Annotated in this window: 48 protein-coding genes, 1 tRNA gene and 1 riboswitch (2 of these 50 running past the window's edge); of the genes, 11 read left to right on the forward strand and 38 right to left on the reverse strand. The window is 63.8% G+C overall.

Annotated elements, in window-relative coordinates; translation table 11 throughout:
• Nucleotides 1-63, reverse strand: a riboswitch (glycine riboswitch) (it extends 37 nt beyond the left edge of the window).
• Nucleotides 64-120: 57 nt separating this feature from the next.
• The 22 genes from U0S50_RS12580 to U0S50_RS12685 all read right to left on the reverse strand — a co-directional run bounded on the left by U0S50_RS12580 (nt 121) and on the right by U0S50_RS12685 (nt 25,255).
• The gene (locus tag U0S50_RS12580; RefSeq protein ID WP_322309108.1) at nt 121-768 is read right to left on the reverse strand and encodes an NAD(P)H-binding protein; all 648 of its coding nucleotides are present in this window, start codon (nt 766-768) and stop codon (nt 121-123) included.
• Nucleotides 761-1,933, reverse strand: a complete 1,173-nt coding sequence (locus tag U0S50_RS12585; protein WP_322309109.1) for a deoxyguanosinetriphosphate triphosphohydrolase — start codon at nt 1,931-1,933, stop codon at nt 761-763. Before U0S50_RS12585 ends, U0S50_RS12580 begins: the two co-directional genes overlap by 8 nt.
• Nucleotides 1,930-3,741, reverse strand: a complete 1,812-nt coding sequence (locus U0S50_RS12590) for an SPOR domain-containing protein (protein WP_322309110.1) — start codon at nt 3,739-3,741, stop codon at nt 1,930-1,932. The genes U0S50_RS12585 and U0S50_RS12590 overlap by 4 nt, the downstream gene beginning before the upstream one ends.
• Before the next feature lie 61 nt (nt 3,742-3,802).
• Entirely contained in the window at nt 3,803-5,260 is a 1,458-nt protein-coding gene (gene ftsZ / locus U0S50_RS12595) for a cell division protein FtsZ (RefSeq protein WP_322309111.1), read from the reverse strand.
• A 154-nt stretch (nt 5,261-5,414) separates the two neighbouring features.
• On the reverse strand, nt 5,415-6,671 hold the full coding sequence (gene ftsA, locus U0S50_RS12600; RefSeq protein WP_322309112.1) for a cell division protein FtsA: 1,257 nt from the start codon (nt 6,669-6,671) through the stop codon (nt 5,415-5,417).
• Between the two features lie 4 nt (nt 6,672-6,675).
• A complete protein-coding gene (locus U0S50_RS12605; RefSeq protein WP_322309113.1) occupies nt 6,676-7,620 on the reverse strand; it encodes a cell division protein FtsQ/DivIB in 945 nt (314 codons plus the stop codon).
• The gene (locus U0S50_RS12610; RefSeq protein ID WP_322309114.1) at nt 7,617-8,540 is read right to left on the reverse strand and encodes a D-alanine--D-alanine ligase; all 924 of its coding nucleotides are present in this window, start codon (nt 8,538-8,540) and stop codon (nt 7,617-7,619) included. Before U0S50_RS12610 ends, U0S50_RS12605 begins: the two co-directional genes overlap by 4 nt.
• Nucleotides 8,537-9,469: a UDP-N-acetylmuramate dehydrogenase gene (gene murB / locus U0S50_RS12615; RefSeq protein WP_322309115.1), complete on the reverse strand. Its 933-nt coding sequence runs from the start codon at nt 9,467-9,469 to the stop codon at nt 8,537-8,539. Before murB ends, U0S50_RS12610 begins: the two co-directional genes overlap by 4 nt.
• Before the next feature lie 126 nt (nt 9,470-9,595).
• On the reverse strand, nt 9,596-11,032 hold the full coding sequence (gene murC / locus U0S50_RS12620; protein ID WP_322309116.1) for a UDP-N-acetylmuramate--L-alanine ligase: 1,437 nt from the start codon (nt 11,030-11,032) through the stop codon (nt 9,596-9,598).
• Nucleotides 11,032-12,213: an undecaprenyldiphospho-muramoylpentapeptide beta-N-acetylglucosaminyltransferase gene (murG, locus tag U0S50_RS12625; RefSeq protein WP_322309117.1), complete on the reverse strand. Its 1,182-nt coding sequence runs from the start codon at nt 12,211-12,213 to the stop codon at nt 11,032-11,034. The genes murC and murG overlap by 1 nt, the downstream gene beginning before the upstream one ends.
• A 10-nt stretch (nt 12,214-12,223) precedes the next feature.
• The gene (locus tag U0S50_RS12630) at nt 12,224-13,462 is read right to left on the reverse strand and encodes a putative peptidoglycan glycosyltransferase FtsW (RefSeq protein ID WP_322309118.1); all 1,239 of its coding nucleotides are present in this window, start codon (nt 13,460-13,462) and stop codon (nt 12,224-12,226) included.
• On the reverse strand, nt 13,459-14,775 hold the full coding sequence (murD, locus tag U0S50_RS12635) for a UDP-N-acetylmuramoyl-L-alanine--D-glutamate ligase (RefSeq protein WP_322309119.1): 1,317 nt from the start codon (nt 14,773-14,775) through the stop codon (nt 13,459-13,461). Before murD ends, U0S50_RS12630 begins: the two co-directional genes overlap by 4 nt.
• A complete protein-coding gene (gene mraY, locus U0S50_RS12640; protein WP_322309120.1) occupies nt 14,772-15,842 on the reverse strand; it encodes a phospho-N-acetylmuramoyl-pentapeptide-transferase in 1,071 nt (356 codons plus the stop codon). The genes murD and mraY overlap by 4 nt, the downstream gene beginning before the upstream one ends.
• Complete coding sequence (locus U0S50_RS12645) at nt 15,842-17,218, reverse strand: UDP-N-acetylmuramoyl-tripeptide--D-alanyl-D-alanine ligase (protein ID WP_322309121.1); 1,377 nt, start codon at nt 17,216-17,218, stop codon at nt 15,842-15,844. The genes mraY and U0S50_RS12645 overlap by 1 nt, the downstream gene beginning before the upstream one ends.
• Nucleotides 17,215-18,654, reverse strand: coding sequence for a UDP-N-acetylmuramoyl-L-alanyl-D-glutamate--2,6-diaminopimelate ligase (locus tag U0S50_RS12650; RefSeq protein WP_322309122.1), 1,440 nt, complete (start codon nt 18,652-18,654; stop codon nt 17,215-17,217). The genes U0S50_RS12645 and U0S50_RS12650 overlap by 4 nt, the downstream gene beginning before the upstream one ends.
• Nucleotides 18,654-20,348, reverse strand: a complete 1,695-nt coding sequence (locus U0S50_RS12655) for a penicillin-binding protein 2 (RefSeq protein WP_322309123.1) — start codon at nt 20,346-20,348, stop codon at nt 18,654-18,656. The genes U0S50_RS12650 and U0S50_RS12655 overlap by 1 nt, the downstream gene beginning before the upstream one ends.
• The gene (locus U0S50_RS12660; RefSeq protein ID WP_322309124.1) at nt 20,345-20,974 is read right to left on the reverse strand and encodes a hypothetical protein; all 630 of its coding nucleotides are present in this window, start codon (nt 20,972-20,974) and stop codon (nt 20,345-20,347) included. The genes U0S50_RS12655 and U0S50_RS12660 overlap by 4 nt, the downstream gene beginning before the upstream one ends.
• A complete protein-coding gene (gene rsmH / locus U0S50_RS12665) occupies nt 20,968-21,948 on the reverse strand; it encodes a 16S rRNA (cytosine(1402)-N(4))-methyltransferase RsmH (RefSeq protein WP_322309125.1) in 981 nt (326 codons plus the stop codon). Before rsmH ends, U0S50_RS12660 begins: the two co-directional genes overlap by 7 nt.
• Nucleotides 21,945-22,445 carry a division/cell wall cluster transcriptional repressor MraZ gene (locus tag U0S50_RS12670; RefSeq protein WP_322309126.1) on the reverse strand — a complete coding sequence of 167 codons (501 nt, stop codon included), beginning with the start codon at nt 22,443-22,445 and terminating at the stop codon, nt 21,945-21,947. Before U0S50_RS12670 ends, rsmH begins: the two co-directional genes overlap by 4 nt.
• Nucleotides 22,446-22,743: 298 nt before the next feature.
• Nucleotides 22,744-23,904, reverse strand: a complete 1,161-nt coding sequence (locus U0S50_RS12675) for a hypothetical protein (protein ID WP_416194990.1) — start codon at nt 23,902-23,904, stop codon at nt 22,744-22,746.
• On the reverse strand, nt 23,904-24,278 hold the full coding sequence (locus U0S50_RS12680; RefSeq protein WP_322309128.1) for a hypothetical protein: 375 nt from the start codon (nt 24,276-24,278) through the stop codon (nt 23,904-23,906). The genes U0S50_RS12675 and U0S50_RS12680 overlap by 1 nt, the downstream gene beginning before the upstream one ends.
• Nucleotides 24,275-25,255, reverse strand: coding sequence for a cysteine synthase A (locus U0S50_RS12685; RefSeq protein WP_322309129.1), 981 nt, complete (start codon nt 25,253-25,255; stop codon nt 24,275-24,277). The genes U0S50_RS12680 and U0S50_RS12685 overlap by 4 nt, the downstream gene beginning before the upstream one ends.
• Nucleotides 25,256-25,446: 191 nt before the next feature.
• Between U0S50_RS12685 and U0S50_RS12690 the strand changes: the two genes are divergently transcribed.
• The gene (locus tag U0S50_RS12690) at nt 25,447-27,567 is read left to right on the forward strand and encodes a TonB-dependent receptor (protein ID WP_322309130.1); all 2,121 of its coding nucleotides are present in this window, start codon (nt 25,447-25,449) and stop codon (nt 27,565-27,567) included.
• Between the two features lie 138 nt (nt 27,568-27,705).
• Here the strand turns inward: U0S50_RS12690 and U0S50_RS12695 are convergent, their stop codons facing one another.
• The 4 genes from U0S50_RS12695 to U0S50_RS12710 form a co-directional block, all read right to left on the reverse strand.
• On the reverse strand, nt 27,706-28,245 hold the full coding sequence (locus U0S50_RS12695) for a hypothetical protein (protein ID WP_322309131.1): 540 nt from the start codon (nt 28,243-28,245) through the stop codon (nt 27,706-27,708).
• Between the two features lie 24 nt (nt 28,246-28,269).
• On the reverse strand, nt 28,270-29,010 hold the full coding sequence (gene fabG, locus U0S50_RS12700) for a 3-oxoacyl-[acyl-carrier-protein] reductase (protein ID WP_322309132.1): 741 nt from the start codon (nt 29,008-29,010) through the stop codon (nt 28,270-28,272).
• Nucleotides 29,011-29,037: 27 nt separating this feature from the next.
• A complete protein-coding gene (gene fabD, locus U0S50_RS12705) occupies nt 29,038-29,976 on the reverse strand; it encodes an ACP S-malonyltransferase (protein ID WP_322309133.1) in 939 nt (312 codons plus the stop codon).
• Between the two features lie 102 nt (nt 29,977-30,078).
• Nucleotides 30,079-30,906 (reverse strand): LD-carboxypeptidase, encoded by an 828-nt coding sequence (locus tag U0S50_RS12710; protein ID WP_322309134.1) that lies wholly within the window; start codon nt 30,904-30,906, stop codon nt 30,079-30,081.
• Nucleotides 30,907-31,054: 148 nt separating this feature from the next.
• Here U0S50_RS12710 and U0S50_RS12715 point away from each other — a divergent pair, with 148 nt between their 5' ends.
• The 4 genes from U0S50_RS12715 (at nt 31,055) to rplI (ending at nt 33,849) form a co-directional block, all read left to right on the forward strand.
• Nucleotides 31,055-32,443 (forward strand): Mur ligase family protein, encoded by a 1,389-nt coding sequence (locus tag U0S50_RS12715; protein ID WP_322309135.1) that lies wholly within the window; start codon nt 31,055-31,057, stop codon nt 32,441-32,443.
• 159 nt (nt 32,444-32,602) lie between these two features.
• A complete protein-coding gene (gene rpsF / locus U0S50_RS12720) occupies nt 32,603-32,968 on the forward strand; it encodes a 30S ribosomal protein S6 (protein WP_322309136.1) in 366 nt (121 codons plus the stop codon).
• Nucleotides 32,969-32,980: 12 nt separating this feature from the next.
• A complete protein-coding gene (gene rpsR / locus U0S50_RS12725) occupies nt 32,981-33,205 on the forward strand; it encodes a 30S ribosomal protein S18 (protein ID WP_054588470.1) in 225 nt (74 codons plus the stop codon).
• 14 nt (nt 33,206-33,219) lie between these two features.
• Nucleotides 33,220-33,849, forward strand: coding sequence for a 50S ribosomal protein L9 (rplI, locus tag U0S50_RS12730; RefSeq protein WP_322309137.1), 630 nt, complete (start codon nt 33,220-33,222; stop codon nt 33,847-33,849).
• Nucleotides 33,850-33,982: 133 nt separating this feature from the next.
• On the opposite strand, the gene folE is transcribed toward rplI, so the two are convergent.
• Nucleotides 33,983-34,582: a GTP cyclohydrolase I FolE gene (gene folE / locus U0S50_RS12735; RefSeq protein ID WP_416194991.1), complete on the reverse strand. Its 600-nt coding sequence runs from the start codon at nt 34,580-34,582 to the stop codon at nt 33,983-33,985.
• Nucleotides 34,583-35,028: 446 nt separating this feature from the next.
• Between folE and U0S50_RS12740 the strand changes: the two genes are divergently transcribed.
• Complete coding sequence (locus U0S50_RS12740; protein WP_322309138.1) at nt 35,029-38,055, forward strand: TonB-dependent receptor; 3,027 nt, start codon at nt 35,029-35,031, stop codon at nt 38,053-38,055.
• A gap of 109 nt (nt 38,056-38,164) precedes the next feature.
• Here U0S50_RS12740 and U0S50_RS12745 read toward each other — a convergent pair whose 3' ends face one another.
• From U0S50_RS12745 to U0S50_RS12755, 3 genes are all read right to left on the reverse strand, one after another.
• A complete protein-coding gene (locus U0S50_RS12745) occupies nt 38,165-40,798 on the reverse strand; it encodes a TonB-dependent receptor (RefSeq protein WP_322309139.1) in 2,634 nt (877 codons plus the stop codon).
• Nucleotides 40,799-41,003: 205 nt separating this feature from the next.
• Nucleotides 41,004-41,864, reverse strand: a complete 861-nt coding sequence (locus U0S50_RS12750; RefSeq protein WP_322309140.1) for an alpha/beta fold hydrolase — start codon at nt 41,862-41,864, stop codon at nt 41,004-41,006.
• A gap of 14 nt (nt 41,865-41,878) precedes the next feature.
• The gene (locus tag U0S50_RS12755) at nt 41,879-44,176 is read right to left on the reverse strand and encodes a TonB-dependent receptor (RefSeq protein WP_322309141.1); all 2,298 of its coding nucleotides are present in this window, start codon (nt 44,174-44,176) and stop codon (nt 41,879-41,881) included.
• 162 nt (nt 44,177-44,338) lie between these two features.
• Between U0S50_RS12755 and U0S50_RS12760 the strand changes: the two genes are divergently transcribed.
• A complete protein-coding gene (locus tag U0S50_RS12760) occupies nt 44,339-44,947 on the forward strand; it encodes a TetR/AcrR family transcriptional regulator (RefSeq protein ID WP_322309142.1) in 609 nt (202 codons plus the stop codon).
• A gap of 3 nt (nt 44,948-44,950) precedes the next feature.
• On the opposite strand, the gene U0S50_RS12765 is transcribed toward U0S50_RS12760, so the two are convergent.
• From U0S50_RS12765 to U0S50_RS12780, 4 genes are all read right to left on the reverse strand, one after another.
• Nucleotides 44,951-45,649 carry an energy transducer TonB gene (locus tag U0S50_RS12765; protein WP_322309143.1) on the reverse strand — a complete coding sequence of 233 codons (699 nt, stop codon included), beginning with the start codon at nt 45,647-45,649 and terminating at the stop codon, nt 44,951-44,953.
• The gene (locus U0S50_RS12770) at nt 45,646-46,743 is read right to left on the reverse strand and encodes an alpha-hydroxy acid oxidase (RefSeq protein WP_322309144.1); all 1,098 of its coding nucleotides are present in this window, start codon (nt 46,741-46,743) and stop codon (nt 45,646-45,648) included. The genes U0S50_RS12765 and U0S50_RS12770 overlap by 4 nt, the downstream gene beginning before the upstream one ends.
• On the reverse strand, nt 46,740-47,420 hold the full coding sequence (locus U0S50_RS12775; protein ID WP_322309145.1) for a Fe2+-dependent dioxygenase: 681 nt from the start codon (nt 47,418-47,420) through the stop codon (nt 46,740-46,742). The genes U0S50_RS12770 and U0S50_RS12775 overlap by 4 nt, the downstream gene beginning before the upstream one ends.
• A gap of 62 nt (nt 47,421-47,482) precedes the next feature.
• Entirely contained in the window at nt 47,483-49,786 is a 2,304-nt protein-coding gene (locus U0S50_RS12780) for a TonB-dependent receptor (RefSeq protein WP_322309259.1), read from the reverse strand.
• 238 nt (nt 49,787-50,024) lie between these two features.
• Here U0S50_RS12780 and U0S50_RS12785 point away from each other — a divergent pair, with 238 nt between their 5' ends.
• Genes U0S50_RS12785 through U0S50_RS12795 form a run of 3 tightly spaced genes read left to right on the forward strand, consistent with a single transcriptional unit; the run spans nt 50,025 to nt 53,668 of the window.
• On the forward strand, nt 50,025-51,050 hold the full coding sequence (locus U0S50_RS12785; RefSeq protein ID WP_322309260.1) for an extracellular solute-binding protein: 1,026 nt from the start codon (nt 50,025-50,027) through the stop codon (nt 51,048-51,050).
• On the forward strand, nt 51,041-52,627 hold the full coding sequence (locus U0S50_RS12790) for an iron ABC transporter permease (RefSeq protein ID WP_322309146.1): 1,587 nt from the start codon (nt 51,041-51,043) through the stop codon (nt 52,625-52,627). The genes U0S50_RS12785 and U0S50_RS12790 overlap by 10 nt, the downstream gene beginning before the upstream one ends.
• Before the next feature lie 9 nt (nt 52,628-52,636).
• A complete protein-coding gene (locus tag U0S50_RS12795) occupies nt 52,637-53,668 on the forward strand; it encodes an ABC transporter ATP-binding protein (protein WP_322309147.1) in 1,032 nt (343 codons plus the stop codon).
• Nucleotides 53,669-53,762: 94 nt separating this feature from the next.
• Here the strand turns inward: U0S50_RS12795 and U0S50_RS12800 are convergent.
• A tRNA-Gly gene (locus tag U0S50_RS12800) sits at nt 53,763-53,836 on the reverse strand.
• Nucleotides 53,837-53,938: 102 nt separating this feature from the next.
• On the opposite strand from U0S50_RS12800, the gene dinB reads away from it, so the two are divergent.
• Complete coding sequence (dinB, locus tag U0S50_RS12805; protein WP_322309148.1) at nt 53,939-55,075, forward strand: DNA polymerase IV; 1,137 nt, start codon at nt 53,939-53,941, stop codon at nt 55,073-55,075.
• On the opposite strand, the gene U0S50_RS12810 is transcribed toward dinB, so the two are convergent.
• From U0S50_RS12810 to U0S50_RS12820, 3 genes are all read right to left on the reverse strand, one after another.
• Complete coding sequence (locus U0S50_RS12810; protein WP_322309149.1) at nt 55,068-55,529, reverse strand: hypothetical protein; 462 nt, start codon at nt 55,527-55,529, stop codon at nt 55,068-55,070. The two genes, dinB and U0S50_RS12810, sit on opposite strands and share 8 nt — an antisense overlap.
• An 80-nt stretch (nt 55,530-55,609) precedes the next feature.
• Entirely contained in the window at nt 55,610-57,205 is a 1,596-nt protein-coding gene (locus U0S50_RS12815; RefSeq protein WP_322309150.1) for a peptide chain release factor 3, read from the reverse strand.
• Nucleotides 57,206-57,251: 46 nt separating this feature from the next.
• A protein-coding gene (locus tag U0S50_RS12820; RefSeq protein ID WP_322309151.1) for a PepSY-associated TM helix domain-containing protein crosses the window boundary here: on the reverse strand, nt 57,252-57,671 show its 3' portion. 933 nt of this gene lie beyond the right edge of the window; 420 of the gene's 1,353 nt are visible here — the last part of the coding sequence; the start codon falls outside the window, past its right edge — the gene reads right to left on this strand; it ends in the stop codon at nt 57,252-57,254.

Here is a 57,671-nt window from a genome sequence, read left to right on the forward strand (position 1 = left end):
GGCGGTTGCTCCTTCGGTGGCGAGTCGCCCTTGCGGACACCCGCGCTCTCCCGCGCCGCCGGTCGAATCTCTTGCGAGGCTCGACGGACGTTCGTGCCTTGGCGCTGCCCCTTTGCGGAGTCAATCGGCCAGCGCGCGAATATCGTCGTTTTCGTGGATATACACGCCCGGTCCCCGCTCCGACGACAGGGCGACAATCGCGGCCGCGACCGTCTGTGCCGGTATCGACCGGTATCGGCGCAGCCCGCCATGCAGGGCTGCATCGGTGAAGGGCGCAGCGATCGCCGCGAGTCGCTCTCCGATTCGCAGCGGGCCCTGGCGGTCGCCGGTCAGTAGGCCGGGACGCAGCAGGTCGAGACAGTCGAAATCGAGCGCCCTCAGCGCGTCCTCCACCTCCCCCTTTGTCCGAAGGTAGAAATTGCGACTGGCCGATGAGGCTCCGACCGAACTGACGGCGATCATCCGCCGCGCGCCCGCGCGCCGCGCCGCCCCGGCGACCGCCAGAACAAGATCATGATCGACAGCGCGAAATGCGGCTTGCGATCCCGCAGCACGGATGGTCGTACCAAGGCAGGAAATCAGCACCTGGGGCCGTTCCTGCGCCACAACGGCGCACCATTGGTCGACCGGCGCGACACGCCAACCGGGGCCAGCCACGCCGACCACCGGGCTTCTTCGTGCCAGGATCGCCAACTTTTCGGCCGGATATTGCGCAGCAACCATGCTGCCGACGAGGCCGGTTGCCCCGACAAGTAGCGCGTCAGACATGAGCCAGCGCGGTCGGCACCGCGTCGCGACCGAAAATGTCGGCATAGCGATCAATAGCAAAGCGATCGGTCATCCCTGCGATATAATCGCCGATATGACGAACGGTCGCGGCGTCTTCGTCTGGGAGCCGCGATGACCAGTCTTCGCCCATCAGACGCGGATCGTCCTGATAGGCGGCGAATAACCGCCCGATGACCTGACTAGCCGCTTCTGCGGCCGCAAGCTGCGATGGGTGATGATAGAGGTTGGCGTACATGAAGCGCTTGAGGTCGCGTTCCTTGGCCTCAAGCTCTGCCGAGAATCCACCCAGCGTGCGCCCGGCGGCGCGAACATCCTCCACGCTCTGCGCCCCCGCTTGCTCGACATTGGCGCGGGTCGCGGCAATCACATCATTCACCATCACGCCAATCTGGTCGCGCACCAGTTCGCGCAGCAACCGGTCGTGCGGCGCCCCGCCGAAACGTGCCTCCACCGCACGAAAATTGGCCGCGACGAAAGGCTGTTCCATCAACTGGTCGAGGTCGAGCAGCCCGGCACGCAGGCCATCATCGATATCATGATTGTCATAGGCGATGTCATCGGCAACTGCCGCGATCTGCGCCTCCAGGCTCGCATGACTGCGAAGGTCGAGCGGAAAATCAGCGTCGATATCGGCGAGCGCCCAGCCCGGTCGGCGAACTGGACCATTATGCTTGGCAAGCCCCTCCAGCGTTTCCCAAGTCAGGTTGAGACCGTCGAAACGCGGATAGGGGCATTCGATCCGCGCCAGCGTGCGCAGGGTGTGACCGTTGTGATCGAAACCACCATGTGCCTGCATCGCCGATTTGAGCGCGGCTTCCCCTGCATGGCCGAAGGGCGGGTGGCCGATGTCGTGCGCGAGGCACAGGGCTTCAGTCAAATCCTCGTTGAGGCCCAGTGCCCGCGCAATGCCGCGACCGATCTGGGCCACCTCGATGCTGTGGGTCAGGCGAACCCGATAATGATCGCCGTCGGGAGCGACGAACACCTGCGTCTTGTGGCGCAGACGCCGAAAGGCGATCGAATGGATGATCCGGTCGCGGTCACGCTGGAACACATCACGCGGCCCGCGTACGACGCGCCCCACCTCTTCATACCGCCTTCCCCGCGTCTGGAAGGGATCGCTGGCGCAAGCGGCGATACTCACTTGATCGGCTCGACCACTTCGCCGGGGCCACTGTTGAAGAGGAAACCATCCCCTTCCGCCTTCTTGAAATCGTCGAGCCACGCCTGCGCGGACTTTCGATCCTTGAAAGGACCGACAAGCAGTCGGCGCGTACGCCCCCATTCGGCGGTCGAACCCGACTTGCCCTTGAAGAGAGCGGCATGTTTCTTGGTGAAGCGATTATAGTCGAACGCCAACGCCCGCGGGTTCGATCCGGTGGCAATCTGGACCCATTGGCGGGCGGGATTGGCTTTCTTGCGGTCAGCCTCTTCCTTCGCCTTGGCGTCGGCCTCTGCCTTTGCCTTGGCGGCCGCCGCTTCCTTCTCGCGCTTGGCGGCTTCGGCAGCCTCCGCGCGACGCTTTTCGAGTTGCAAGCGCGCCAGCACGTCCGCGCCCACGGCATTCTCTTGACGCTCCATTTCCTCGGCTGGAATCTCGATCGAGCCGATGATGTCGCCCAGCGAGGCCATCGAAGCCAGCGGTGCCGAAGGTGGAGTTGCGCTCGCTGGCGCTGGTCGGCCCGGCGGCAGAGGCGGAGCCGCGGCAGGCGGATTTTCGTTGATCGAGAAGCCGGGGCCGACCGGCCCGGAGCCGCTATTGATCACCGCGCCGACGGGCGACGTCGGCGCAGACGACGGCCGAGCAGCGGCAGCCGCCGATGTCGATGAAGCAGACGGCAGCGTAGAAACCGACGCCGGCTTCGGCGGCGCAGTCAAGGCAGGTGCCGACCTTATCGGGGCGGGTGTGGACGGGGTGGGCGCCGCCGCCGCAACCGGTGCGGGTGCGGGTGCGGGTTTCGCAGGAACCGGGCGCGGCGCGGGCGTCGCCGCCGCAGTCCGGACAGGCGCGGGCACCACTGCGCCGCTAGGCCGCTTTTCAGCAGCTCCGTCGCGGCGGCGCGGTTTCTGGGCCGGCGCAACAACCGCTGCGGGTGCCGGCGTTGCCGCCGCCATCTGGACAGGCTTTCGCTTGGGCCCGAGCTGCCCCTCAGGAAAGCGTCCGAAATGCGCCGCTGCTGCCTGCTGGGCAGGATTGAGCCGGTCCATCTGGACCAGATATGGCAGGATATTCTTGGCAAGCGGCGCGGGCATCGTCGCGTTGACGATCTCGGTCGCTTCGACCTCGCGTCCGTTCATTGCCAGGACCATCGCGCGGGTGCGCCACGCACCACGATCCTGGGTACGAAGCTGCGGCGTCAACAGCTGGACCGCTCGATCGGGATCGCCACTAATGCCAAGCGAAATCGCATAGCGCCGCGTCACTTCGACACTCGGCGCCGCCGTCAGTGCAAGCTGATAGTCGCGTTGAGCCGCATCCTGCTGGCCCAACAGGTCGCGCGCCAAACCGCGATCAGCAAGCAGCAACCGTTCCGGCGCGCCAAGCAGCTGCGCCTCGCCAAAATAATCGAGCGCCCGGGTCGGATTTTCCATATGGACCATCGCCGAACCCAGCGCGGCCTTTACCGCGGCATCGCGCGGGGCGATCTGTTCGGCACGCAGCAGAAAGCTGAGCGCCGCCCGATGGTCGTCGAGGTCGATCGAAGCACGCCCCGCATCGAGCAGCGCCGAGGCATCATTGCTGTTCGCAGCGATCCGCGCGAGCGCCGACGACAACAAGGTCCGCGCCGCCGCGCGCTTGTCCATCGCCGCCTTCGTCGCGGCGTCGGGACCGCCCGCTGCCTGCATCGCCTGCACCGGCGTCAGGGCCGCAGTTGAAAGGAACAGCGCACCGAGGGCGGCGACATGGTGTCGCACGCCTCCCGGCCTGGCCGTCAGTCTGAATAGCCGCATGGGCACAATCATCCCGTTTCCGGTCCGCCTTGCCCTGGGGAGCGGCCGATCGAAAGCCCTGTTACTGGTTATTCTGGCGGTTCAGGAAGCGCGGGATATCCACCCCGTCGTCCTTGGCCGCTTCGCCACCTTCCGCCGGCGCACCGCCACGCGACAGGCGCGACATGCGTTCGAACAGGGTGCCGCCGCCAACCGAGCGCGCGGGCGCTTCGCTGGCAGGGGGAGCACCGAAGCCACCGGTGGGCGCCTGCGGCTCACCAAGCAGCAGTTCGTCGGCGGTATCGTCGTAGGTTGCCGCGACATGCGACAATTCCATCGGCTCTTCTTCCGGCGCCGGGGCTGTTTCCGGTGCGCTCTGTTCCGGAGCCGCGCCGAGCGAAAAGCCTGGAGCCGGATCGGGCGCGACCGCGGCTGGTTCAGCCGCAATCTCGACCGGCGTTTCTTCGGCAACCGGCGCAATCACCTCTTCCACCACCGGGGCGGGCGCTGCGGCGCGGGCCGGCTGGAAAGAGAAGCTACGCGCAGCAGGAGCCGGCGCTGCCGCCGCATCGCCATTGCTGTCGATTCCGGTCGCGACGACCGAGACGCGGATCTTGCCTTCCAGCCCTTCGTTAAAGGCGCTGCCCCAGATGATGTTGGCGTCGGGATCCACCAGTTCGCGAATATGATTCGCCGCTTCGTCGACCTCCATCAGGCGCATGTCCTCGCCGCCGGTGATCGAGATGATGACGCCCTTTGCCCCTGCCATCGACACGCCGTCGAGCAGCGGGTTGGCGATGGCTTTCTGAGCCGCTTCGAGCGCACGACCGTCGCCCTCTGCCTCGCCCGTTCCCATCATCGCCTTGCCCATTTCGCGCATGACGCTGCGCACGTCGGCAAAGTCGAGGTTGATAAGGCCGGGCATGACCATCAGGTCGGTGATGCCGCGCACGCCCTGCTGAAGCACTTCGTCCGCCATGGTGAAGGCTTCTTTGAAGGTCGTGTTCGGATTGGCGACCAGGAAGAGATTCTGGTTGGGAATGACGATCAGCGTATCGACATGGTCCTGCAACTCGGCGATGCCGGATTCGGCCGAACGCATGCGGCGATTGCCCTCGAAAGTGAAGGGCTTGGTCACGACGCCGACCGTCAGAATGCCGCGATCGCGGGCCGCCTTGGCAATCACCGGAGCCGCGCCGGTCCCCGTGCCGCCGCCCATACCTGCCGCCACGAAGCACATATGCGCCCCGTTCAGTGCCTCTTCGACCTGCGCGATGCTTTCTTCGGCCGCAGCGCGGCCGACCTCGGGCCGCGACCCCGCACCCAGTCCCTGGGTGATCTGCGTCCCCAACTGGATGCGCCTCTCGGCCGGCGAGGCGTTCAGCGCCTGCGCGTCGGTATTGGCCACGATGAAATCGACGCCCTCGACGCGGGCGGCAATCATGTTGGCGATGGCATTGCCGCCCGCGCCGCCGACACCGATAACCGCGATGCGCGGCTTCAGCTCATCGACCTGCGGCGGGCCAATATTGATGCTCATCAAACAATCTCCCTGCAGCGGCGAACCGGTGCCGCTTCCCTGTCCATGCGACCCAGACGGACGGTGGTCCTGCCGCCCGGATTCCTGTCACCCGCATTGCACTATTGTGACGTCGGAATCACCCAAAAAATTAACCTTTTCGTCGGCCAGAGGCCTAGAAACTGCTTTTTAGCGCAACCATCAGCCGATGGATGATGCCCCCGCCCTTCGGGCGATAGACATCCTGTGCCATGACCGACAGGTCACGTAGGTCCACCGGATCGGATGCAGCATACAGAACCAGACCCGCCAGCGTTGCGAAAGCGGGGCCACTATGCGCATCCGGCAGCCCGTGCAAGCCGCGCGGTCGCCCGACACGCGCAGCGCGACCAAGGGCGCTTTGCGTGTAATCGGCGATCCCTTTCAGGTCTGCGCCGCCGCCGACCAGCACCACCTGGCGCCCAATCGGCCCTACGAAATGCAGATCCTTCAGCGTCCGGCCGATTTCTCCCATCATCGCATCAAGACGCTGGCGGATTACGGAAACGAGCTGCGCCCGCGTGATGCGCGGCGATTCGCTGCCCGCCGGGGCGCCGGGATCCAGCTCGATGATCTCATTATTGTCGCGCGGCGAGGCCGAAGCCGAACCATAAAAGCTCTGAAGCCGCTGCGCCTGGCTGCGGCGGATACCGAAGGCCGAGGCAATGTCGTCGGTAATGTCGCTCGCACCAAAGGGCAGCGATGCCATTTCGACGAGCATCCCACCCGCATAGAGCGATACCGTCGTGACGGCTGCACCGAGCTCGACCAGCGCCACACCAAGGTCGCGCTCTTCATCCGACAGGCAGGAGAGCCCAGCGGCGATCGGCGAAGCCACGACCGCGTTGACGTCAAGATGCGCCTGGCGCACCGCCGACTCCAGATTCCGCACCGGCGCACCGTCGGCCATGATGATGTGAATATCCACCCCTAGCCGGTCGGCGTGGAGCCCGATCGGGTTTTTCACTCCGGTCAGCCCGTCGAGCGTATAAAGTGCAGGCTGCGCGTGGAGGATCATTCGGCCTTCGGGGTCGATCCCGGCGCGCCCCGCCGCGAGCAGGTCGTCGACATCCTCCTGTTCGATGCGGTGCCCGCCAAGCTCGCTTTCGATCGGTGCGACGTCGCTGAGCAGGCTGCCGGCAGAAAAGGACACCCAGACATCGTCGATGTTCAGACCCGCAATGCGCTCGGCCTGCTCAATCGCCTCGCGCACCACATGCTCGGTCTGTTCCATGTCGGCAACATATCCGCGCTGAACCCCGCGGCTCTCGCGCTGTCCGGTGCCAAGGACGTGAAGCTGTCCGTCGGCGGTCTGGCCCGCAATCAGCGCACAGACCTTCCACGACCCGACATCGAGCGCGGTGATGATCTTTTCGATGCGCGGCGGCGCCATTCCCCTATCCCTTCTCGGCCGACGCGGTCGTGGCCGCCACGGCGTCGACGGCAGCGCGGGCTTCGTCCAGCTTTGCCGGCGCCACCTGACCTTCGTGCGGCAGGCGTAGTACGAAGCGCCCGGGATCGCGCATATCGAAGCGCAATATGCCCCGCCCAAGCAGCCGATTGGCGCCGTCGAGATGCGCAAATTTGGCAAGCGCGGCCTTGGCCTCCGGCTCGCCTTCCGGAAGCGAAAGCGTTTCGCCGCTGCGGAAACGCAGATCCCATCGGCGGTTGCCTACCCAGGTCGCCCCGGCGAGCAATTCCTTAAGCGAGCTTGCTTCGGCAAGCAGCGTATCGAGCTGCTGCGACTGTTCGTTGGCGCGCGGCCCGATCACCAGGGGAAGGTCGGGCATCGTCGCGACCGTCACCGGTTCGAGGACCACGCCCTTGTCATCGATCAGCGACAGACGCCCCGAATGCTGCCAGATCGCCGCCGGGGTACGCTCGACGATATCGACGACGAGCGTATCAGGCAGCCGGCGCGACACGCGGGCATCCTTGATCCACCCATATTGCATCAGATCGCCGCGCAGGTCGTCGAGGTCGACCGCCGCCATCGAACGATCTTTCTGGGCCAGGGCAATGTCATAGACTTTCAGACGATCGATGCGATCGGCACCGACCACCTCGACCTTCTTTACCTGGAAACCGGCACGGCCGACGACCTGTGCCCATTCTTCCTGCACCTTGGCCGTCACCCCTGTCGCGTGCGCGACAAGTCCGAAGGCCGCAAACAGGCCAAGGCCGATGGTCCAGTTCGCCACCTTCTGCAGGCGCTGGGGGCTGATCGGCAGCGCATTGATAAAGCTGTCGAGCCGCGAGGTCTGGACCTTCTTGCGCCGCCGCGGCGCACGCGCCGGGCGGCGCGGCGGTGCCTTGGCACGCTTGATCCGCGTGCTGCTCATAGCGCTTCCTCCACAATGCGCTCGACAAGTTCGGCATAGTCGATCCCGACCGCCCGCGCCTGTTCCGGAACCAGGCTGAGCGGGGTCATGCCGGGCTGCGTGTTGACCTCGAGCAGGAAGATGCCTGCCAAGCCATGTTCGTCATCCCAGCGAAAGTCGGAGCGCGATGCCCCCTTGCAACCAAGCAGCCGGTGCGCCTGAAGCGCCAGATCCTTCATCCGCTGCGCGACATCGTCGGGCACCTCGGCGGGGCAGACATGCTCTGTCAGGCCGTCGGTGTATTTGGCGTCATAGTCGTAGAATCCCGACTTGACCCTTAATTCGGTAACGGCGAGCGGCGTTTCGCCGAGCACCGCAACGGTAAGCTCACGCCCCTTGATGAAAGGCTCGGCGAGCAGGCGGTCGAATTCCTGCCACGGACCGACCGCGTCGCGCGCGATGGGATTGCCGTAATTGCTGTCGTCCTTGACGATCGCAACCCCAACCGACGACCCTTCGTTGACGGGTTTCAGGACATAGGGGCGCGGCAACGGGTCGGTAGAAAAAAGGCTCTCGCTGTCGACCATGGTCCCCGTCGGCATGGGCACACCATGCGGCACGAGCGCCTGCTTCGTCAATTCCTTGTCGATCGCGATTACCGAAGTAACGAGCCCGCTGTGGGTATATTTGAGGCCCATCAGGTCCAGCATCCCCTGCACCGTTCCGTCCTCGCCGGGAACACCGTGGAGCGCGTTGAACACGACGTCGGGCTTCGCCTCGGCAAGCCGCAACGCGACGTCACGGCCCATATCGATGCGTGTGACCTTGTGGCCGCGAGACTCCAGTGCGTCGGCAATGCCCTTGCCGCTCATCAACGACACTTCGCGCTCGGCCGACCAACCGCCCATCAGGACGACGACATGCCACGGACCCCGGCTCATTTCGCCACTCCCACATTCTCCCTTGGCGCTTCGGCAACAATACCAACACGCTGAATCTCCCATTGCAGGTCGATACCGCTGTTCGCCTTCACCCGGCGGCGCACTTCCTCACCAAGCGCCTCGATGTCAGCACTCGTCGCAGCGCCGGTGTTGATCAGAAAATTGGTGTGCTTTTCGCTGACCTGCGCGCCGCCGACCGAAAAACCACGACAGCCGGCCTCATCAACGAGCTGCCAGGCCTTGTGCCCGTCCGGGTTCTTGAAGGTCGAACCGCCGGTCTTCGAACGCAAGGGTTGCGAGGCCTCGCGGCTGGTTGAAATGCGGTCCATTTCGGCCTGGATCGCGGCAGAATCGCCGGGCCGCCCACGAAAGGTAGCTCCGACAACCACCGCGCCCTCGGGCAATTCGCTGTGGCGATAAGTGTACCCGAGATCAGCGAGCGGCAATGTCCGACGCTCCCCCGATCGCAACACAATATCAGCTTCGACCAATATGTCCTTGACCTCGCTGCCATAGGCGCCGCCGTTCATGCGTACGAAGCCCCCGACCGTACCTGGGATCGAGCGCAGAAATTCCATCCCGGCGATCCCCGCGTCGCGCGCGGTCGAGGAAACGAGGATCCCCGACGCCCCGCCTCCGCAGCGAAGCGTTGTTGCGTCCAGCCCCTCGACTGTCGCGAACGCCTTGCCAAGCCGGACGACAACGCCCGGAAAGCCGCCATCGCGGACGATCAGGTTCGATCCGAGGCCGAGGGCCATCACCGGGATCGCGGGATCGAGATCGCGGAGGAAATCGGCGAGGTCGTCGGCGTCCTTCGGCTCGAACAGCCAGTCGGCGGGGCCACCCGACTTGAACCAAACGAGCGGCGCCAGCGGGGCCTTGGCCGTCAGCTTGCCGCGAACGGCCGGGAGGGGGGCGGTGTCACTCAAGACCGCGCCCCTTCCCGCTTCCCGTTCGCATCGAGCGAAGTCGAGATGTCCATCGGGCTGGGCGCCAGGGTGCACGGTGTCTCGACTTCGCTCGATACGAACGGATTGAGAGGGTGGCGCAGAAGGTTAAGCACCATGGCCCTCCACCGCGCCCGCCAGACCCGCCGCCATCTTCGTGATGTCGCCCGCGCCAAGGCAGATGATCATGTCGCCCGCGCCGAGATCACCCGCCTTCGTACTCTCGGCGATGCTTGCGGCGAGCGCAGCCGCGTCAGCGACGACATGCGCGTGGCGATGACCACGATCGCGCAGCCCCTGCGTCAGTGCGTCCGACGACACGCCATCGATCGCGCTCTCTCCGGCCGCATAGACGGGCAACGCCAGCACAATGTCGGCATCGTTAAACGCCTGTTGGAAATCATCCATATGATCGCGCAGACGCGTAAAACGGTGCGGCTGGACGACGCCAACGACGCGCCCTGCCCCGGCGCCTTCGCGCGCCGCCGACAGCACAGCGCGGATTTCAACGGGATGGTGCGCATAATCGTCGATTACCGTCACGACGCCGCCCTCGACAGCAATCTCGCCGACTTTGGTGAAGCGGCGCTTGACCCCGGCAAAGCCCTTGAAGCCCGACGCAATCTTTTCGTCCGATACGCCCATGTGGAGCGCCACCGCGACCGCCGCCAGCGCGTTCTGGACATTGTGGCGGCCCGACATCGGCAGATGAATGCCCTCGATCGTGCGGCTGTTCCCATCACGGTCGCGCACGACGACATCGAAGCGGTTGCCGTAGGCCCCCGGCACCACATTGGTCCCGCGCACGTCGGCCTGCGCCGAAAAGCCATAAGTCACGATGCGGCGGTCGCGGATGCGCGGGATGATCGCCTGCACCTCGGGATGGTCGAGGCAAAGCATCGCCGCCCCGTAAAAGGGCACATTCTCGATAAACTCGACAAAGGCGTCCTTGATCGCGTCGAAGCTGCCGTAGTGATCCAGATGTTCGGGATCGATGTTGGTGACGACCGCGATCGTTCCGTCGAGGCGCAGGAAGCTGCCGTCACTCTCGTCGGCCTCGACCACCATCCAGTCCGACGCGCCGAGCCGCGCATTCGATCCGTAATTGTTGATGATACCGCCGTTGATCACCGTCGGGTCGATCCCGCCCGCATCGAGAAGCGCGGCGACAAGACTGGTCGTCGTCGTCTTGCCATGGGTCCCCGCGATGGCGACGGTCGATTTCAGCCGCATCAGTTCGGCGAGCATTTCCGCGCGGCGGACAATGGGGATACGCTGCGCGAGGGCTGCCTCCACCTCCGGATTGCCTCGCTGTACTGCCGTCGAAGTGACGACCACCGCGACGCCATCGACATTTTCGGGCGCGTGGCCGATCGCGACCTTGATCCCGCGCTTGCGCAGCCCTTCGACGACATAGGAATCGGCGATATCGCTGCCTTGCACCTGATAACCCAGATTGTGCATTACCTCAGCGATCCCCGACATGCCGATGCCGCCAATGCCGATGAAGTGAATCGTGCCGATGTCGGTTGCAACGCCGCGCATTATTTCGCCTCCCGCCGCGCGGCAGCAACGCCGGACGCGGATTTGCGCTGCGCGCTGGCTCCGACGCGGATCACATCCATCAAGGGTGGCGGCGCAAAGGATTCCACCAGATCGGCCAGAGTGCGCGTCGCCTCGGGCAAGCCGCAGCTTGCAGCCTGTTCCGCCGCCAGCTCGATCGCCCCGGGCTCCAGTGCCAGACGCTGAATCTGCTTGGCGACATTGGCAGGGGTGAACTGTGGTTGGGGGAAGGACTGCGCCCCGCCCGCATCCACCAGATCGACGACATTATAGGTCTGATGGTCGTCCATCGCCTGCGGATAGGGTACAAACAGTGCTGGGCGCCCAGCGCAGGCAAGCTCCGCGACGGTCGACGCACCCGCGCGACCGATGAACAGATGTGCCCAGCGCAGCCGCTCGGGCAGATCGGGCAGATAGGCCGCGCATTCGGCCGCAACGCCGAGTTCGGCATATTTGGCGCGAACCGCCGCCAGATCGTCCTCGCGGCACTGCTGCACGACCTGCAACCGGTCGAGCAATGCCTTCGGCAACATCCCGATCGCCGCGGGGACGACGGCGCTCAAGATCGTCGCCCCCAGACTGCCACCGACCACCAGCAGACGGAAGATTCCATCCTCAGGCAATGGAGGAAAGCCGTCGTCGCGGATCGCGATCACCTCTTCGCGCACCGGATTGCCGGTCAGATGGCGCTTCATTTCGCACTTGGGCGGGAAGCGATGGATATTGTGATAAGCGACCGCAATCGCATCGACGCGCGAAGCCAGCAGCCGGTTGGTACGGCCGAGCACGGCATTTTGTTCGTGAATCACACTGGGCCGCTTGGTCGCGCGCGCGGCAAGCAGGCTGGGAAGCGAAGGATAGCCGCCGAAGCCAACGACAACTGCGGGATCGAATTCGCGGATCAGGTCGATCGCCATACGCCGTCCCTTGCGGATCGCCAGCGCCGCCTTGACCCAGCCGACCGGGCCGCCATGAACCCGCCCCGCCGGAAGGACATGGGTTTCAAGCTCTGCGGGAGCACCGGGAATGCGCAGACCGCGGTCATCGCTGACCAGCGCGACGCGGTGACCGCGCGCAATGAGTTCGCCAGCCAAAGCATAAGCGGGAAGCATATGGCCGCCGGTACCGCCAGCGGCGAGGAGGAAGTGGCGCGTTGCGGTCATCGTTGGACGATCATTTCTTGTTCCAGTTGCGGGTCATCGACACCCGCGCCGCATAGGGGTTTCGCCGGGTCAGCGACAAGAGCAAACCCATGCCGATCGACAGGGCGATGAAAGAGGATCCGCCATAGCTGATGAACGGCAGCGTCATTCCCTTTGACGGAAACAGCTGCGTATTCACCGCCATATTGATCGTTGCCTGACCGCCGAACTGCGCGATCAGGCCCGCAACGGCAAGGATCAGGAAACTGTCTTCTTCATCGAGCAAGCGAACGAGCACCCGGACGATGATCGCGAGATAGAGGATCACGATCGCGACGCAAGCGATGATCCCGAACTCTTCGCCTATCACCGAGAAAATATAGTCGGTGTGCGCTTCCGGAAGCTGGAATTTGGCGAGCCCTGCCCCCGGCCCGGTGCCGATCAGTCCCCCGGCGGTCAGCGTTGCATGTGCCTTGTCGACCTGAAAGCTGTCGCCCTTGTCAAACAGCCAGATGTTGATCCGCTGATGCGCCACCGGATAAAAGAAATAGGCAAGGACAAGCCCCGCAAAACCGGCGCCGAGCAACCCACCCAAAATACGCATCGACAGCCCGGCGACCAGCACCAGGACGAACCAGGTCGCGGCAAAGATGATCGTCTGGCCAAGGTCCGGCTGCCCCATCAACAGTACCGCGATGATGCCGGTCAGCGCAAAGCTCAACGGGACGACAGGCAGGCTCTGGTCGTGCAGGCGCAGCGACAGCACCCAGGCGAGCGATACCGCGAAAAAGGGTTTCAGAAACTCCGACGGTTGCAGCCGGAAAACACCACTGCCAAGCCAGCGCTGCGCGCCGTTCACGGTCGTGCCGACCAGCGGCACCAGAAACAGCAGGAACAGAAAGAGTGCCGTGCCGTAGATCGCGAACCGCCGGGCCTGCGCCTTTGGCAGCATCGACACGGCGAGCATCACGGGCACGCCGACGATCACCCACATCAGCTGTCGGTAAAAATAATAGAGCGGATCGAGATTGGCGGTGCTGGTCGACAGTTTCTGGGCGGCCACAGGCGATGCCGCCGCCACCGCGACCAGGCCAACCGCGACCAGGATCGACACCAGAAGCAGCAGCACCCGGTCGATTTCCCAGAACCACAGCCCAAGCGGGGTTCGATCAGCGCGGCTGAGACGCGGGCCGCGGCGCTTGGTCGAGCGAGGCGCCGCGATCACCGGCCGTTCCGATGTCGCGTCGAGGTTGTCGGTGCCGCGGCTCATTCACCCAGCGCCTTCACCAGTTCGCGGAACATGTCGCCGCGCGCTTCATAATCGCGGAACTGATCGAAGGAGGCACAAGCTGGCGACAGCAGTATGATGTCGCCGGGCGCGGCATTGGCAGCCGCGCGCGCCACGGCGGTAGCAAGATCGCCCGACCGGTCGACCGGCAGCGCATGGCCGATCTCGGCCGCGAAAGCCTCCGTCGCCTCTCCGATCAGATAGGCTTGCTTGACGTGGCCAAACCAGGGACGACAGGCCGCCAGCCCGTCGCCCTTGGCCTGCCCCCCGGCGATCCAGTGCAAGCGCTGGTCCGGCGCCGGCGGAAAAGCCGCCAGCGCCGGTGCAGCGGAAGCCGCATTGGTCGCCTTGCTGTCGTTATACCAGCGGGCGCCATGGGCTTCGCCGACCCATTCCATGCGATGCGGCAAGGCGCGATAGGTCGCGAGGCCGCGTTCGATTTCCTCGTCGTTCAGCCCCAACACCCGGCACACGGCCATGGCGCAAACGGCATTCTGCGCATTGTGGGGGCCCTGTAGCGCGGGCCAGCGCGCCTGGTCGGCAGGATCGATATCGCGCGCGGACACCCGGTAGAGCCGGTGGTTGATGTGACTGGCGACCGCCTTCGATGGACCGTCATCGGTCGCGACGATCGCGACCTGGTCGCGGTGCTGGAGACTGAACAGGCGCGCCTTCGAGGCGACATAGCCTTCGAACCCATCGTAGCGGTCGAGATGGTCGGGCGAGATATTGGTTAGGACGGCGACGTCGCACGCCAGGCTGTGCGACAGGTCGATCTGATAGCTCGACAGTTCGAGCACATAGATGCCATCCCCCCTGTCGTTCGGCATCAGTGGGTCACGCGCCAGGATCGGCAAGCCGATGTTTCCGCCCATCAGCGAGGATCGGCCCGCTGCCTCCAGCATATGGTGGATCAGGGCGGTGACGGTCGATTTGCCGTTGGTCCCCGTGATGCCGACAAGCCGATGCGGCGGAAGTTCGTCGCGCGCCTCCGCAAACAGTTCGACATCGCCGATGACCGGAACATGTGCGGTTCGCGCATGGGCGGCGATCGGGTGCCGGTTCAGCGGCACGCCGGGCGACACTACAACCGCCGCAAAGCCGATCAGATCGATATGCAAAGGGTCGCCAATGTCGGCCCCGAGTGCCATTGCCGCATCGCGCGCTTCCTCGCGCTCGTCCCACGCGGTAACGCCCGCGCCGCTGGCGATCAACGCCTCCACGGTCGCCAGACCCGAGCGCGCCAGTCCCAGCACCGCATAGCGGCGACCAGCAAAGGCGCGACAGGTGATCACCGCAGTTTCAACGTCGCAAGACCCGCGAGCGCGAGAACGATCGAAACGATCCAGAAGCGGATAACCACCGTGGATTCGGGCCAACCCAATTGTTCGAAATGATGATGAATCGGTGCCATGCGAAATACGCGCTTGCCGGTACGTTTGTACCAGAACACCTGAATGATCACCGACAAAGCCTCAACAACGAAAAGGCCGCCGATAATGACCAGCACCAGTTCATGCTGCGCGGTCACGGCGATCGTCGCGAGAGCGCCGCCGAGCGCGAGGCTGCCCGTATCGCCCATGAATACGGCGGCAGGCGGTGCATTGAACCACAGAAAGGCCAGGCAGGCACCGATGATCGCGGCGGCGAAGATGGCGAGTTCGCCGGCTCCCGGGACATGCGGAATGCCGAGATAGCCCGCAAATTTCGCATTGCCCGACAAATAGACGATGACCAGAAAGGCCAGGCTGGCGATGATCACAGGAAATGTCGCGAGACCGTCTAGGCCGTCGGTCAGGTTCACCGCATTGCCGAAGCCGACGATCAGCACCATCGCGAATACATAGTAAAGCGGCCCAAGCGGAATGACGATGTCGTTAAAGAAGGGCAGATAGAGATCGGTTCCGGTCCGCGAAACGATCAGCAGCACCGCGACACCCGCGATCGCGAATTCGATTAACAGACGAACCCGCCCCGGAATCCCGCGATGGCTGGCCTTTGTTACCTTGTCGAGATCGTCGAGGAATCCGACGACTGCAAACCCGGCCGTCACGAACAGGCACGCCCAGACAAAGCGGTTCGACAGGTCCATCCACAAAAGCGCCGATATCATCAGTGCGATCAGGATCATCAGCCCGCCCATGGTCGGCGTGCCCCTTTTGGCGAGATGGCTCTGCGGACCATCGTCGCGGATCGGCTGACCCTTTCCTTGCCGCATGCGGAGCATCAGGATGAAACGCGGCCCAATCCACAACCCGATGATCAACGCAGTCGCGACCGCCGCCCCCGAACGGAAGCTCAGGTAACGGATCAGGTTCAGAGCCCCCGGAAAGCCAAGCCATTCCGCCAGCCAGTACAGCATCAAAATTCCCCATTGGTCAGCGCGGTCACAAGATATGACAGGCCAACGCTGTTCGACCCTTTGACCAGCACGGCGTCGCCCGGTCGGATCACGGTTCCCAGCCGCGCCTGTGCGTCCGGGTGGGCGGCCACATGCGCGAAATCGATCTGCCCCTCAAGCGCTTTGGCGAGCGGCGTCATTTCCGGACCGACGAGCAAGGCGAACTGTACGCCCGCCGCGACGAGCGGAGCCGCAAGCGCCGCGTGATAGGCGTCGCTGTCGCTGCCCAGTTCCCTCATACTGCCCAGAATCGCGATCTTGCGGTTCGCGGATTCGTTTCCCAACTGGCCAATCGTCGCCGCCATGGATGCCGGGTTGGCATTGTAGCTTTCGTCGATCAACAATATCTCGCCGCCCGCGACCGGCACGCGGTGCCGCGCGCCGCGTCCGGCCAACCCGCCCATTTCGGCAAAGGCCAGGCCCGCCGCAGGCAGGTCGCCACCGACCGCCTTGACCGCCGCCAGCACCGCCAGCGCGTTGGACACCCAATGCGCGCCCCCCTGTGCCAGGGTAAAGCAAAGCAGTGCGTCCTGTACCTGAGCCGTGACGAGCGAGCCGCCCTGACCGTCGGGCAGCCAGTCGACAGCGCGCACATCGGCGCCTTCGCCGAGGCCGAAGCTGACCAAATGGGCCGCATGGCGCTCCGCCTTGTCCCGCAGCCGGGCATAATGAGGGCTGTCGAAAGGGAGTATGGCGGTGCCGCCGGGCTCCAGCCCTTCGAAAATCTCGCCCTTGGCGTCGGCAATGGCCTCTTCGCTGCCGAAGAATTCCATGTGCGCGGGCGCGATGGTGGTGACGATGGCGACATGCGGCCGCACCATGCGAGTCAGGGCGGCGAGTTCGCCCGCATGGTTCATCCCCATTTCGAAGATGCCATAGTCCGCGGTCGAGGTCATGCGCGCGAGGCTGAGCGGCACACCGACATGGTTGTTGTAGCTTTTAACCGATCGATGCGCTCTACCCGGACGATAGCGATCGAGTGCCGCGAACAAGGCTTCCTTGGTTCCTGTCTTGCCCGCCGACCCGGTAACGCCGATGATCCGTCCGTGACTGCGTGCTCTTGAAGCAACGCCGAGCGCGTCGAGCGCGGCAACACTGTCGGCAACATGGATATGCGGATAATCGATTGCGGTTTCGCAGACGATCCCGGCCGCCCCCGCCGCGATGGCTCGATCGATGAACTTGTGCCCATCGGTCGCCTCTCCTTTCATCGCGATGAAGAGGTCGCCCTTCGTCACCTCCCGGGAATCGAAGGCAACGCCTTGAACGGTAAAATCGGCGCTCGCGGTGCCGCCCGTTGCCGCTGCGATAGCGCGTGCCGTCCATAAGGGGGTCATGCCGCCACCTCGCGCGCCACGGCCACATCATCGAAGGGAATGACGCGCATCGCGGCGCCCGCTCCGACAATCTGCCCCTGTTCGTGCCCCTTGCCCGCGACGCAGATGATATCGTCCGCCGTGGCTTCGCTTACCGCCGCCGCGATGGCCGCGCGGCGGTCGCCGACAACGGCAGCGCCGGGTGCGGCTGCGGCGATTGCCGCGCGGATCGACGCCGGATCCTCGCTGCGCGGATTGTCATCGGTGATGATCAGCACATCGGCCTTGGCCGCTGCGGCACGCCCCATTTCCGGGCGCTTCGCCTGATCGCGATCGCCGCCGGCCCCGAATACGAGGATCAGCCGCCCCGCCGCGTGTGGACGCAAAGCGTCGAGCGCCGCCTCGATCGCATCGGGGGTGTGCGCATAATCGACATAGATGGGAGCACCTGCGCGCGTGATCGCCGCCCGTTCGAGCCGCCCCCGGACAGGCTGTAGCCGCGCGAGGTTGGCCAGCGTCTGTTCCAGCTGGCCGCCGGTGGCGATAACCAGTCCCGCCGATACGAGGGCATTGGCAGCCTGATAAGCGCCGATCAGCGGCAATTCGACCCGATGGCTTGCACCGCCCGCTTCGATCACCAGCGACTGGCCAAGCTGGGTCGGCTCCCGCGACACGAGGCGCAAATCATCGCCGTGTGTGCCGACGGTCAACAACCGCACACCCCGGGCACGGGCCGTGTCGGCAACGGCTGGCGAGGACGGGTCATCGTTCCACAGGACGATCGCGCCGTCGGGGACCACCACCTCGCTGAACAGCCGAAGCTTGGCAGCAAGATAAGTCTCCATCGTGCCATGATAATCGAGATGATCGTGGCTGAGATTGGTGAACGCAGCTGCTTTTACCGACAGTCCCTCGGTTCGATACTGATCGAGCCCATGGCTCGAGGCTTCGAACGCCGCATGCGTAACCCCCTCGGCCGCCAATCCAGACATGTTCGAAAGAAAGGTCACGATATCGGGGGTCGTCAATCCGGTCGACGTACTGTCGTTCGACGTGGTGATGCCGAGCGTGCCGACCGAGGCGGCATGAAAGCCTGCCATCCGCCAAAGCTGGCGTGTCATTTCAACGGTTGAAGTCTTGCCATTCGTTCCTGTCACCGCAACGCACGTAGCGGGAAAGCGGTGAAAGAAGCGCGCCGCAATATGGGCAAAGGCGCGGCGCGGATTGGCGTCGGCAATATGCACCGCGCCTTCGACCCTGGCCCCCGGCCGCGCGACGACAGCAATCGCTCCCGCCGCAACGGCATCGGCGATGAAATCCTCTCCGTTGAAACGCTCGCCGACAAAAGCGCCAAAGATCGTCCCAGGCGCGACCTTGCGGTGATCGATGGCCAGCCCCGTCACGACCGGATCGGAACCTGCCGGCACTGGATGGTCAAGCAGCGCGGCGAGACGCATTATTCGCCATCTCCCTTTTTCCACAGCAGCGGCGTCAGTTCGGAAACATCGACATCGCGGCTCTCATCAGGGAAAACCCCGAGCATCGGACCGGCGCGCATCACCACCTTTTGCACCACCGGTGCAGCAGTCCAGCCCGCCGTACGCTGACCCGAGCTATAGGCGTTGCCTTTCGGTTCATCGACCATGGCGATCACGACATAGCGCGGATTGTCCATCGGAAAAGCGGCCGCGAAGGTCGATACTAGCGAGCTGCGGCGATACCCGCCCACTCCGGGCTTTTCAGCGCTGCCCGTCTTGCCGCCAACGCGGAATCCGGGGGCATCGGCCTTGCGTCCCGTACCATCGGAGACGATCAGGCGGAGCAGTTGGCGCATCCGCGCGCTGGTCGCCGCCTTGAACACCCGGCGCCCTTTGGGCGGCGCACCGTCGGCCACCTTCGTCAGCGTCGCGGGGCGATAGATGCCACCGTTTACAAGTGCGGCATATGCACTTGCCAGATGCAGCGGCGTGACGGCGATGCCGTGACCATAGGCTGTCGTCATGGTGGTAAGCCGCCCCCAATGCTTGGGCCAAAGCGGGAAGGCCCGTTCCTTGAGGTCAATTTCAGGCCGGGCGTCGAATTCAAGATCGCGAAACAGCTTTTCCATCCGTTCGCGGCCCAGTTCATCGGCAATTCGGGCGGTGGTGATGTTCGAGCTGTGGATCAGCGTTTCCGGAACGTTGAGCCAACGGCGCGACGGATGACTGTCGCGAATGCGAAATCCCGCAATCGCCAGCGGCTCGGTCGCATCATAGCGACGCGCCATGCTCGTGACCGTCCCGGCGTCAATAGCGGCTGCGACCGACAGCGGTTTGAAAGTCGAGCCAAGCTCATAAAGATTATATGTGACCGCATTGCGCCGCGTCGCGGAATCGCTGCCCGAAAGATTGTTGGGATTGAAGGTCGGCAGCGACGTCATCGCCAGAACCTCACCCGTGTGGACGTCGAGGATGATACCAGCGCCGCCGATCGCTTCGAGATTCGTGACAGCGTGCGCGAGTTCGCTTTCGAGTACGCCCTGGACGCGCGCATCGATCGACAGCGCCAGTGGATCACCGCGCGTCGCCTTGTCGATCAACCGTTCGTCATAGGCGCCTTCGATCCCCGTGACGCCATGGCCTGCTGCGTTGGTAAATCCGAGGACGTGCGCCGCGAGCGACAATTGAGGGTAGAGCCGCTCCTTCTCGCGCGGAAAATCGAAACCGATCTCGCCGATCGCGTTCACGGCCGCAACCTGGTCGGGAAGCGCACGCCGACGAATATAGGTCGGCCGAGTCCCGTTCAGCTTGGCCAGAAACTCCTCGCGCGGCGTATCAGGAAAGATCTTGACGAGTTCATCGGCCAGATAGGCGCGATTATTGAGCAGCTTCGTCGGAACGACCCGGATCGAATAGCCGTCGATGGTGCGCGCCAGCGGCACTCCATTGCGATCGACGATGTCGGCACGCGCAGGAGCGAACGCCGCCGCACCGCCGCCGCGATTGGGTGAGGTGTCGAACAGAGCGAAATAGACCAGCCGAACCGAAACCAGAAAAAAGGCCGCCATGAACAACAGCATCAGGACCATCAACCGCTGTTGCGCGGTCAGCAATATCTGCTGCCGCACCCCAGCGGTTCGGACCCGAGCCGGACGGACGACCAGCGTGTTCATTGCGCGCCATTGCCCTCCCTGGCTTCGCGAGCCGCGCCGCGCCGAAGATCGGCCAGCGTCGATTCAGCGAGGAGTTGATCCTCGATCATCTTCAACTGTTCGCGGCGACGGGTCTGAACCATGCGCGGCGCACTGTCGCTGCGCACCTCAGAGGAGGCCTGAGCGAGCACGATCGGCTTTTGCGCGAGCGCCTTCCTCTCAACCGGGGACGCCTCAGGCGCGGCGTTGGCGGAAGCAACCGGGCTGGCGGTCGGTGCCGCGGAAACCGCGACGGGCGACACCATAGCCATCAACACGGGCGCGACCTCGTTGGCACCGCGTGCGCGCGGCAGGCGATCGAGCGAGGCCAATTGGCGCTCGTTCGCCAGATACTGATCCGCCGATGGCGCCGAATAGCCAAATGTATCGGCATTCCACTGTTCCAGCTGCCGCATCGAGGCGCGGACGGCCAGTTCGGATTCGAGGTAGCGAATATTGTCGCGCGCGCGATCGATCTGATTCTCGATACGCGACAGTTCGCTGCGCGTGGCCGCGACCTTGAGCGATACCGGATAGAGCATCATCGCGAAAATCAGCACGAGCAGGACCAGGCCGATACCCTGGAGCTTGCGAGCCGCCATCAGCATGACATTGCCTCCTTCTTCGTCGAATCCGCCGGCCAGGCGGGCGCCGCGGTACGAACCGCGCTTCGCAGGGTTGCCGATCGGGCACGCGGATTGCGCGCCTCTTCGGCCTTGCCCGGCCGCACCTTGCGCGCCGGGGTTTCGAATGTTGCGGCCCGCGCCGCTCCGATCGGCGCGGGCCGGTGGCGCGAACCACCGGCGTCGCCGCCGCTGCGTTCACGCAGAAAATTCTTCACGATACGATCCTCGGTGCTGTGAAAACTGACGACGGCGAGCCGTCCACCCGGACGCAGCAAGCGCTCCGCCGCACTCAGCCCCTCCACCAGTTCGTCGAGTTCGCCGTTCACATGGATGCGGATCGCCTGGAAGCTTTTGGTCGCGGGATCCTTCGGCGCCCCCGGCGGATGGCGCAGCGCTTTGCGGATCACCGCCGCCAGTTCGCCAGTACGCGACAGCGGGCGCGCCGCAACGATCGCCCGCGCGACACGCCGCGACTGGCGCTCATCGCCATAATGATAGAGCACGTCGGCAATCTCACCTTCATCGGCGCGGTTGAGCCAATCGGCAGCGCTCTCTCCGTCCTGCGCCATGCGCATGTCGAGCGGGCCATCGGCCTGAAAGGAAAAGCCGCGCTCGCCCCGATCGAGTTGCATCGACGACACACCGATGTCGAACACGATACCGTCCACGGCCTCGACACCGCGCTCGCGAAGCAGCCGGTCGATTTCTCCAAACCGGCCGTGCACCAGCGTCAGACGCCCTGCCGCTTCGTCGACCAGCGCCTGCCCTTCGGCAATCGCGTCCGGATCGCGGTCGCACGCGATCACCTGCGCACCAGCGGCAAGCATCGCGCGCGTGTAACCACCAGCGCCGAAAGTCGCATCGACATGACACTCGCCGGGGACGATGGAGAGCGCAGCAATGATTTCTTCGCGAAGGACCGGATCGTGGCGGGGATCTCGGGGAAGGTCGGTCATTTCCGCCCCTTCCCCTTCGTGCTTTCCCAGGCGGCCGCCAGACGCTGGAGCACGGGGTCCGCCTCCACACATTCAGCAAGCGTCGGCAACCACCATATTTCAAAGCGACGCCCCGACCCCACGAAAGCGGTCGCACCGGCATCGCCGACACGGTCGCGATGAACGAAGCTGGGTAAAAAACGGCCACTGTCGTCGAGAGCGTAGGCCTCGGTATAGCTGAACCGCTTTTTGAATTCGGCATCCTCGTCAAAGTCGCGATCACGCATTCGCGCCGTTTCACGGTCGCGTTCGATTTCGCCGGTCAACCGATCATATTGGTCCTGACCATAAGCGACGAGGCAGGGCAGTTTTTCATGAAAACCGACCCAAAGTACGCGCTGACCGTCCGCAGTGAGGGGCACATTGTTGCGGAACTGAGAGGGGACGGCGATGCGCCCCTTGCCATCGATCGCGGCAAAGTTGGTGCCAGCATATTGACCGGGCGTAACAATCGCCATCGCATCGCCCCCGTCTTACGCGCCACCGGGCAATACTTTCCTGATCCCAAAATCGCACGATTTCAGTCCAAATGACTCAGGTGGAGATTGCCCCTCTCCAACACCTGCCTACCAACTATAGATCGGGGTGAAAAGGGGAAAATTGGGGCAAAAAGGGGCAAGAGAACCCAATTCGCCGCAAAAACGATATGAATCAGGGCAGAAGCCAGGCCACGAGCACAGAGTGCACGCAACCAGCTTTGCAATTTTCGGGGTGAATCGAGGAAAATGCGGCGGGCACCGCAAGCCCAGCCCAAAGTCAGGTTACGGCTGCGCGAATCCAGACGGGGGCAAAAAGCGACTCTCTGGCCTTCACCCCCCACAAGCGGCCCGCAAGCCATTCCATCGTGTCCGACGACCGCAGATGGTCGGCGCCCGGAACCGGCGGTTGCCACAACGGCGCAAAAATCAGATCGGCATCACCAACGAGCCAGACCTGACCCTGTCCAATGCGGCAGAAAGCAACACGGCGCGCGCCGAAACGGCGGCACCCGTCCGGCAGCGCCTCAAAGGCACCAGCGCTGAACAAGCGAAGACGCGCCCCGTCGACATCGACCGATACCGGCGCCTCATCACCCGGCGGCGCCGCGCCGAGCGTCACTCCCCAATGGTCGAGCAGCGGCGTCAACAGGCTCGTCACAGGCGGATTGCGCGGATCGCCAAGCGGATAGATCGTCGGCCATCCGGAAAGCGCGTCAGCCAGAATGACGGCCCGGCCGCCACCACGAACAAAACTGTCGATCGCCACCAGTTCGACCGGAGCCAACGCACGCGGGTGAGCGATCAACAGCGCGCCGCCGGGTGGCGGCACTTGCTCGACCAGACTGTCGACCAGCCGCACCGGACCCGCCGCCTGTAACCGGAGCAGCGCCGGATCCTCCTCCGCACCCGCGCGAACCATGGCGGACAAGTCGCCGCCACCTGCCCAGCGCAAAGGCAATCCGGTCAACATCGTCACCGGCGGCGCACCCACCGCAGCCGGCGGAGCACGATAAAGTGCGGCGAGCCCGACATGGGAAAAAAGGAACCAGCCGACAGCCAGACAAAAGGCCGCGACTATCCTTACCGCCCTGCCCCGCGCGCGATACTGGACGATCGCGTCCGCCAGCCACCCAACCACAACGACCGAACATGCCACCAAGGCAAGTTGCCCAACCGCGCCGCTCGATGCCAACGTCGCGACCGATACCGCCTGCCCCGCAGCGACCGCCAATGCGACGAACAAGATGCCGCGCCAGCGATGCTGCCGCCCCTGCCCCCGCTGCAACCAACCGAACAGGAGCATCGGCGGAAACAGCCAGGGCACAACAAGTGCAGGGTCGACGCGTCCAAGCAAGGATTGCCCGCCCGCGAACCATCCCAACAGACCGATCGTCACGGCCGCCGCAACGACGTGCAGTGCAGAACGCAATTTCGCCATCATTCCTTTTTGGACTGGCGCGCGCGTTCGAGTTCGGGATCGGGCTCGAGGTCGGGAACGGTGGCCGGAGCCGGCACCGGCGCCGTCTGCGGCACCTTTACCGTGGTCGCGGCATTTTCATCCTTCGACACCGGCTGTACGCCCAGTTCCTCCAGCGGCGCGCTCGCGCTCTTGCCTTCCTCGCCGGGCATTTTCACCTGGCTTGCCGCAGCGGCATCTTCGGTCGCGCGCTCGCGGGCTCGGTCGCCGATCACGCCCGCCATGCCAACGAGCAGCAGCACCGTCAGTACGCCGGCTATGCCGATTTGCAGCCGTCGCATACCATCATGGACCGGCATGATCGGCGGCTGAGGATTCGGCCGCGCATCCTTCATGCTGCGTTCTCCGCCAACCCCTTGCTGGCCAACCATTCAGGATTGTAAAGTGTCGACAAATAGCGAAAGCCACTGTCGCAAAGAATGGTCGCGATCCGCTTTCCCGGCCCCAGCTCTCGCGCCAGCGCCATCGCACCGGCGACATTGATGCCCGACGACAGTCCCAGGCACAGCCCCTCTTCAGCCAGCAACCGGCGAACGACCGCCAATCCCTCGGCATCCGAAATCCGGAACTGCGTATCGATCGGTGCGCCATCGAGGTTGGCGGTGATGCGGTTCTGGCCAATGCCCTCCGCAACGCTCGACCCTTCGGCCTTGAGCTCGCCGCACTTGTAATAATTATAGAGGCCCGCGCCATGCGGATCGGTCAGCGCGACGACGATATCGGGGTTTTTCGCCTTCAACCCCAAACCCGTGCCGGCAATCGTCCCCCCGGTCCCCGCGGCGCAGGTGAAACCGTCGATCCGGCCGTCCATTTGATCCCAGATTTCCTCTGCGGTCCCGCACACATGCGCTTTCCGGTTGGCGATATTATCGAATTGGTTCGCCCAGATCGCATTGTCGGTTTCCTCGGCAATGCGGCGCGAGGTGTGGACGAAGTGCCCGGGGTTAGCAAAAGGCGCCGGAGGGACCAGCACCAGTTCCGCTCCCAACGCCCGGATCGTCGCCATTTTTTCCGCGCTCTGATTGTCGGGCATCACGATGATGGTCCGATATCCAAGCGCGTTGCCGACCAGCGCCAGCCCGATCCCGGTATTCCCGGCCGTCCCCTCGACGATCGTACCGCCGGGGCGCAACAGGCCATTCGCTTCGGCGTCGCGAACGATGTAAAGGGCGGCGCGATCCTTCACTGACCCGCCGGGGTTGGCATATTCGCACTTGCCCCATATTTCGCAGCCGGTTTCCTCGCTCGGACCTTTCAACAGTACGAGCGGCGTGTTGCCGATAAGTTCCAGGCTGTTTGCAGCAATCATCATGCCCATGATCTAGGGCGCCGTCCGCAACGCCGCAAGACAGCTTCGCTTGTCGCGCGCCATGCCACGCTTTTCGACCAACGGCGCCCCAGCCCCGACCAAAACAGCGTCGAAATCCGCGGCAAAGCTTGAAATCGTGACAGTATAACATTACTGCCCCGCCGCGACCCGTGCTCGAATCCAGGATTTTACCGATGCGCCTCCTTTGCTCTGCCGGCTTCACTCTCGCTCTCATGCTGTCCGCCCCCGCCTATGCGCAGGACCGCCCCGCCGCCGGCAGCGATGATGACATCCACACCGGCGAGCCGATCATCGTGACGGCCCCCTATGTCCGCAGCCTCGACATTCTGGGCAATGTGTCGGTGCTGGAAGGCGATGAACTGGCCCGCGACATGCGCGGACAGATCGGGGACAGCCTGACCCGTCAGCCCGGCGTGTCCGCGACCAGCTTTGCCCCCGGCGCCTCGCGCCCCGTCCTTCGCGGCTTTTCGGGCGAGCGCGTACGGGTGCTGACCGACGGCATCGGGTCGATCGATGTATCGAACACATCGGCCGACCACGCCGTGACCATCGATCCCCTGACCGTCGAGCGCGTCGAAATCCTGCGCGGTCCAGCCGTGTTGCTGTTTGGCAGCCAGGCAATTGGCGGCGCGGTCAATTTGTTCGACCGCCGCATTCCCCGCAAGGTTCCGACCGATCATGTCCATATCGACGCCATCGGCGGTTATGCGACCGCTGCCGACGACCGCAATGTCGGCGCATCGATCGACGTGGCCCTGAGCCCGCAGGTCGTCGCTCACCTCGACGGAAGCTGGCGCAAGAGCGGCGACGTCCGCGTCGGGGGCTTCACCCTTGCGCCGGGGCTGCGCGGCGAATTGCTGGACCTGGCGGCCGAGGAACGCGAAGAAGGCCATGCCGACGAGGCGGCCGAACTGACCGAAACCGCAAACGCGCGCGGCAAGGTCGCAAACACCGCCAGCGAAACCTGGACTGTTGCGGGCGGCCTGGCCCTGATCAACGATGGCGGCCAATTGGGCGTCTCGCTGGCCTATATCGACAGCCGTTATGGCGTACCCAGCCGCCCTGGTGCCGAACACCATCATGATGACGGCGGTGCGGACGAGGACGAACATGGCGAAGGACCGGTGACGATCGGCCTGAAGCAATGGCGCGCCGACCTGCGCGGCGAGGTCGAACTGGGCGATGGCTTGTTCGACAAACTTCGCCTGCGCGCGGGTTTCGTCGACTATGAACATACCGAATTCGAAGGCGATGAAGTCGGCACCGTCTTTACCAACCAGGGTTTTGAGGGCAGGCTCGAGCTCGCACAGAATGACCGCGGCGGCTGGCGCGGCGCCAGCGGCGTCCAGTTTTCGCACCGCGATTTCAACGCCGTCGGCGCCGAAGCCTTTGTTCCGCGCAACCTGACCGATCAGTTCGCGCTTTTCACGCTTCAGGAATGGACGCTGGGTCGGCTCGGGCTCGAAGCCGCCGCCCGTTACGAAAAGACCGATGTGCGCGCGCCCACCCTGGCGCTCGCACGAGATTTCGGTACCTTTTCCGGCGCGCTTGGCGCCAGTTACGCGCTTGCCGAGGGCGTCAAGGTCAGCGTATCCGGCGCGCGCGCCGTGCGCGCCCCTTCGGCCGAAGAGCTGTTCTCGAACGGCCCGCACATCGCCACCCAATCCTTCGAGATCGGGAACCCGAACCTGAAACGCGAAGCGAGCTGGGGAGCCGAAGCGTCGATCCGGTTCAAGAGCGATGGGATCAACCTGGCGCTGACCGGATATGCAAACTGGTTCGACAATTTCATCTATTCGGCCGCAACCGGCGCCGAAGAAGACGAGTTGCCGGTGTTTCAATATTTCCAGCGCGACGCCAAGGTCTGGGGCTTCGAAGCCGAAGCAAGCGCCCGACTGGCACAGATCGGTGGTTTCAATATCGTCGGCGACGTGACCGCCGACATGACGCGGGCGGAAATTCGCGGCGGCATCAACGAGCATGTCCCGCGTATCCCGCCGCTGCGCGTCCTGGGCGGACTGGAAGCGCAGGGCGAGCGGATCGATGCCCGTGCCGAAGTCGAATGGACCGACAGCCAGACGCGGATCGCGCCGTTCGAAACGCCCACCAAGGGCTTTACGCTGGTCAACGCCTCGATCAGCTGGCGCCCTCTGCCCGACAGCCGTAATCTCACGCTCTCGCTTGCTGCGAACAATATCTTCGACGTCGACGCCCGTCGTCACGCAAGCTTTACGAAGGACTATGTCCCGCTGGCCGGACGTGACATCCGCCTGACGGCGCGCGCCAGCTTCTGACACGCATCTGCCGGGTCACGGAAAGTCCGGGCCAAGACAAGACGGCGGCGCTCCCTCGGCAAAGGCCGGGGGCGCTACCATTTGGACGCGCGATCGGTTCGAATAATCGAAAGGCCAGAGACAGCCTCTGACGGCGGATCAGTGCGGTAGCAGCTTGCGTTTTCGCCAATAGATGGACGTTGCGGCAGCGTAAGCGCCGACCTTTTCCCAAACGCCCGATTCGACCTTGTCGATGTCGATGCCTTCCTCGGTATAGGCCTGCACAATCTTCAGAATCTGCGGTTCGCTCATATCCTCGGAAAGATCGGGATTCGTCCCCCCCGGTCCAAAATCGAGCGCCTTGTCGACGACCAGAGGCGACATCCCCACTTTGCCTAGATCGACCGCAAGCCATTCGCGCGAAGCCCGCGCGAGGCTGTAATCGAAATAATCGCCTTGCTGTTCCTTGGCGATACCATGCTCCGTCGCGCATTTTTCGACGATACCGGAAAGCTGCCGAAACAGGTCGTCACGGGTCGCATCATCCGTGGCACCGATCATCGCATTGCCGATCGCTGCCCGCTGGTCAGCGGACGCGCTCAACACCGGGCAGTCAAGCGCCGCTCCGTCCTGCGCCAACGCCGCGCCCGGCTGCGCCGCCAGTATCAGCGCAGCCGATGCCACCATCCATTTGTTCATGATCCCCTCCCCCAATATGCCCCGTCAGGACAGCATCGCCATCCCGCCGTTCACGTGCAACGTCTGACCGGTGACATAGCCTGCCTCTTTCGAGGCGAGATAGACGACCGCTGCCGCAATATCGCTTCCTTCGCCCATCCGGCCGGCCGGGATACGCTGGTTCAGCGCTTCTTTTTGCGCGTCGGGAAGATCGGCAGTCATCGCGGTCGCGATGAAACCCGGCGCAACGCAGTTCACGGTGACGCCGCGGCTTGCAAGTTCCTGAGCCAGTGCCTTAGTCATCCCCGTGACCCCGGCCTTGGACGCCGCATAATTGGCCTGCCCCGGATTGCCGGTCGCCCCGACGACGCTGGTGATCGAGATGATGCGACCGAAGCGCGCCTTCATCATCGGCTTGGCGGCGGCGCGCGCGAGACGGAAATTGGCTTCGAGGTTGATGCGGATGACGTCCATCCACTCCTCGTCCTTCATGCGCAGGATCAGATTGTCGCGCGTCACCCCCGCATTGTTCACGAGGATGTCGAGCTTGCCGAGCGCCTCGACTGCCGAGGGCACGAGCGCATCGACCGCCGCCGCATCGCCGAGGTTGCACGGCAGCGCAACATGGTCGCCGCCAAGGCCAGCACGAAACGCCTCCAGCTTTTCGGCATTGGATCCCGACACCGCGAGCCGCGCGCCCTGCGCGGCGAGCGCCTGCGCGATGGCCGAGCCGATGCCGCCCGAGGCGCCGGTAACGAGGGCAGTCATGCCGGTGAGATCGAACATCGCTAGTCTCCTGAAAATTCTGAAATCTTAGAGCGTCTTGAGCAGCGCTTCGATGTCGTCCATCGAAATCACGCTGATGGTCTCCACCTCACCCGATGCGCTTCGCTTGACCATCGGCGACAGTACCTTACCGCCAAATTCGACGAACTGGGCAACGCCGATATCTTCCATAGCGCCGACGCTCTCGCGCCAGCGGACGCGGCCGGTAACCTGGCTGACCAGCAGGTCGCGAATTTCAAATGCGTCGCTGACCGGGCTGGCGGTAACATTGGCGACCACGGGCACGAAGGGAGCGGCGGGCGGCGTCGCCGCCAGCGCCTCGGCCATCGCGTCGGCGGCGGGCTGCATCAGCGGACAGTGGAAAGGCGCAGAAACCGGCAGCAGCACGCCGCGCTTGATGCCATAATCCTTGACCAGCGCCACCGCGCGTTCGACCGCATCCTTGTGGCCCGAAATCACCACCTGCGACGGGTCGTTGTCGTTGGCGACGGTACAAACCTCGCCTTCTGCGGCGGCGTCGGCAAGCTTCTGCGCGGTATCGACATCGGCGCCCAGCAGCGCCGCCATCGCGCCGACGCCGACCGGCACCGCCGCCTGCATCGCCCGTCCGCGCGTTTTCAGAAGCCGCGCCGTGGTCGCAACATCGAAGGCCCCGGCGGCGCACAGCGCGCTATATTCGCCAAGGCTGTGCCCCGCGACGTAATCGGCCTTGGCCGCGAGCGTCACCCCGCCTTCCTTTTCCAGCACCCGCAGCGTCGCAAGCGCATTCGCCATGATCGCCGGCTGGGCATTTTCGGTGAGCGTCAACTCGTCGGCGGGACCTTCGCTCATCAGCTTGAAAAGATGCTGACCCAGTGCCTCGTCGACTTCCTGGAACAGCTCGCGCGCGACGCTCGATGCGTCGGCGAGCGCCTTGCCCATACCGACCGATTGGCTGCCCTGACCCGGAAAGATGAATGCGCGCATATCCTTGCCCCTTACTCGTCACCTCCGCACAAGCAGAGGCATTGGCATATCGACTATTTGCACCCCCGCCTTTGCAGGGGCCTTGCGAGCGCGCCTATTCGCTCACCCGGCGCGATGCAAGCCGAAGGGCACGACCTTGTTCGCTATGTCATGTCCGATATCCGCGCGCCCGAGCCAGGCGATCCCGGTCCGCGCGCACCAGCCCCGCGCGATCTCTTCCGCTTCCATTCCGAACGGGCGGTCGTTTTCGGGCACGTCGCTGACCCGCCCCAGCCGGATGCCGGCAAGCCCGCGCGGCGCAAGATAGCTGGCGACGTGGAAAAAGGCGCGGTCGAAGGCGTAGAGATATTCGCTCACCTCCTCGACGATCAGCACATGCCCCGACAGGTCGGGCTCCAGCGGGGTACCGAGAAGCATCGACAGCGTCATCAGATTAAAGGCCGCGTGACGCGCGCCGTGCCGCAGCCCCGCCTCGCACGCCGCCGGGTCGCGCGCGACGAGCCAGTCGAGCGCGCGCATTACCGCCGCATCGCCGCCCGTGCGGCGGACGTCGGCGACCATCGGGCCATGCGCGACATGATCAAACCCGTCACGATAAAGGGCCGCGAGCAGATTGCCCTGATCCGAATAGCCAAGGAACGCCTTGCCGCGCGCGGCCCCGGTCATCGCAGCGACCGCATCCTCGGCGATGCGGCACGCGCCATAACCGCCGCGCGCGAACCAGATCGCGTCGATATCGGGGCGGTTCGCCATCTCGACCAGCGCCGCGAAACGTTGGCCATCCTCTCCCGCAAAATGCCCGGCGACCGCAAAACATTGTTCATCGAACACAAGTTCGAGATCAGGATAGCCAAGACTGGCCAGCGCCCGCACCGCTTCGGCATCGTCGGGCAATATGGGGGTGCTGGGGGCGACTATTCCTATACGCATGCGTCCCCATATCCCTTTGCATCCAGCGAAGTCGAGATGTCCTTCGGCATCACGTCTTTCCAAAGGGCGCCCCGACTTCGCTCGACACGAACGGAAATTGGGGCGAGTGCCGGTTGCAAACCCTTCGCCAAGCCCATATCGCGCCGCCATGGCCGAAAACAAATCCTATTTCTTCTGCGGTATCGGCGGATCGGGCATGTTGCCGCTCGCAATGATCGTCGCGGCGCGCGGGGCACAGGTTGCCGGATCGGATCGCAGCCGTGATCAAGGCCGATCGCGGAACAAATTCGACTGGATCGAAGGCCGCGGCATCGCTCTGTTCCCGCAGGACGGCAGCGGCGTTGCCGCCGGGCAGGCGCTCGTCGCTTCGGCAGCGGTCGAGGACAGCGTGCCCGACGTTGCCGCCGCCAATGCGCTCGGCCTCCCCCGCATGACGCGCGCCGAGTTGAACGCTGCGCTGTTTAATGCCGCCGACAAGGCGGTCGGCGTCGGCGGCACCAGCGGCAAATCGACCGTCACCGCCATGATCGGTTGGATTCTCGAAAGCGTCGGCCGCGAGCCCACGGTGATGAACGGCGCGGTGATGCGCAATTTCGTGAACGAAGAAACGCCCTTTGCCAGTGCGCTCATCGGCGATGCAGCCACCTATGTCAGCGAGGTCGACGAAAGCGACGGATCGATCGCGCTGTACCGCCCCGACGTTGCAGTCGTCACCAACATCAGCCTCGACCACAAGAGCCTGGCCGAACTGCACCAATTGTTTGGCGATTTCGCCGCCAAGGCGCGGATCGCGGTTATCAACGCCGACGACCCCGAATCCGCGCCACTGCTTGGCGGTGACAATGTCATCCGCTTCGGCTTTTCAGAGGCCGCGGCGGTGCGCGGCAGCGATTTCGAGGCGCAACCCGACGGCTGCCGCTTCACCGTTCACTTCGCCGGCGACACCCATGCGGCGCGGCTGCGGATGCCGGGGCGTCACAATGCAATGAACGCGCTGACGGCGATTGCCGCGGCGCGCGCGCTCAACATTTCGGTTGCACAATCCGTCGCGGCGCTGACGGATTTCGCGGGCCTCGCCCGCCGCTACGAAATATTGGGCCAGGCAAGCGGTGTTACGGTCATCGACGATTTCGCGCACAACCCCGACAAGGTCGCCGCGACCCTGGCCGCGGCCGCCGAACTGCCGGGCCGCACGCTGATCTTTTTCCAGCCGCATGGCTATGGGCCGCTCCGCCAGATGGGCAAGGAGTTGGCCGCGAGCTTCGCGCGCGGCCTGCGCCCCGGCGACCGGCTGTTCGTCTGCGACCCCGTCTATTTTGGCGGCACCGTCGACCGCAGCATCGGAAGCGAGGCGCTGGCCGCCGACGTGATCGCTGGCGGCGGGGATGCCCTCCACCTTGCGACCCGTACCGAATGCGGCGATGCGATCGTCGCCGAAGCAAAGTCCGGCGACCGGATCCTGGTGCTGGGTGCGCGCGACGACACGCTAACGGAATTCGGGCTGGATCTGCTGGAAAAGCTGGCCGTTCGCGCTTGATTCTTTCGCACGAATCTGTATAGGCGCCCGCATCGGGGCGAGGCTCTTTGGCCATCGCCCCGTTTGCTTTGCACCAATTTTGCGAAGCAAGGACGACAGCCGGAGGGGTGACGCGATTGGCGCGGCACCAGCGATCGGCCAAATCGAAGGAAGCGCATCATGCCGTTTTACGAGCATGTTTTTATCGCGCGTCAGGACCTGAGCCAGGCTCAGGTCGATGCGCTGGCGGAAACCGTCACCAACGTCATCGGCGAATTCAAGGGCACGGTCCACAAGACCGAGACCTGGGGCCTGAAGCAGCTCGCCTACAAGATCCAGAAGAACCGCAAGGGTCATTATGTGATGTTGTCGGCTGAAGTCTCGGGCGAAGCCATCGCCGAGATCGAGCGCCAGGCCGCGATCAACGAAGATATCCTCCGCTGGTTGACCATCCGCGTCGACGAACTCGAAAAGGGTCCGTCGGTCATGATGCGCAAGCAGGAACGTCGTGGCGGCCGTGGCCGTGACCGCGACAGCGAAGACTAAGGAGAAAGACCCATGGCACGACCCTTTTTCCGTCGCCGCAAGACCTGCCCCTTCAGCCAGAAGGATGCACCGGTCATCGATTACAAGGACGTCCGTCTGCTCCAGGGCTATCTGTCGGAGCGCGGCAAGATCGTCCCGTCGCGGATCACCGCGGTGTCCACCAAGAAGCAGCGTGAGCTGGCCAAGGCGATCAAGCGCGCCCGCCACATCGGCCTGCTGCCCTACATTGTGAAGTAAGGAGGGCTGGTCCGATGGAAATCATCCTGCTCGAACGTATCGAGAAACTCGGCGGTATCGGCGACGTCGTCACCGTCAAGAACGGCTTTGCCCGTAACTATCTGCTGCCGAACAACAAGGCGCTTCGTGCCAACGAAGCCAACCGCAAGCTGTTCGAAGCGAACCGCGCGAAGATCGAGGCCGACAACGCCGAACGCCGCACCGATGCCCAGGGCCGCGCCAAGGACATCGACGGCAAGCAGGTCGTCCTGATCCGTCAGGCGTCGAACACCGGCCAGCTTTACGGTTCGGTTTCGGTGCGCGACATCGTCGATGCGCTGGCCGATGACGGCGTCAAGGGCGTCAGCAAGGCGATGGTCGAGCTGGAACGCCCGATCAAGTCGCTCGGCCTCGTCGACATCAAGGTGAAGCTGCACCCCGAAGTCGTCGTGACCGTCAGCGTCAACGTCGCGCGCTCGCCCGACGAAGCCGAAATGCAGAAGCAGGGCATCGACGTCATCGCCGCCATGTTCGAAGAAGAACAGGCTGCGGTCGCCGCTGCTGCACTGGAACCCGACAGCGAAGACGAATTCGAAGAGGGCACGCCCCCGTCGGAAGTCGCCGCAGAGGAAGCTCCGGCTGCGGACGAGGGCGAAGAGGCTTAAGCCCTTCTCTCTCCCACAAGAAAAGAGGCTCCGGAACCCAACGTTCCGGAGCCTTTTCTTTTGCCCATTGCCTCAAAGCCGCGGCGAAGCCTTGCGAAAGCCACGCCCGCAACAGCGGCGGGGCGCTCGCCGTTCAATAGCCCATCAGGCTCAGCACTTCCTTGCGGCTGCGTTCATCGTCGAGGAAACAACCGAGCATCCGGCTCGTCACCATCCCGACACCGGGCGTCCGCACGCCGCGCCCCGTCATGCAGCCATGCTGGGCATCGATGACGACCGCCACCCCATGCGGCTGGAGATGGTCCCAGATGCACTGGGCGACTTCGGCGGTCAGGCGCTCCTGAACCTGCAGGCGGCGCGCGTAGCCGTTCAAGACCCGCGCCAGCTTTGAAATGCCAACCACGCGATCCTTGGGCAGATAGGCGATCGATGCCTTGCCGGTGATCGGCGCCATATGATGTTCGCAATGCGACTGGAAGGGAATGTCGCGCAGCAGCACGACCTCGTCATACCCCCCCACTTCTTCAAAGGTGCGCGACAGGTGGACCGACGGGTCTTCGCCATAGCCCTGGCAATATTCTTTCCACGCCCGCGCGACGCGCCTCGGGGTGTCACGAAGCCCCTCGCGCACCGGGTCGTCGCCCGTCCATTCCAGAAGCGTTCGCACCGCTTCCAATACTCGCTCTGGTACAACGACCTTGCCGTCCGGTCCCACTTCAACTTCGGTCATCATACCGCTTTCACTGTTGCCAACATGCCGCACATTTCGCGGCGAACGGGCCGATTAGCAAGGCCATCCGGACAAATTTTTCCAGTGGCTTCCCAAGATGACGTTGCGGAATCCTGATCTTTTCCAACTTCGGGACAGTCGTTATTTTCCGTACCTTTCGGTTCAGAATAAGTGACTTGACGCTTTCGTTAACTAGGCGCACCTTCGTTGCATTACAGAACCCGTCGAAACGGGTCGTAATCCGGAGAGACCGGCGATGTCCCCGACGCCGGTGGGAGAGGACAATGACCAGCAAGGCTGGCAGGTGGGATCAAATCAATCGCCCGGCGGTTCCGGGCCGACACCCCTTACCCTGCACGGGCCGCACCATCTGGCGAAGTCCCTTCCCATGACCTGAAAATCCATTTGGGCGGCTCCGCAATCGCGGTGCCGAAAGAGGGAGGATATAAATGAAGTTCAAGGCACTGATTGGCACGTCGGTTCTCGCCGTGGCGGTGGCGACCCCCGCCTACGCACAGGGCAGCGGCGATACCGATGCATTTGGCAGCGAAATCGTCGTCACGGCACAGCGCCAATCCGAACGGTTGCAAGATGTGCCGATCGCGGTCAGCGCCTTTTCCAGCGAAGCGCTGGAAGCGCAGCAGATCGAGAACAGTTCCGACCTGCAGTTGACCCTGCCCAATATCACCTTCACCAAAACGAATTTCACCTCGTCCAGCTTCACCATTCGCGGCATCGGCGATCTGTGCGTCGGCGTCACCTGCGATCAGGCAACCGCCATCCACCTCAACGGATCACCGCTGTTTCAGACCCGGCTTTTCGAAACCGAATTTTTCGACCTTGAACGCGTCGAAGTGCTGCGCGGCCCACAGGGCACCTTGTTCGGGCGCAGCGCGACGTCGGGTGTGGTCAACGTCGTGACCGCCAAGCCACGCATGGGCTCCTTCGAGGCCGCCGTCGATGCCGAATATGGCAATTACGACGCGATCAAGGTGAAAGGGATGGTCAATATCCCGCTGGGCGACACCTTCGCCGCCCGCGTTGCGGGGGTCTATGTCAACCGCGACGGCTATACCAAGAATCTGTTCAACGACACCCGGATTGACGGCCGCGATCTCTATTCGGTGCGCGGGTCGCTCCGCTGGGAACCCACATCCGACACGGTGGTCGATTTCATGGGGTCCTATTTCCGCGAAAAGGATGACCGTCTGCGCATCCAGAAACAGCGGTGCCAGCGCGACCCGACCGGCGTGCTCGGCTGTCTCAACAATCGCCGCGATGCCGCAGCGACGAACGGAAATTCAACGCTGGCGTCGATCTTTGCATCGCGCGAGCTGTTCGCGATCCAGGGCCTGCCGACCGCGCTTGCGCTTGGCAGCCTCTATGGCACCGATTTCTATCACAACGCCGTGGTGCCAGAGGATGCCCGAACGGTAAGCACCGCCTTCACGCCCGAATATTTCACCAGCGAGCTGACCTTCGAAGGGCGCATCCAGCATGATTTCGGCGGCCTTTCGGCCCAGCTTTCCGGTTCCTATCAGAAGATCAAGGTCGACTCGCGCAACGACTACAACCTCGCGGTGGGCGACCGCAGCCTTTATGCTGGCGCGCTGAACACCCTGGCCTTTTTCGCCGCGAACGGGGTCCCGACCGGACTTCCCGCCCCGGCCCCGGCATTCGTTCCGGGATCGGCCGCCTATTTCGCACCGATTGCCGCGGCCTTGATGCCCAACGGCCCCGCAGGCCAGCTCTGCACGTCGGATACCGATCCCACGGGTCTTGGTGCCTATGGCGGCAACCGCATTTGCAGCGACCAAGCGCTGCAATATGATCGATCGAACCAGACGGGCAATGCCTGGTCGGCCGAACTGATCCTCAACAGCGACTTTGACGGAATGTTCAACTTCCTTGCCGGCGCCATCTACGCCCGGTCGAACACGACGGAAAACAGCTATTATGTCAACGCCTTCGGCCTTGACTATGCCTCGGGTATTCTGGGGTCCTTTTCGACCTTCGCCGCCGGCCTTCCGCCCGCGCATCTCGGCCAGTCCTTCTTCCGGAACAATACATCGGACTTTTCGCTGAAGTCCTACGGCCTGTTCGGCGAAGCCTATTTCGAGTTCAACGACCGCCTGAAGCTCACACTCGGCGCACGGTACAACAATGACCGCAAATATGTTCAGGCACGCTCCATCCTGCTAAGCTCGAACGGCAATCTTCTGGTTCCGTACAATCAGACCGGCACCATTTACGACAGCCCCTTGGCCGCCCTGTTCGATGCCGATCCCTTTACCACCTGTACCGCGGCATCGCCGGTCGGCGCCGTCGGATCGGCCGCCGGTTGCGAGGTTTTCCAGGAACGCTCGGTCAAGTTCGACAAGCTCACCGGCCGTGCGGTGCTCGATTTCAAGGTGACCGAAGACAATCTGCTCTACGCTTCCTATTCGCGCGGCTATAAATCGGGCGGCATCAATCCGCCGCTTCAGGCCAGCACGGGCGTTCGCGAAAGCTTCCGCCCCGAACAGGTCGACGCCTTTGAAATCGGTTCGAAAAACACCTTTGGCGGCGGAGCGCTACAGCTGAACCTGACGGCCTTCTACTACAAATATAAGGACCTTCAGCTCAGCCGGATCGTGTCACGCACGGCGGTCAACGACAATATCAATGCCGACATCTGGGGCGCCGAGGTGGAAGCCATCATCCGTCCTGATCCCAAGATGATGGTCAACATCGGCTTCAGCTATCTGCAAAGCAAGGTGAAGGGGGACACCTTCTTCTCCAACACCCGCGATTTCGGTGGCGGACGCTCTGACGCGGTGATCATCAAGGATATCACCAATGCGTCGAACTGCGCCGTGGCCTCGACATCGGGCAGCGTCGCTGGGGTCAATGGCTATGTCAATCAGGTCAATGCGCTGATCAATGCCGGTGCCTTTGCCGGAAACGGTGTACGCGGCGGCGCCGGGCTGCAGGGCACCAGCCCCTTCCCTGCGGACGGCGGCATTGCCTCCACCGGGGCGTACAGCATCTGTGGCATTCTGGCAGCAGCAGCGCCCACCGTCGGCGCCGCCTTTGGCGGGGTCCAGGTGTTCAGTGCCGGCATTCCGGTCAATATCAAGGGCAACGAACTGCCGCAGGCGCCCAATCTGAAGTTCTCGGCCGGCGCGCAATACCGGTTCGACTTCGCCAGCGGGATGAGCCTGGTACCGCGTTTCGATATTGCCTATACGGGCGAAAGCTACGGCAGCATTTTCAACGGCAATGTCAACAAGATCAAGGGCTACGCCCAGGTCAACACACAGGTCCAGCTCAACGGCGACAATGACCGCTGGTACGTCCGGGCCTATGTCCAGAACCTGTTCGACAGCAACTCGACCACCGGACTTTACGTGACCGACCAGTCGTCAGGCCTGTTCACGAACATCTTCACGCTGGAACCGCGCCGTTACGGCATCGGCGTCGGCGCGAAATTCTAGTCACCCGGCAATCGACGGAAAAAACCCCGGCCTCTCGACACGAGGGGCCGGGGTTTTCCTTTGTCGAAACGGGGGGCAGAGGGCCAGTCGGCCGCCCTGCCCCACCAGATCAGAATTTGAAGCGAACCGTGCCGCCATAGGTGCGCGGCTGGCTGGGATAGCCCGACACGCTGCCCGATTGGGCGACCGCATTGAAGATGGTCGTCAGATATTGCGCGTTGGTGAGATTGCGTCCCCACACACCGACTTCCAGCCCGTTGGTCAGGGCCAGCGTAAAGGATGCGTTGAGCTGGTTGACCTCGCGCTTCAGATTCTGGGCGATGCTGGCCGGAAGACCCAGCAGCCCATCGACAATCTGCGTCGGGCTTTCATACTGATAGTCCGCATGCAGGATCGCCCGGGTACCGCCCGCGAACTCGTGGGTATAGGTTCCGCCGAGCGACATCGACAATTCCGGGACGCCCGCCGGCTTCTTTCCCGAAAGATCGCCGAAGGCCGACCCCGTAAAGCTGTCGTACTTGGCATCGAGATAGGTCATGGCAAGCGTCAGGTTCAGCCCGTCGACCGGTCGCACCGAGCCATCAAACTCGATCCCAAAGGTCGACTGTTTGCCAGCATTGACCAGAACGAATCCAGTGCCGCTGAACACGTTCGACTGGAACCCCTTGATCGACTGTTTGAACACCGCAAGGTTCAGTGCGGCAACCGACCACTGCGCCTTCAGGCCAGCCTCATATACCTCGGACTCCTCAGGCGCCGCAAAGCGCGAACCCGACACAAGGTTCGGCGTCGCAAGCCCCGCCGCGCGGATCGCAGGCAGGTCGGCCGCCAGCGGTCGGCTGTCACGCGACAGATTGACCGAGCTGGCCTTAAAGCCTGTCGCATAGGTCGCATAGACATTGACGGTATCGGTCAGTTCATAGGCCAGGCGCGCGCTCCACGCGAGATCGCTGTCCCGCGTCTTGCCGGGTTCCACGGCGTTCGGCACGTTCAGGAACGGCGGCAGGAACTGAAAGGCCTTGAGGCCGTTCAGCGGGTTCGCCGCCGGGTTGTTCTGGTTGTTGTTGGCATTGGTCTGCGCAGCGGCGGACAATGCCGCGAATGTGGCCTGATTGCTGCCCGCAAATGCCGCAATTTCCGCCGCCGTTGCCGGGCGGCCGAGATTCAGGCCCTGCGTGCCGCCGACAAGTTGCGCCAAGCCGCCCTGGAAGAGCAGTTGATTGCGGAAAGGCGCATAGGCAGCAGCGTCCAGATTGATACCCGAAAAGACATCGCTGCTCGTCACATCGGTCGAGAAATCCTTGCGATCCTTGGTATAGTTGGCGCCGACCGACAGCCGCAGCCGGTCGGTGACGTCGAAATCGACGGTTCCGAAAATCGACCAGGCGGTATTTTTCATGCGATAGGCTTCGTCGAAGCCGTCACGGGCCCGGAAGAACGCACCCGTATATTTTCCAGGATTGCCTTCAAGGGAGCCGAGCGTGGTTTCCAGCATCCCGACATTCAATGCGTTGCCGCTGGCGGCACGGATCAGCGCATCGCCGTATTGGCGGAAATGCGCACCGAAACGCAGGTCATTCTGCTGATCGATCTTTTCATGGAAATAATAGCCGCCGACCAGGAAATTCACCGGACCATCGAAATCCGAGGTCAGGCGCAGTTCCTGCGTAAAGGTGTCGATGTCCAGATCCTGGCTGTTTTCACCGATCAGGTCGGCCGCGGTAAAATCGGAATCCTGATTGGTCAGCGCGCGAACCTGACGATAGGCACTGATCGACGTCAACGCCATGTTGCCAAGGTCGTAATCGATCTGCGCCGACCCGCCATAATTCTTGATATTATTCGACGACAGGACGTTATTGTACACGTTGTAGGAGAAGGGTTTGTTGGCATCGACGCTCGGCCCGCCAACGATGGCATTGGTGATGGAAATCGTCGGTCCCGCAATGACATTGCCCGCGATGCAGCAATTTTCATCGATCTTGTCATAGTCGGCGATCAAACGGATCGAGAGCGCATCCGTCGGTTCGAACAGCAACTGGCCGCGCACGCCCCAGCGGTTGCGATCATTGACGTCCCTGTCGAGGTTCAGGTCCTGCGCATAACCGTCGCGGCGGTTGAAATTGCCGCCGATCGAGAAGGCCACAGTGTCGCTGATGGGGCCGGTGACATTGCCCTTTACGGTGATCGCATTATAGTTTCCGTACGTCGCCTCGACCGCCCCACCGAATTCATACTGCGGCTTCTGTGTCACGATGCTGATGACACCCGCCGACGCATTTTTCCCGAACAGCGTGGATTGAGGCCCGCGAAGAACCTCGACACGCTCAAGATTGGGCAGGTCGCCGATCTGCGCCGCCGAACGCGAACGATAGACACCGTCGATGAACACGCCGACCGACGGTTCGATCCCGGCATTGTTCGCGCCATTGCCGAAACCGCGGATGATGAAATTGGTGTTGGCGCTTGACTGAAGCTGCGACACGCGAAGGCTGGGAACCGCCGATTGCAGGTCGATCAGGTCGCGGACCTGTGCATTTTGTATCTCGGCCGCCGTCGTTACCGAAACGGCGATCGGGGTGTCCTGCAGCGTTTCCGAGCGCTTGCTGGCGGTTACGATGATTTCATTGCCATAGTCGGTATCATTGGCGGCGGGTTCCGCGTCCTGAGCGAAAGCATGAACCGGAGTCATGCCGACACACAGGGCAGTGGCACCCAGGAGAATATTCCGCAAACTCATCATCAATCCTCTCTCCAAAGCGGCAGAATCCCTCCGCCTGAAGATCTGGGGGAGAGTATTCGACCGACAAGCAGGCCGGTGTAATCGGCCCTTTCACCGCGTCAATCGGGGGTCAGCGGCTAGCTAACTTTTCGCCTATCTAGTGACAAAAAGGCAACAGCTACGGTAAGTTAGCTGGCTTGGAGAGTTTAATTAGCGTGCCGTAGCGTCATTCGTGCGCCGCAAGAAATTCCGCGATGGCATCGACCGCGGCAACCTCGTTCAGGAGCGGCGCATGGCCGACTCCTGGGACTTCGGTAAAGCGCATACGCGGTGCACGCCGCTGCATCTTCGCGGCCGTTTCGGCCGACAATATGTCGGACAGAGCCCCGCGCAGCAGCAGGACAGGCCGCCTGCGCGCCAGGTTCAGGAACAACAGCCACGCCAGCAACGACCGGGGTTTGGGCGGCTTGGCCTTGATCGGCGCAGCGATCGCCGCGTCATAATCGGCGACGATGGCTTCAGCTTCGTCGACAACAAATCCGCGCTCCGCCAGGCTGCGCCATTCGGTGTCCGACAGATCTGGAAAGGCGGCGGCGCTGACCCGCTTCAGATAGGCCGCCGCGTCGTCCCAATCGCGGATCACGGGCACATCGCCGGCATAGCCCGCAATTCGCGCCAACCCTTCTTTCGCAATCTCCGGCCCGATATCGTTCAGTATCGCGCCGGCGACCGCCCGCGAGCGGAACATCGCGACCATCATCGTGATCAACCCGCCCATCGACGTACCCAGGAAATGGGCGCGGGCGATTCCCAGATCATCCATCATCGCCAGCATATCGCGGGCATAGACGGGCGGGCGATATTGCATGGGATCGGGGCTGCGCTGCGAACGGCCGCGTCCGCGGACATCGACCGCCAGCACGCGCCGCCCCTGCGCCGCGATCATCGGCGCCACTTCCTCGAAATCACGGCTGTTGCGGGTCAGGCCATGAATGCAGATCACCGGAAGCCGCGCGTCCCCCGCATCGGCCGAATAATCACGGGCGTATAGCGAAATGCCGTCGGCCGCACGCCAGCGGCGTTCCACGAAATCCGCCATGGTCAGAACCGATATTCCGCCGAAAAGCGGACGGTACGCGGCGGCCCGTAAAACCCGATCACCGACTGACCAAATTGGTTCGACGGGAAATTATATCCGCCGGTGCGATAGCGCACATCGAACAGGTTGCGGCCATGGACGCCAAAGCGCCAATGATCATCGTCCGATGTCCAGGTGACGCTGAGGTCAACCAGTTCGAAACCATCCTGGTCGATCGACGGAATCGGCACTTCGAACAGGTGAACGTCGCTGCGCATCGACAGCGACGGCTGCACGGCGATCCGGCCGCCCGCGAAATCGCCCTGCCAGTTGACCGAAATGCTGCCGGTAAACTTGGGCGTATTCTGGAACCGCCGCAGGTCGGCGACGTCCACCGTCTTGCCCGTCGCCAGATCATAGACCAGGAATTCGTTGAACTTCGCGTTGATGTAGCCAAAGCTGACATTCGCGCTGAAATTGCGGCTGAGGACCGCCGCCGCTTCGAGTTCCAGACCATAGATGCGCGAGCTGCCGACATTGTCGACAAAGCTGACCACGCCCGGCGGGGGCGTAACCTTGGGCACCTGGGTCGTCACTTGCTGGCCCTGATAGTCCGTATAGAAAAATGCTGTGTTCAGGCGCAGCTGACCGTCCAGGAAATCGCCTTTCAATCCCACTTCATAGGAATCGACGATTTCGGAATCATAGCCATCGCGCGTGCTCGGGGTCGCGGTCGCGTCGCCGCGCATATCGAACCCGCCCGATTTGAAACCGCGGCCATATGCGGCGTAAATATTGACATCGTCGCTCGCCTTGTACGTCAGGCTGACGCGCGGGGTAAATTCGTTGAACGTCCGCGCTTCGCGATAGTCGGTCAGTATCTGGGGCACGTTGAACGGCGGCGGCAGCACCGGGACATAGGGCTTCACAAGCGGGCTACCGATCGTGCCGAGGTAATTCGCCTTGAACACCTCTCCCTCCTTACGGTCGCGGGTCCAGCGCGCACCGACCGACAGCTTCAATCGGTCGGACAGGTCAAAATTCACGTCGCCAAAAATCGCAAAGCTCTTGGTATCCACCGATCCGCTGGTCAGCTGGGTCAGCGCGGTCGCAGCCGACGGCCTCGGCACCAGAATGGCTTCAGGCACCAGTCCGCGCCCCAGGATCGTGTCGAACGCACCCTGCGCCGTCGAATCGAGATAATAGACGCCGACGACGCCCTGAACACGGCCCGCCTCGATCAGCGCCTGCAACTCCTGGCTGAACTGATGGTCCTGATAGACCTTGCCGGCCGCGACGATGTCGAGAAAGGGCTGCGGCGTACCGTCGAAGTCGATCCCCGCCCCCTCGGTATAGCCGTCGCGATAGGCCGTGATCGATTTCAGACGCACCGCGTCCGACACCTGCCATTCACCAGTCAGAGAAATCCCCTGGGTAACGACCTTGTTCCGATCGCCTACCCCGGCGAAAGTGTCATATTTGCCAGCCAGCACCGGCGTTCCACTGTTCGGTTCGCGAATTTCGCGATGGCCATGGTTGGCGTTCGAGCGATCCTCTGTCCGATCGGCCGCCAGACGAACGAAGACGTCGTCCGAAGGCGCCAGTTCGACCGAAAGGCGCCCGGCGATCACATCCTTGTTGTTCGTGTCCGCCCCGGTGAAATAATTCCTTCCATAGCCATCGCGGTTGTACCAGGCGAAAGCCCCGCCCACCGAAATCGCGTCAGAAACCGGAACGGCAACCGAAGCCACCAGATTATATTCGTTGAAGCGCCCATATTCGCCGCGAATTTTCCCGCTGACATCATGCCCCAGTCGTTTGGTGACATATTTGACAGCGCCGCCGATCGTGTTCCGGCCATAAAGCGTACCCTGCGGTCCGCGCAGCACCTCGATCCGCTCGATATCGAAAATGTCGAGCACTGCCCCCTGTGGCCGCGCGACATAGACATCATCGACATACAAGCCGACGCCGGGTTCAAAGCCCCACAGGGGGTCCTGCTGCCCAATCCCGCGAATAAACGCCGTCAGTGTCGAATTGGTGCCGCGCGACACCTGCATCGTCAAATTCGGGGTCGAGCGCTGAAGCGCTGTAATATCCGGCGCCCCCTGCTGGTCGAGCGCGTCCCCGCTGAAAGCGGTGACGGAAATCGGGACATCCTGCAGGCTCTCCTCGCGCCGCCGCGCGGTGACGACGATTTCCTCGACCTGCACCGCCCCCGGAGCCGTCGGCTCCGCATCCTGCGCTTGAACAGCCGTCGATACGCCGCAAAAAGCGGTTCCCGCCAACAACACACGCCACATCGCCTTACCGTCGCCCATCGCGCCTCTCCCCTTCATTCATTTTAATTGATACTATATAGTATGAGTTAATGTTCAAAATCATTCCGGTCAATATGATGAATCATCGAATTTTGATCCCATGTCGAACCTGTTTTTCATACGCGCGTTGACCACGGCGCCTCAGCGGCATAGGCAGCAACTATGACCCTGCCCCCCTTGCCGCCCCAACCGGATATCGCCGGCCTCGCACCGGCTGCGGGCAAGCGCGGGCCCAAGCCCAAAATTTCGGCGGAAAGCTGGTTCATTGCAGCGCTGGAGCAGCTTGCGATCGGCGGCGTGGAATCCGTCCGCATCGACCTGCTCGCGGAGCGGATGGGCGTAACGAAAGGGACATTTTATGCCCGCTTCGACAATCGAGAGATCTTTCTGGATGCGCTGGTTGAATATTGGCGCCAGCGCACGTCGATCGGCCTGGTAGCCGAATTGGGGGCAATGGACGGCAGCCCTGGAGACCGGTTGTTGCGCCTGTTCACCATTTCGCAGACCGACCGGGCTCGAACCGGCGCCTGGGTCGAGATCGCGATGCGAACCTGGGCACTGACCGACCCCCGCCCGGCCGCCGCGCTGGCCGAAATCGATCGTCATCGTCTGACCTATTTCGAGTCGGTGTTGCGTGCCAACGGCTTTGCCCAGGATCAGGCGCGCGCGCGCGCCTTCCTGATCTATACCTTCGTGATCGGTGACACGGTGCTGTCGGGCGACCGCGCCACGATGCGCGATATGTGCTCGGCCATTCTGTCCGCGCCCTGACCTCTAGTTGGTCAGGACAAAGGGGATTTCGACCGACCCGCGAACCTGCACCGGTTCGCCCTGACGCAGGGTCGGGCGCCAGCGCCATTTGCGTACCGCATCAAGCGCGGCCGCATCGAGTCGGCCGTGACCGCTGCTTTTGGCCACACCGATGTCGGCGACCTTTCCGTCGGCACCCAGCAAAACCCGCAACACCACCGTTCCCTGTTCTCGCAACCGCCGTGATTCACGCGGATAACGCGGCGGCGGCGCGTGAACCATCGTCGCCGACAGGTCGCCAGCGGCAACCGGGGTCGGCGGCGCCACTGCGGCGGATGCCGCGGGAACAGCGGGCCCTTCATTCGGCGTCGATGCCGGTGGCACCGGTTCGGGCTGGACCTTGACCGGCTGGGGTACGGGGGAAGGCAAGGCAACACGCGGAACGGGAACATGAACCGCGGCGGGTGGCGGCACCGGCTCGACCCGCGGCGGTGGCGGCGTTTCCGGCGGCGGAGGGGGCGGCGGCACGTCGAGGTTCAAGACAACCATGCGCGGCGGCGCCAGTTTCGCTTCGGGAAGTGCACGCTGCACGATCAGCGGGGTCAGCAGGCCCACCGTAATCAGCGCGACCAATCCCGCCGATACGGGATCGAGCCCCCGTCGTCCTTCATAACGCGCCGATGCCGCCCGCCGGTCAATCGGATCGATCCGGATATGCTTCATACACCCCTCGCCAGGATGGACCGATCGATCGACCCGATGTCGGGGCAGCCCGTCAGCGCCATCGCCAGTTCGAGTTCGCCGCGCAGCAGACGCAGCACATGGGCAACCCCCATGGCCCCCGCCGCCGCAAGACCGAACAGCGGCGCGCGTCCGACCATCACAGCATCGGCGCCCAGTGCCAGTGCCCGCAGCACATCGGTTCCGCGCCGTATCCCGCCATCCACGAGCAGGGGAACCGCCCCCGCCACGGCTTTGGCCACGGGCGGCAGCAGGTCGATTGCTGCGGCAACACCGTCGAGCGCGCGGCCGCCATGGTTCGACACAACGATGGCATCCGCACCGGCGTCAAGGGCGCGCCGGGCGTCGTCGGGATCGACAATCCCTTTCAACAGGATTGGCAGCCGGGTCTGTGCCCGCAGCCATTCAATCGCATCCCATCCCGGTGCGGCAGCGGCGAGCGGGGTTCCGAACAGCAAGGCTTCCGGCGGGCCGGGCGGCAAACGCCGCATTCCGGCCAGATTGACCGCCTCCACGCCCGTCGGCAACGCAAATCCGGCGCGCTGTTCGGCATAGCGCATACCGTTGACCGGCGCGTCGACGGTGACGACCAGCGCGCGATATCCTGCGGCCTCGGCCCGCGCGACCAGCGCCGCGGTGAAATCGCGGTCGGGCTGAATATAGAGCTGGAACCATAATGGCGCAGCGGCGGCAGCCGCAATGTCCTCAAGCCGGATGCTCGCCTGGGTGCTGACGACCATCGCAATATCAAGCGCGCCAGCCGCCGCCACACTTGCCAGTTCGCCGTCGGGATGCGCGATGCGCTGATAGGCGACGGGGGCTAGCAGGATCGGCGCCGCCATGTCGCAACCAAGCAGGCGGGTATGGGTCGTGGCGGCCGACAGGTCACGCAGCACCCGCGAACGCAGCGGCAGGCGGTCAAAGGCCGCGCGATTTTCACGCAGGGTCCATTCGTCGCCCGCGCCGCCCGCAAAATAGGCCCAGGCGCCCTTGTTCATCCGCTCGCGCGCAAGCTCCTCATAATCGCAAACAGCGGCGACATGCGGCGGAATCTGGACAAGCGGCGGCGACGTCATGTCGCGGCCCATTCGCGCAGCAGATTGTGATAGACGCCGGTCAGGCGGACGACCTCTTCCCCCGCCGCCTCTATAGCGGCAAGCGCCTGGATGCTTTCATCCAGTTGGAGAAGCACCGAGCGCTTCGTCTGGTCACGCACCAGGCTCTGAATCCAGAAAAAAGAGGCGAAACGCGCACCGCGCGTCACCGGCATCACCTGATGCAGCGAGTTCGACGGGTAAAGCAGCAGATGTCCGGCTGGCAGCTTGATACGCTCGCGCACCATGCCGAATTCCGCGACCAGTTCGCCGCCGTCATAGCTGTCGGGATCGCTGAGGAAGAGGGTGGCCGACAGGTCGCTGCGCACCCGTTCAGGAGATCCCGGCACGCCAAAGATCGCGGCGTCGATGTGGCGCCCATAGGCGCCGCCGCCAGCATAGCAATTGAAGCGCGGAGGCAGAATGCGCAGCGGCAGCGCAGCCGCAACGAAACGCGGCGTCGCCGCCAGCCGTGCGACGATCGCCGCGCCCACCTCGGCTCCCAGCGGATCGTCATCGGCGAGCTGCAAATTGCTTTTGGCTTTTGCCGCGACCGGCCCGGCGGTTCCTGTACCATCGCGCCAGCCCGCCTGTTCCAGCCGCTCACGGATTCCGGCTACCTCCTGGGGTGAGAACAGCGCCGGAATCTCGATGAACATTCTTTTGCCTCCGTCCCCGCGTGCCCGGCCCGCCGGGCGACGCGCGGGGCGCCGACCGGACCCTAGAAGCGAAAGCCCGCACTGATCAGATATGTGCGCGGCGCCCCCAGGCTGGCACGGGTTCCGTTCCAGTTGGTTGTCAGCGCATACTTCTCATTAGCAATATTGTCGATATTGAGACGCAAGTTGATTGCATCGGTCACGTCATAGGACAACATCGCGTTTACCAGCGTATAAGCCGGCAACTTGCCATAAAAACCATTGGGTATGACGCGCAGCGCGTCATCCGGGCGGCCAAGGTAGGACGATCCGGCATGCTGGACCCCGCCGCCTACCGTCAGTCCGAACGGCAAGCGATAGGTCGTCCACAATGTGGCCGAAACATTGGGCGTAAAGGCCAGCCGGTCACCGTTCAGGCCCGACGCCGGGAATGCGGCGCTATAGTCGCCGGAATTGCCAAAGCCGAGCGCGGCCTCCATCGCGTCGCTAAGCTTGCGTTTGCTGTCCATCACCAGGACGCCGCCAAAAATGTTCCAGTCGGGCGTCACCTGTCCGCTCACGCCGAATTCGACGCCCTCGACGACCAGCTTCTGATAGCCTTGCAGACTATTGCTGCCGGTGGCAGCGGGGCGGCCGACCACGGGCACGTTCCGCTTTTCGCCGCGGAAACCCGCGAGCGTCAGCGAGAGGCCGCCATCGAGCAGGTCAACCTTCGCGCCGACCTCGTAATTATGCGATCGCACGGGCTTCGCTCCCGCGATCAGGCCGGGGAATACATTGTCGCCGGTCCGCGAAGCGTCGGAGTTCGACAGATAGGAACCTGGCGGCAGGGTCGAAGTGCCGAACGACGCATAAAGGCTGGCGTTCTCCACCGGCTTCCACGTCAGCCCGACCTTGCCGCTCCAGGTGAACGGCGATTGGCGGAAGTTGTCGAACGCGCCGGTCGGCGTGCCGTCCAGTTCGCGGCTGTCGAGTTCGACGCGATAGCCCTCTCCCCTGACCCCGGCGGTGATCTGGAACCGGTCGCCGATCGAGATTGTGTCGAACAGATAGACCGCAAAGGTTTCAATGTCGGCGCGCGCCCGCTGCGTCGGCGAGAAGGCGGCCGCGCCGCTGCGTTCCGGATCGGGATTGAAGATGTCGGTATCGGCAGGCGTTGCCAGGCCAAAGCGCAGGGCATTGGACTTTTCCCAGCTCAGTTCCACCCCAGCCGCGACCGAATGGCGGAGCGCACCGGTGCTAAACTGCGCGTTCAGCGAGGTGAGGTTCGTCAGGCTTTCATTCTCTCGGTCGTAAAAAAGCGTGCTGCTGGTTGCCGTACTCGGTGCAACAAAGGCACGCGGGATGGTAAAGCGTGCGCGGCGATCAACCCGCGACCAGCGCGTCTGGTTGGCCACGACAAATCCTGTGAAGGGTTCATATTCGAGACGGCCAAGCACAGCATCACTCGTCGCGTCATCGAAATCGCTCCGCAGTCCATAATAGGCATCGCGCGGCGCCCGTTCGGCAGCGGGGTCGTGGCGGAACAGACCGCGAATCGTCGCGCCGGGAACGCCCCAGTCGGGCCGGTCGTCCCGCTCGACATGCTCCCAGGACAAGGTAGCGCGCAAATTGGTGCCTAGCCCCACCGCAATCGACGGCGCAAAACCCCACAGCTTGTTACGCGCCAGATCACGCCCCGGAACACCGCTGTCCTCCACCACCGCGTTGAGGCGGATCGCCGCAGTGCCGCCGAGCGGCTGGTTGACATCGATGGCCCCGCGCTTGCGCGCGCGACTGCCATATTGGTCAAAGCCCAGGCTGATATCGCCCGCGACGAAGGCGTCGAGCAGCGGCTTTTTGGTGTTGATGTTCACATAGCCACCGGCGTTGCCGCGACCATTGTCGGCGGCGGCGCCCTTCACCACCTCGACCGAATCGATGTTGAAGACGTCACGCGCATAGCTGCCCGAATCGCGGGCATTGTCGACGAACACGCTGCCGCTGCTGTCGAAACCACGCAGCGTGAAATTGTTGGTAGAGGTGCCAAAGCCATTCTCGCCGGCATCAAAGCTGATCCCGGGCGTGTTGCGAAGCACTTCGGCCAGGGTACGGGCACCGCGATCGCGGATCAATTCCTGCGAAACGACGCTGACCGTTTGCGGGGTATCGACCAGGGCAGCGGTCGCTTTGTCCGACTGAGTTTCGCTGCGTGCATAGCTGTCATCTATTGCGGTGTCCGTGACCGTCACGCCGCCGAGTCGCGGCTCTTCTTGCGCCATCGCCGGGCTGGCCCCCGCCATCAGGCCGAAACAACCAAGCGCCAACAATGCGCTGGGCGACGCGGCTGCGACTGCCTGCACTGCTCCGCGATCGCTGTTCTTCATATCGGTCACGTCTTCACCCTTCATTTAGGAATAATAATCACTCGCAATAGCAAGGCGGGCCTAAAGGCGTTTCTGGGGTGCCTGTCAACCCCCGTGCCGCGATCCCGCCCCACCACACCCATGGAAGCGCGATGGCGACAAGCCTTCACAAAAATATCCGCAAGGCATGTTGAGAATGGTTCGCAATACTGCTAGGCCGGTTTCGAACGCAGCAACAAAGGATGATGATGTGCGGACGATGATATGGGCGGCCACGCTAGCAGGTGCGGCGGTTTTGACCGGATGTTCGGGCCAGGACAAGGAAGCGGACGGTCAGGTCGTCAACCTGTACACCGCCCGCCATTACGATAGCGATCAAGCGCTCTACGACCGGTTCACCAAGGAAACCGGGATCAAGATCAATCGCATCGAAGGCAAGGCCGACGAAATGGTCGCGCGCATGAAAAGCGAAGGCGCGAACAGCCCCGCCGACCTGTTCATCACCGCCGACGCCGGCGCGCTGTGGCGTGCCCAGCAGGCAGGCCTGTTCCAGCCGATCCAGTCGGCCACGCTCAACGAACGCATCCCCGCCAACCTGCGCGAACCGGGCGGCAATTGGTACGGCTTCACCCGCCGCGCCCGCGTCGTTGCCTATGATGCAGCCAAGGTGAAGCCGGAAGAGATTGACGATTATGCCAAGCTCGCCACCCCGCGCTTCAAGGGCAAGATCTGCGTTCGTTCGTCGGACAGCGTTTACAATCTGTCGCTCGTCGGCGCGTTAATCGAAAGCTGGGGCCCCGAGAAAACCGGCGAATGGGCCAAGGGCATCGTCGCCAATATGGCGCGTGCCCCCGAAGGCGGCGATCGCGACCAGATTCGCGCGGTCGGCGCCGGGGTCTGCGAAGTCGCCATCACCAACAGCTATTATTATATCCGCCTTGCCAGCGGCGATGATGCCAAGGACCGGCAAGTGACCGAAAAGGTCAAGCTTGCCTTCCCGACCTTGGGCGGAAAAGGCGCGCATGTGAATATTTCGGGCGGCGGCATCGCAAAGAATGCGCCGAACAAGGATAATGCGGTCAAGCTGCTGGAATTCTTCGCCTCGGCGGATTCGCAAAAGCATATATCGGCAAATAACAACGAGTTTCCGGCGTCACCCGATGTCGCCGCCCCGCCGCCCGTCGATGCCTATGCAAACTTCGTCGCCAACCCGATGAATGTTGCAGCATTTGCCGCGCGGCAACCGGAGGCACAGTCGCTGATGAGCGCGGCGGGTTGGCGCTGACACCAGCCACCTTCCTTCGCCAAAGACGATTGTCGCTGACCGCCAGCCTGGCCGCTTTGGCCGGGCTGGCGGTTGCGATGCCGCTCGTCGGCGTCATCCTGGCGGCCTTGGGCACCGAGACCGCCGATATCGCGGCACGCGACATCGCGCGCTATGCGCTGACCTCTGCCTGGCTCGCCCTGCTCGTCGGCATCATCACGGCCGCGGCCGGGACACTCGCGGCTTGGCTGGTGGTGATGTACCATTTTCCTGGCCGCAACCACTTTGCCTGGGCGCTCGCGCTGCCGCTCGCGGTGCCGGCCTTTGCCCTGGCCTATGGCTACGCCGATCTGTTCGACGTGGCGGGCGCGCTGCGCACCGGCCTGCGCGATGCGACCGGCCACGACCTGCCCTTCGAAATGCGCAGCATCGGCGGCGCGGCCTTCATCCTCTCTGCGGCCTTCTACCCCTATGTCTATCTGGCCATGCGGGCCGCTTTCCTGAACCAATCGGTCAATGTGCTGGAAGCGGCGCGGATGCTGGGATGCAGCGGACGGGCGGCCCTATGGCGAATTGCACTGCCGATGGCGCGCCCCGCGCTCGCCGCCGGAACCGCACTCGCCGTCATGGAAACGCTCGCCGATTATGGCGCGGTCCAGTTCTTGAGCGTGCAGACGTTGACCACCGGTGTCGTGCGCGCCTGGTCAGTCTATGGCTCGACCGTCAGCGCGGCGCGCTTTGCCCTCCCCCTGCTCGCCGCCGCCGCGCTGCTCCTGTGGATCGAGCGCGCAGGACGCAAGGGACAAACGCATGAAGGCGGCAAGGCCCGCTGGCGCGCACTCGATCCAGAACCGCTCGGCAGCGCGGCCCGGTGGCTCGCCTTTGCCTTCTGCCTGATGCTGTTATCCGCGGGGCTGGTCCTTCCGGTGGGATGGCTCGCGTGGAACCTGGGACAGGCCAGTCCCGATTGGGCCCGGCTGATCGGCGCGACACGCAACAGCCTTTTCCTGGGCCTGGCCGGAGCCGCCGTTACCGTCGCGCTTGCCACCATGCTGGCGATCGGCACCCGCCATCTGCCGCTCGCCGCCCGCGTCGCCAGCCTGGGCTATGCAACCCCGGGCGCCGTGATGGCGATCGGACTCCTCGCCCCTGCCGGCGTGATCTGGAACCTCGCCCCCGGATCGGGAGCTGTCATCGCCATCATGTTGCTGATCCTTGCCTATGCCGCACGTTTGATGGCCGCGGCACTCGAGCCCATCGACGCCGGCCTGGCGCGCGTAACGCCGTCGATGCGCCACGCCGCGCGCACGCTCGGCCGAACCGAATCCGGAGCCGCTCTCGCCGTCGAGCTGCCTGTCGCGCGCGGCGCGATGATGACCGCCGGGCTGATCATCCTGATCGACATATTGAAGGAACTGCCCGCGACGCTGATCCTGCGCCCCTTTGATTTTGATACGCTGGCGGTGATTGCCAACAATTATGCACTCGACGAACGGTTGGGACAGGCTGGCCTGCCCTCGATCCTGATCATCCTGCTATCGCTGCCCGCCGTCATCTGGCTGACGCGGCGGATTGCGCACGCGCGCCCCGGGGCCTAGGCAAGCGCCGTGGCGATACCCCCGATCCTCGAGTTGCTTCAGGTCACGCGCGTCCATGGCGCGCGAACCACCGTCGAAGGCGCCAGTTTCGCCCTGATGCCGGGTCGCATCGCCTGCCTGCTCGGGCCATCGGGGTGTGGGAAAAGCACGCTGCTGCGCATGATTGCGGGGCTGGAACCGGTGAACGCGGGCGAAATCCGCGTACATGGTGCGCCGCTGTCCAGCCCCGATCGGACGGTCGCTCCCGAAGATCGCGGCGTCGGCCTCGTCTTTCAGGATAACGCCCTTTTTCCGCATCTCAACGTATCCGACAACATCGGCTTTGGGCTCGCCGGCATGTCGGCAGAGGTACGATGCGAGCGTGTCGCTACGCTGCTTGACCGCTTTTATATCGCTCATCTGGCACGCGCCTGGCCGCATACACTGTCGGGCGGCGAGCAGCAACGCGTTGCCATCGCCCGCGCCCTGGCGCGCGAACCGTCGCTGCTGCTGCTCGACGAGCCTTTTTCGGGGCTCGATGGACAGCTGCGCAACGATGTTCGCCGCTCGCTGCTTGCGGATCTGCGCGATGCGGGCGCGACGGTACTGATCGTCACCCACGATCCCGAAGAAGCGATGATGATCGCCGACGATCTGATCCTGATGTCGGACGGACGCATCCTGCAAAGCGGCGCGCCGAACGATTGTTACGCGCGGCCGGTGTCGGTCGCCGCCGCGCGCCTGCTCGGCGACGCCATCGTCGTTCCAGCCACGATCAGCGACGGCACCGCACAGACGCCATTGGGTCCGGTACCGGCCCCCGGCCACCCCGACGGTCCCGCCGAACTCGCCGTGCGCCCCGAAAAACTGTATTTCGCGGCCGAAGGCGCGGCGGCGGAAATCCTGTCCGGACGCTGTATCGGAAACGGCTGGCTGATCGATCTTGTCGTCGGCGACACCCAACTGACCCTGCGCACCGCAGCCCCCCCGCCGCCCGGCAAAACCGCCTCACTGGCAATCGACGCCACCGACATCGCGATCCTTCCCCTGCCCCACGCATGAAGGCCGCCGACAATGATGGCGAGCCATGCAGCAATATTCAGGATAATGGCTGAAAAAGTTTCGAAGCCGCCTGCATCGGCAGGTATGCTTCTGTTGGAGCGGGTAGCGGGAATCGAACCCGCCTAGCTAGCTTGGAAGGCTAGAGCATTACCACTATGCTATACCCGCGTCTCCAAGGTCGGGGGCGATTGCCATTTTGATCGGCGTTCGTCAAGCGCCTGCGTGGCACCGGCATTGAGAACATTCGAGCAACATGATAGACGGTCCCGCGTGAAGGACGGAGACGATCAGGCTGCCGTGGGCTGCGATGCGCCGGTCCGCAAGATCATCCATGTCGACATGGATGCCTTTTACGCATCGGTCGAACAGCGCGACAATCCGGCGTTGCGTGGCAAGCCCGTCGCGGTGGGCGGTTCGTCGCGGCGCGGGGTGGTTGCGGCCGCATCCTATGAAGCCCGCAAGTTCGGCGTGCGTTCCGCCATGCCCAGCATCACCGCGAAACGGCAATGCCCCGACCTGATTTTCGTGCCGCACCGCTTTGACGTTTATCGCGATATCTCACATCAGATTCGCGCCATATTCAGCGACTATGCCGATGAGGTCGAACCGCTGTCGCTCGACGAGGCCTATCTCGACGTCACCCAGGACAAGGCGGAGCTCGGCAGCGCCACCGCGACCGCGCGGCGAATTCGCGAACGCATCCGCGCCGAAACCGGGCTCACCGCGTCGGCGGGCGTGTCCTACAACAAGTTCATCGCCAAGCTGGCATCGGACCAGAACAAACCCGATGGCATGACCGTCATTCCGCCGGGACGAGGCGCCGCCTTTGTCCAGGCGCTGTCGATCCGTCGCTTTCACGGCATCGGCCCCGTCACGGCGGCCAAGATGGAAGGGCTTGGCGTCTATTCGGGAGCCGACCTGGCCGCGAAGGATATGGACTGGCTGATCCGCCATTTCGGTAACAGCGCTGAATGGCTCCATAATCTGGCGCGTGGGATCGACCACCGCCGCGTCAAATCGGACCGGCCGCTCAAATCGCTGGGCGGCGAGCGGACCTTTTTCAACGACCTGATGACCGACACCGAAATCCGCGAGGCACTTGCCCATGTCTGTGCCGTGGTGTGGGACCGCGCCGCGAAAAAGGGCGCGCGCGGGCGGACAGTGACGCTGAAACTGCGCTACGACGATTTCCGGACGATCACCCGGGCAAAGTCGGTCCCCTTCCCCATCATCGATGGCGCCGCCCTGCTCGCCGCGGGCGAAGCGATCCTGGCGCCCCTGCTGCCGACCGAACGCGGCATTCGCCTTCTCGGCATTACGCTGAGCAAGTTCGAAGGCGAAAGCGAGGCCAAGGACGATGGCGGCAGCGGCACCTCTGCGCCCGCCGACCTGCTCAGCCTCATTTGACGGCGAGCGTCGGTGCAAAGCGCCGGATCGCGGCCTGCATTCGTGGCGACAGCGCGGCGTAACCGCACCGGATCAACGCTTCGTCGCTGACCTGAATTTCGTCGCGAAACGGCGCCCCTACCCGATAGAGCGCCCGGTCCGGCCCAACCGACTTGATACGGAAATAGCCGGCGCCATCAACGCCGCCGAACTGCATATCGGTAAAGCCGCCTTCGACCTTGCGCGATCGGGTAATCGGCTCCAGTTCGGCCGAGGGGCCCATCGATCCGCCGGGCCCATAATAATATAGCGCGCCCCATCGCTTGCCGTCAAAGACATAGCCGTGGTGGACGTTGCCGCACCGTTCGGTGTCGTTGGTCCAGAAGCCCGGCGCGATCGGCAGTTCCACCGACGACTGCGCCATCGCCGGCTGCCCGACGGCAAGGGCGATGAATGCCGCGATCAAAGGACGCATCGCCCCCTCCCCATTTTGGCCCAACGGGCGGCATGGTGACGGACTTGCGGCTTGGGATCAAGCTGCGGGGCGCAGCCCCCTTACCCTGCGGGGGCGAATATGCGTTCCTTCGTCGCGGTGAAGCGAATCGATGGGTTGCGCTGGGTGACATAGCCGACCTCCCACGCATCCTTCGCCATGAACACCGGCGCCCCGTCGCGGTCGGTCGCGGCGGCGCCGCGATTATCCGCCTGAAACTGCTTCAGCGCCGCCGCGTCCTCGCTTGCGATCCATCGTGCGGTGTCCCACGGGCTGGCTTCCAGCTTTGCCTCGACCTTATATTCGGCCTCGAGCCGGCTGATCAGCACGTCGAGCTGGAGCTGCCCGACGACGCCGACAATCATGTTCGCGCCGATTTCCGGGTAAAAGACCTGGATGATCCCCTCTTCGGCCATGTCGTCGAGCGCCTTACGGAGTTGCTTGGTCTTGGTCGGATCGACGAGCGCGACGCGGCGCAGAATTTCGGGAGCAAAGTTCGGCAGGCCGGTGATCGTGATGTCGCTGCGTTCGGACAGCGTGTCGCCGACGCGCAGCGTACCGTGATTGGGAATGCCGATGATATCGCCGGGCCACGCCTCTTCGGCCATTTCGCGATCCTGCGCCAGGAACAGCATCGGGCGGCTGATCGCGATCGCCTTGCCCGTTCCGCCCTGGGTCAGCCGCATTCCGCGCTCGAACTTGCCCGAACACAGGCGCATGAAGGCGATGCGGTCGCGGTGCGCGGGGTTCATATTGGCCTGCACCTTGAAGACGAAGCCGGTGACGGCATTGTCATCGGGCTGCACCGGCGCGGGTTCGGCGGGCTGCGGCTGCGGTCCCGGCGCGTGCGCAGCGAGGGCCGCGAGCAAGTCCGCGATCCCGAACTCCTTCAGCGCCGATCCGAAATAAACGGGCGTCAGGTCGCCGTTCCGATAGGCCGCCGCATCGAAGGGCGCATAGCAGGCCGAAGCCAGCTCGGTTTCTTCCTTGAGCAACGCCAGCCCGTCGGGCGAGATTTCCGCCGCCAGTTGCGGGTCTTCAAGACCGCTCACCGCGGTCCGCGCGCCTTCGTACATACGCGAAGCATCGCCGCCCGGGCGCATGATCGCAGGGTCGACCAGATCGTAAATCCCTTCGAACTGCCCTCCCATGCCCACTGGCCAGTTCATCGGGCAAACGTCGAGCGCCAGGCGGTCGGCCACTTCGTCCAGAAGTTCGAAAGGCGCCTGCCCTTCCCGATCGACCTTGTTGATGAAGGTGATGATCGGCACCGAACGCAGGCGACACACCTCGAACAATTTCAGCGTCTGCGGCTCGATCCCCTTCGCCGCGTCGATGACCATGACCGCACTGTCGACCGCGGTGAGCGTGCGATAGGTATCCTCGCTGAAATCTTCGTGCCCCGGCGTGTCGAGCAGATTGAAGACGAGCCCCGCATGTTCGAAGGTCATCACCGACGACGTCACCGAAATGCCGCGCTGTTGTTCGATCTTCATCCAGTCGGAGCGCGCGCGCCGGGCTTGCCCGCGCGCCTTGACCTCGCCCGCCATATGGATGGCGCCGCCCGCGACGAGCAGTTTCTCGGTCAACGTCGTCTTACCCGCGTCGGGGTGCGAGATGATGGCGAAGGTGCGGCGGTCGGGGCGAGTGCTGGACATGGCGCGGGCGCCTAGCAGGACGCGCCGCTTGTGGAAAGGGGCTGGCTCAGGCGGCCAGCCCCGCGATCAATGCCGCCGCGCCGCCGGCGAACGCCATGCGCGCAAGGAACCGCTTCACCGGCCAATGGGGTGCCGCCGCGATCGCACCGGCCAGCAGGAACGCCAGGCCGACCCAAAAGATCGCCACCAGCGGCGCCGCGTTCCCCATCACAATCCGCGTCACGAAGCAAAGCGCCAATATGACGGGCGTTCCCCACACAACGCCATCCCATGCGCCGCGCAGCCGCGGCTGATGCAATCCGCGCCGCTCGCGCTTGCCGATCCAGATCGACAGGCCCGTCGCGGTCATCACGCACAGCGCAAGGCCCAGCAACGCATAGGCAATCTTGACCGTCAGACCACCGTAATTGCCGAAGTGGAGCTTGTAGTTGGACGCCGCAATCTGTTGGCCCAGCTTGCCGTCGGA

The organism is Sphingopyxis sp. (assembly GCF_034380315.1).
Taxonomy (GTDB): Bacteria; Pseudomonadota; Alphaproteobacteria; order Sphingomonadales; family Sphingomonadaceae; genus Sphingopyxis.

Excerpts from the sequence above, each read along its gene's own strand:
- ftsA (WP_322309112.1), bottom strand. The coding sequence starts at position 6,671 with ATGGCGCCGCCGCGCATCGAAAAGATCATCACCGCGCTCGATGTCGGG.
- rpsR (WP_054588470.1), top strand. The coding sequence starts at position 32,981 with ATGGCACGACCCTTTTTCCGTCGCCGCAAGACCTGCCCCTTCAGCCAG.
- mraY (WP_322309120.1), bottom strand. The coding sequence starts at position 15,842 with ATGCTGTACTGGCTGGCGGAATGGCTTGGCTTTCCGGGGGCTCTGAAC.
- U0S50_RS12690 (WP_322309130.1), top strand. The coding sequence starts at position 25,447 with ATGCGCCTCCTTTGCTCTGCCGGCTTCACTCTCGCTCTCATGCTGTCC.
- U0S50_RS12785 (WP_322309260.1), top strand. The coding sequence starts at position 50,025 with ATGATATGGGCGGCCACGCTAGCAGGTGCGGCGGTTTTGACCGGATGT.
- murG (WP_322309117.1), bottom strand. The coding sequence starts at position 12,213 with ATGACCGCAACGCGCCACTTCCTCCTCGCCGCTGGCGGTACCGGCGGC.
- folE (WP_416194991.1), bottom strand. The coding sequence starts at position 34,582 with ATGATGACCGAAGTTGAAGTGGGACCGGACGGCAAGGTCGTTGTACCA.
- rpsF (WP_322309136.1), top strand. The coding sequence starts at position 32,603 with ATGCCGTTTTACGAGCATGTTTTTATCGCGCGTCAGGACCTGAGCCAG.
- U0S50_RS12670 (WP_322309126.1), bottom strand. The coding sequence starts at position 22,445 with ATGGCGATTGTTACGCCCGGTCAATATGCTGGCACCAACTTTGCCGCG.
- U0S50_RS12755 (WP_322309141.1), bottom strand. The coding sequence starts at position 44,176 with ATGGGCGACGGTAAGGCGATGTGGCGTGTGTTGTTGGCGGGAACCGCT.
- U0S50_RS12660 (WP_322309124.1), bottom strand. The coding sequence starts at position 20,974 with ATGCTGATGGCGGCTCGCAAGCTCCAGGGTATCGGCCTGGTCCTGCTC.
- U0S50_RS12810 (WP_322309149.1), bottom strand. The coding sequence starts at position 55,529 with ATGCGTCCTTTGATCGCGGCATTCATCGCCCTTGCCGTCGGGCAGCCG.
- U0S50_RS12675 (WP_416194990.1), bottom strand. The coding sequence starts at position 23,904 with ATGGCGAAATTGCGTTCTGCACTGCACGTCGTTGCGGCGGCCGTGACG.
- ftsZ (WP_322309111.1), bottom strand. The coding sequence starts at position 5,260 with ATGAGCATCAATATTGGCCCGCCGCAGGTCGATGAGCTGAAGCCGCGC.
- U0S50_RS12710 (WP_322309134.1), bottom strand. The coding sequence starts at position 30,906 with ATGCGTATAGGAATAGTCGCCCCCAGCACCCCCATATTGCCCGACGAT.
- U0S50_RS12780 (WP_322309259.1), bottom strand. The coding sequence starts at position 49,786 with ATGAAGAACAGCGATCGCGGAGCAGTGCAGGCAGTCGCAGCCGCGTCG.
- U0S50_RS12770 (WP_322309144.1), bottom strand. The coding sequence starts at position 46,743 with ATGACGTCGCCGCCGCTTGTCCAGATTCCGCCGCATGTCGCCGCTGTT.
- rplI (WP_322309137.1), top strand. The coding sequence starts at position 33,220 with ATGGAAATCATCCTGCTCGAACGTATCGAGAAACTCGGCGGTATCGGC.
- U0S50_RS12715 (WP_322309135.1), top strand. The coding sequence starts at position 31,055 with ATGGCCGAAAACAAATCCTATTTCTTCTGCGGTATCGGCGGATCGGGC.
- U0S50_RS12645 (WP_322309121.1), bottom strand. The coding sequence starts at position 17,218 with ATGACCCCCTTATGGACGGCACGCGCTATCGCAGCGGCAACGGGCGGC.
- fabD (WP_322309133.1), bottom strand. The coding sequence starts at position 29,976 with ATGCGCGCATTCATCTTTCCGGGTCAGGGCAGCCAATCGGTCGGTATG.
- U0S50_RS12745 (WP_322309139.1), bottom strand. The coding sequence starts at position 40,798 with ATGATGAGTTTGCGGAATATTCTCCTGGGTGCCACTGCCCTGTGTGTC.
- U0S50_RS12650 (WP_322309122.1), bottom strand. The coding sequence starts at position 18,654 with ATGCGTCTCGCCGCGCTGCTTGACCATCCAGTGCCGGCAGGTTCCGAT.
- U0S50_RS12610 (WP_322309114.1), bottom strand. The coding sequence starts at position 8,540 with ATGAGCCGGGGTCCGTGGCATGTCGTCGTCCTGATGGGCGGTTGGTCG.
- U0S50_RS12655 (WP_322309123.1), bottom strand. The coding sequence starts at position 20,348 with ATGAACACGCTGGTCGTCCGTCCGGCTCGGGTCCGAACCGCTGGGGTG.
- U0S50_RS12695 (WP_322309131.1), bottom strand. The coding sequence starts at position 28,245 with ATGAACAAATGGATGGTGGCATCGGCTGCGCTGATACTGGCGGCGCAG.
- U0S50_RS12765 (WP_322309143.1), bottom strand. The coding sequence starts at position 45,649 with ATGAAGCATATCCGGATCGATCCGATTGACCGGCGGGCGGCATCGGCG.
- U0S50_RS12685 (WP_322309129.1), bottom strand. The coding sequence starts at position 25,255 with ATGATGATTGCTGCAAACAGCCTGGAACTTATCGGCAACACGCCGCTC.
- fabG (WP_322309132.1), bottom strand. The coding sequence starts at position 29,010 with ATGTTCGATCTCACCGGCATGACTGCCCTCGTTACCGGCGCCTCGGGC.
- U0S50_RS12580 (WP_322309108.1), bottom strand. The coding sequence starts at position 768 with ATGTCTGACGCGCTACTTGTCGGGGCAACCGGCCTCGTCGGCAGCATG.
- U0S50_RS12760 (WP_322309142.1), top strand. The coding sequence starts at position 44,339 with ATGACCCTGCCCCCCTTGCCGCCCCAACCGGATATCGCCGGCCTCGCA.
- U0S50_RS12605 (WP_322309113.1), bottom strand. The coding sequence starts at position 7,620 with ATGAGCAGCACGCGGATCAAGCGTGCCAAGGCACCGCCGCGCCGCCCG.
- U0S50_RS12680 (WP_322309128.1), bottom strand. The coding sequence starts at position 24,278 with ATGAAGGATGCGCGGCCGAATCCTCAGCCGCCGATCATGCCGGTCCAT.
- U0S50_RS12590 (WP_322309110.1), bottom strand. The coding sequence starts at position 3,741 with ATGCGGCTATTCAGACTGACGGCCAGGCCGGGAGGCGTGCGACACCAT.
- U0S50_RS12740 (WP_322309138.1), top strand. The coding sequence starts at position 35,029 with ATGAAGTTCAAGGCACTGATTGGCACGTCGGTTCTCGCCGTGGCGGTG.
- U0S50_RS12815 (WP_322309150.1), bottom strand. The coding sequence starts at position 57,205 with ATGTCCAGCACTCGCCCCGACCGCCGCACCTTCGCCATCATCTCGCAC.
- rsmH (WP_322309125.1), bottom strand. The coding sequence starts at position 21,948 with ATGACCGACCTTCCCCGAGATCCCCGCCACGATCCGGTCCTTCGCGAA.
- U0S50_RS12630 (WP_322309118.1), bottom strand. The coding sequence starts at position 13,462 with ATGAGCCGCGGCACCGACAACCTCGACGCGACATCGGAACGGCCGGTG.
- murC (WP_322309116.1), bottom strand. The coding sequence starts at position 11,032 with ATGCGCGGCGTTGCAACCGACATCGGCACGATTCACTTCATCGGCATT.
- U0S50_RS12775 (WP_322309145.1), bottom strand. The coding sequence starts at position 47,420 with ATGTTCATCGAGATTCCGGCGCTGTTCTCACCCCAGGAGGTAGCCGGA.